The organism is Mesorhizobium sp. B2-5-4 (assembly GCF_006441095.1).
GTDB classification, from domain to species: Bacteria; Pseudomonadota; Alphaproteobacteria; order Rhizobiales; family Rhizobiaceae; genus Mesorhizobium; species Mesorhizobium salmacidum.
Genome location: NZ_VFUR01000023.1, coordinates 1 through 54150 on the forward strand (window position 1 = coordinate 1; position 54150 = coordinate 54150).

At 60.6% G+C, this 54150-nt stretch carries 59 protein-coding genes and 4 pseudogenes (1 of these 63 only partly in view); 31 read left to right on the top strand and 32 right to left on the bottom strand.

Annotation, left to right across the window (positions count from 1 at the left end; translation table 11 throughout):
• Positions 1-419 (bottom strand): substrate-binding domain-containing protein (locus FJ492_RS23820; RefSeq protein WP_140772571.1); only part of this gene is annotated, 419 nt, incomplete at its 3' end.
• Between the two features lie 391 nt (positions 420-810).
• Entirely contained in the window at positions 811-1845 is a 1035-nt protein-coding gene (locus FJ492_RS23825; RefSeq protein ID WP_246672771.1) for a MurR/RpiR family transcriptional regulator, read from the bottom strand.
• Positions 1846-1880: 35 nt separating this feature from the next.
• Here FJ492_RS23825 and iolD point away from each other — a divergent pair, with 35 nt between their 5' ends.
• Positions 1881-3722 (top strand): 3D-(3,5/4)-trihydroxycyclohexane-1,2-dione acylhydrolase (decyclizing), encoded by a 1842-nt coding sequence (iolD, locus tag FJ492_RS23830; protein WP_140714440.1) that lies wholly within the window; start codon positions 1881-1883, stop codon positions 3720-3722.
• Positions 3723-3752: 30 nt separating this feature from the next.
• On the opposite strand, the gene FJ492_RS23835 is transcribed toward iolD, so the two are convergent.
• Positions 3753-4676, bottom strand: a complete 924-nt coding sequence (locus FJ492_RS23835) for an SMP-30/gluconolactonase/LRE family protein (protein WP_140772573.1) — start codon at positions 4674-4676, stop codon at positions 3753-3755.
• 133 nt (positions 4677-4809) lie between these two features.
• Between FJ492_RS23835 and FJ492_RS23840 the strand changes: the two genes are divergently transcribed.
• From FJ492_RS23840 to FJ492_RS23850, 3 genes are read left to right on the top strand one after another with little or no spacing between them, the layout of a single operon-like run.
• Positions 4810-6303 carry a sugar ABC transporter ATP-binding protein gene (locus FJ492_RS23840; protein WP_140714437.1) on the top strand — a complete coding sequence of 498 codons (1494 nt, stop codon included), beginning with the start codon at positions 4810-4812 and terminating at the stop codon, positions 6301-6303.
• A gap of 9 nt (positions 6304-6312) precedes the next feature.
• Positions 6313-7389 (top strand): ABC transporter permease, encoded by a 1077-nt coding sequence (locus FJ492_RS23845; RefSeq protein ID WP_140772576.1) that lies wholly within the window; start codon positions 6313-6315, stop codon positions 7387-7389.
• A gap of 13 nt (positions 7390-7402) precedes the next feature.
• Positions 7403-8500, top strand: coding sequence for a substrate-binding domain-containing protein (locus FJ492_RS23850; RefSeq protein ID WP_140772578.1), 1098 nt, complete (start codon positions 7403-7405; stop codon positions 8498-8500).
• Between the two features lie 70 nt (positions 8501-8570).
• Here FJ492_RS23850 and FJ492_RS23855 read toward each other — a convergent pair whose 3' ends face one another.
• The 3 genes from FJ492_RS23855 to FJ492_RS23865 form a co-directional block, all read right to left on the bottom strand.
• Positions 8571-9590 carry a LacI family DNA-binding transcriptional regulator gene (locus tag FJ492_RS23855; RefSeq protein ID WP_181166740.1) on the bottom strand — a complete coding sequence of 340 codons (1020 nt, stop codon included), beginning with the start codon at positions 9588-9590 and terminating at the stop codon, positions 8571-8573.
• A gap of 47 nt (positions 9591-9637) precedes the next feature.
• A complete protein-coding gene (locus FJ492_RS23860; protein WP_140772580.1) occupies positions 9638-10672 on the bottom strand; it encodes an L-idonate 5-dehydrogenase in 1035 nt (344 codons plus the stop codon).
• Between the two features lie 73 nt (positions 10673-10745).
• A complete protein-coding gene (locus FJ492_RS23865; protein ID WP_140772582.1) occupies positions 10746-11690 on the bottom strand; it encodes a 2-hydroxyacid dehydrogenase in 945 nt (314 codons plus the stop codon).
• Positions 11691-11767: 77 nt separating this feature from the next.
• On the opposite strand from FJ492_RS23865, the gene FJ492_RS23870 reads away from it, so the two are divergent.
• From FJ492_RS23870 to FJ492_RS23885, 4 genes are read left to right on the top strand one after another with little or no spacing between them, the layout of a single operon-like run.
• Positions 11768-12523 (top strand): SDR family oxidoreductase, encoded by a 756-nt coding sequence (locus FJ492_RS23870; protein WP_140772584.1) that lies wholly within the window; start codon positions 11768-11770, stop codon positions 12521-12523.
• Positions 12524-12545: 22 nt separating this feature from the next.
• Positions 12546-13028 carry a gluconokinase gene (locus FJ492_RS23875; RefSeq protein WP_246676100.1) on the top strand — a complete coding sequence of 161 codons (483 nt, stop codon included), beginning with the start codon at positions 12546-12548 and terminating at the stop codon, positions 13026-13028.
• Positions 13025-13912 carry an NAD(P)-dependent oxidoreductase gene (locus tag FJ492_RS23880; RefSeq protein ID WP_140772588.1) on the top strand — a complete coding sequence of 296 codons (888 nt, stop codon included), beginning with the start codon at positions 13025-13027 and terminating at the stop codon, positions 13910-13912. Before FJ492_RS23875 ends, FJ492_RS23880 begins: the two co-directional genes overlap by 4 nt.
• Complete coding sequence (locus tag FJ492_RS23885) at positions 13909-14250, top strand: hypothetical protein (RefSeq protein ID WP_140772590.1); 342 nt, start codon at positions 13909-13911, stop codon at positions 14248-14250. Before FJ492_RS23880 ends, FJ492_RS23885 begins: the two co-directional genes overlap by 4 nt.
• A gap of 613 nt (positions 14251-14863) precedes the next feature.
• Here the strand turns inward: FJ492_RS23885 and FJ492_RS28855 are convergent.
• Positions 14864-15394: a hypothetical protein gene (locus FJ492_RS28855; RefSeq protein WP_181166741.1), complete on the bottom strand. Its 531-nt coding sequence runs from the start codon at positions 15392-15394 to the stop codon at positions 14864-14866.
• Positions 15395-15473: 79 nt separating this feature from the next.
• On the opposite strand from FJ492_RS28855, the gene FJ492_RS23895 reads away from it, so the two are divergent.
• Positions 15474-16040 carry an NAD(P)-binding domain-containing protein gene (locus tag FJ492_RS23895; RefSeq protein WP_140772592.1) on the top strand — a complete coding sequence of 189 codons (567 nt, stop codon included), beginning with the start codon at positions 15474-15476 and terminating at the stop codon, positions 16038-16040.
• Positions 16041-16123: 83 nt separating this feature from the next.
• Entirely contained in the window at positions 16124-16897 is a 774-nt protein-coding gene (locus FJ492_RS23900) for an SDR family NAD(P)-dependent oxidoreductase (protein WP_140772594.1), read from the top strand.
• A 183-nt stretch (positions 16898-17080) separates the two neighbouring features.
• On the opposite strand, the gene FJ492_RS23905 is transcribed toward FJ492_RS23900, so the two are convergent.
• The 5 genes from FJ492_RS23905 to FJ492_RS23925 all read right to left on the bottom strand — a co-directional run bounded on the left by FJ492_RS23905 (position 17081) and on the right by FJ492_RS23925 (position 20494).
• Entirely contained in the window at positions 17081-17365 is a 285-nt protein-coding gene (locus FJ492_RS23905) for an Atu4866 domain-containing protein (RefSeq protein ID WP_140772596.1), read from the bottom strand.
• Positions 17366-17429: 64 nt separating this feature from the next.
• On the bottom strand, positions 17430-17978 hold the full coding sequence (locus FJ492_RS23910; RefSeq protein WP_140772598.1) for a flavin reductase family protein: 549 nt from the start codon (positions 17976-17978) through the stop codon (positions 17430-17432).
• A gap of 68 nt (positions 17979-18046) precedes the next feature.
• Positions 18047-18796: an SDR family oxidoreductase gene (locus FJ492_RS23915; protein ID WP_140772600.1), complete on the bottom strand. Its 750-nt coding sequence runs from the start codon at positions 18794-18796 to the stop codon at positions 18047-18049.
• 130 nt (positions 18797-18926) lie between these two features.
• Positions 18927-20084: a helix-turn-helix domain-containing protein gene (locus FJ492_RS23920; RefSeq protein ID WP_281406454.1), complete on the bottom strand. Its 1158-nt coding sequence runs from the start codon at positions 20082-20084 to the stop codon at positions 18927-18929.
• Between the two features lie 230 nt (positions 20085-20314).
• On the bottom strand, positions 20315-20494 hold the full coding sequence (locus FJ492_RS23925) for a hypothetical protein (protein ID WP_140714358.1): 180 nt from the start codon (positions 20492-20494) through the stop codon (positions 20315-20317).
• 302 nt (positions 20495-20796) lie between these two features.
• Between FJ492_RS23925 and FJ492_RS23935 the strand changes: the two genes are divergently transcribed.
• Complete coding sequence (locus FJ492_RS23935; protein ID WP_140752311.1) at positions 20797-21210, top strand: SRPBCC family protein; 414 nt, start codon at positions 20797-20799, stop codon at positions 21208-21210.
• A gap of 586 nt (positions 21211-21796) precedes the next feature.
• Here FJ492_RS23935 and FJ492_RS23945 read toward each other — a convergent pair.
• Positions 21797-22453 (bottom strand): TetR/AcrR family transcriptional regulator, encoded by a 657-nt coding sequence (locus FJ492_RS23945; RefSeq protein ID WP_181166118.1) that lies wholly within the window; start codon positions 22451-22453, stop codon positions 21797-21799.
• Positions 22454-22554: 101 nt separating this feature from the next.
• On the opposite strand from FJ492_RS23945, the gene FJ492_RS23950 reads away from it, so the two are divergent.
• Complete coding sequence (locus FJ492_RS23950; RefSeq protein ID WP_140714350.1) at positions 22555-23304, top strand: hypothetical protein; 750 nt, start codon at positions 22555-22557, stop codon at positions 23302-23304.
• A complete protein-coding gene (locus FJ492_RS23955) occupies positions 23301-24770 on the top strand; it encodes a prolyl oligopeptidase family serine peptidase (RefSeq protein WP_140772602.1) in 1470 nt (489 codons plus the stop codon). Before FJ492_RS23950 ends, FJ492_RS23955 begins: the two co-directional genes overlap by 4 nt.
• Before the next feature lie 567 nt (positions 24771-25337).
• On the opposite strand, the gene FJ492_RS28860 is transcribed toward FJ492_RS23955, so the two are convergent.
• The 3 genes from FJ492_RS28860 to FJ492_RS23975 form a co-directional block, all read right to left on the bottom strand.
• Positions 25338-25748: a hypothetical protein gene (locus FJ492_RS28860; RefSeq protein ID WP_181166119.1), complete on the bottom strand. Its 411-nt coding sequence runs from the start codon at positions 25746-25748 to the stop codon at positions 25338-25340.
• Between the two features lie 601 nt (positions 25749-26349).
• Positions 26350-26565: a hypothetical protein gene (locus FJ492_RS23970; protein WP_140752317.1), complete on the bottom strand. Its 216-nt coding sequence runs from the start codon at positions 26563-26565 to the stop codon at positions 26350-26352.
• Between the two features lie 331 nt (positions 26566-26896).
• Entirely contained in the window at positions 26897-27838 is a 942-nt protein-coding gene (locus tag FJ492_RS23975; protein WP_246676110.1) for a LysR family transcriptional regulator, read from the bottom strand.
• 141 nt (positions 27839-27979) lie between these two features.
• Here FJ492_RS23975 and FJ492_RS23980 point away from each other — a divergent pair, with 141 nt between their 5' ends.
• Positions 27980-28408 (top strand): nuclear transport factor 2 family protein, encoded by a 429-nt coding sequence (locus FJ492_RS23980; protein WP_181166195.1) that lies wholly within the window; start codon positions 27980-27982, stop codon positions 28406-28408.
• A 194-nt stretch (positions 28409-28602) separates the two neighbouring features.
• Here the strand turns inward: FJ492_RS23980 and FJ492_RS23985 are convergent, their stop codons facing one another.
• Positions 28603-29082 carry a LysR substrate-binding domain-containing protein gene (locus FJ492_RS23985; protein WP_140772607.1) on the bottom strand — a complete coding sequence of 160 codons (480 nt, stop codon included), beginning with the start codon at positions 29080-29082 and terminating at the stop codon, positions 28603-28605.
• 21 nt (positions 29083-29103) lie between these two features.
• Positions 29104-29361 carry a hypothetical protein gene (locus tag FJ492_RS29315; protein ID WP_140772609.1) on the bottom strand — a complete coding sequence of 86 codons (258 nt, stop codon included), beginning with the start codon at positions 29359-29361 and terminating at the stop codon, positions 29104-29106.
• A gap of 122 nt (positions 29362-29483) precedes the next feature.
• On the opposite strand from FJ492_RS29315, the gene FJ492_RS23995 reads away from it, so the two are divergent.
• Positions 29484-30983 (top strand): winged helix-turn-helix domain-containing tetratricopeptide repeat protein, encoded by a 1500-nt coding sequence (locus tag FJ492_RS23995; RefSeq protein WP_140751633.1) that lies wholly within the window; start codon positions 29484-29486, stop codon positions 30981-30983.
• Between the two features lie 411 nt (positions 30984-31394).
• On the opposite strand, the pseudogene FJ492_RS24000 reads toward FJ492_RS23995, so the two are convergent.
• A pseudogene (locus FJ492_RS24000) lies at positions 31395-31522 on the bottom strand (aldo/keto reductase); the annotation flags it as partial.
• Positions 31523-31743: 221 nt separating this feature from the next.
• Here FJ492_RS24000 and FJ492_RS24005 point away from each other — a divergent pair.
• Complete coding sequence (locus FJ492_RS24005; RefSeq protein WP_246676101.1) at positions 31744-33924, top strand: EAL domain-containing protein; 2181 nt, start codon at positions 31744-31746, stop codon at positions 33922-33924.
• A 779-nt stretch (positions 33925-34703) separates the two neighbouring features.
• On the opposite strand, the gene FJ492_RS24015 is transcribed toward FJ492_RS24005, so the two are convergent.
• The 3 genes from FJ492_RS24015 to FJ492_RS29325 all read right to left on the bottom strand — a co-directional run bounded on the left by FJ492_RS24015 (position 34704) and on the right by FJ492_RS29325 (position 35732).
• Positions 34704-34949: a hypothetical protein gene (locus FJ492_RS24015; protein ID WP_140751629.1), complete on the bottom strand. Its 246-nt coding sequence runs from the start codon at positions 34947-34949 to the stop codon at positions 34704-34706.
• A gap of 83 nt (positions 34950-35032) precedes the next feature.
• Positions 35033-35461: a Crp/Fnr family transcriptional regulator gene (locus tag FJ492_RS29320; RefSeq protein ID WP_246676102.1), complete on the bottom strand. Its 429-nt coding sequence runs from the start codon at positions 35459-35461 to the stop codon at positions 35033-35035.
• On the bottom strand, positions 35415-35732 hold the full coding sequence (locus FJ492_RS29325) for a hypothetical protein (RefSeq protein WP_246676103.1): 318 nt from the start codon (positions 35730-35732) through the stop codon (positions 35415-35417). Before FJ492_RS29325 ends, FJ492_RS29320 begins: the two co-directional genes overlap by 47 nt.
• Before the next feature lie 176 nt (positions 35733-35908).
• Here FJ492_RS29325 and FJ492_RS24025 point away from each other — a divergent pair, with 176 nt between their 5' ends.
• The 3 genes from FJ492_RS24025 to FJ492_RS24040 all read left to right on the top strand — a co-directional run bounded on the left by FJ492_RS24025 (position 35909) and on the right by FJ492_RS24040 (position 38701).
• Positions 35909-36139: a hypothetical protein gene (locus tag FJ492_RS24025; protein ID WP_140751627.1), complete on the top strand. Its 231-nt coding sequence runs from the start codon at positions 35909-35911 to the stop codon at positions 36137-36139.
• A 571-nt stretch (positions 36140-36710) separates the two neighbouring features.
• A complete protein-coding gene (locus FJ492_RS24030) occupies positions 36711-37088 on the top strand; it encodes a hypothetical protein (RefSeq protein WP_140751625.1) in 378 nt (125 codons plus the stop codon).
• 1121 nt (positions 37089-38209) lie between these two features.
• Complete coding sequence (locus FJ492_RS24040) at positions 38210-38701, top strand: nuclear transport factor 2 family protein (RefSeq protein WP_181166078.1); 492 nt, start codon at positions 38210-38212, stop codon at positions 38699-38701.
• A 137-nt stretch (positions 38702-38838) separates the two neighbouring features.
• On the opposite strand, the gene FJ492_RS24045 is transcribed toward FJ492_RS24040, so the two are convergent.
• Entirely contained in the window at positions 38839-39717 is an 879-nt protein-coding gene (locus tag FJ492_RS24045; RefSeq protein ID WP_140751621.1) for a LysR family transcriptional regulator, read from the bottom strand.
• Between the two features lie 164 nt (positions 39718-39881).
• Here FJ492_RS24045 and FJ492_RS24050 point away from each other — a divergent pair, with 164 nt between their 5' ends.
• From FJ492_RS24050 to FJ492_RS24065, 4 genes are all read left to right on the top strand, one after another.
• Positions 39882-41057: an FUSC family protein gene (locus FJ492_RS24050; protein ID WP_140751619.1), complete on the top strand. Its 1176-nt coding sequence runs from the start codon at positions 39882-39884 to the stop codon at positions 41055-41057.
• Positions 41058-41241: 184 nt separating this feature from the next.
• A complete protein-coding gene (locus tag FJ492_RS24055) occupies positions 41242-41646 on the top strand; it encodes a nuclear transport factor 2 family protein (RefSeq protein ID WP_140751618.1) in 405 nt (134 codons plus the stop codon).
• A 92-nt stretch (positions 41647-41738) separates the two neighbouring features.
• Positions 41739-42575: an oxidoreductase gene (locus FJ492_RS24060; protein WP_140751616.1), complete on the top strand. Its 837-nt coding sequence runs from the start codon at positions 41739-41741 to the stop codon at positions 42573-42575.
• Between the two features lie 113 nt (positions 42576-42688).
• Positions 42689-43468: an alpha/beta hydrolase gene (locus tag FJ492_RS24065; protein ID WP_140751614.1), complete on the top strand. Its 780-nt coding sequence runs from the start codon at positions 42689-42691 to the stop codon at positions 43466-43468.
• A gap of 647 nt (positions 43469-44115) precedes the next feature.
• Here the strand turns inward: FJ492_RS24065 and FJ492_RS24075 are convergent.
• Positions 44116-44361: a hypothetical protein gene (locus FJ492_RS24075; RefSeq protein ID WP_246676104.1), complete on the bottom strand. Its 246-nt coding sequence runs from the start codon at positions 44359-44361 to the stop codon at positions 44116-44118.
• 174 nt (positions 44362-44535) lie between these two features.
• On the opposite strand from FJ492_RS24075, the gene FJ492_RS24080 reads away from it, so the two are divergent.
• Positions 44536-45048 (top strand): DUF892 family protein, encoded by a 513-nt coding sequence (locus tag FJ492_RS24080; protein WP_140751610.1) that lies wholly within the window; start codon positions 44536-44538, stop codon positions 45046-45048.
• A 78-nt stretch (positions 45049-45126) separates the two neighbouring features.
• Here the strand turns inward: FJ492_RS24080 and FJ492_RS24085 are convergent.
• The 3 genes and pseudogenes from FJ492_RS24085 to FJ492_RS24095 form a co-directional block, all read right to left on the bottom strand.
• Positions 45127-45846: pseudogene (locus tag FJ492_RS24085) on the bottom strand (SOS response-associated peptidase).
• 75 nt (positions 45847-45921) lie between these two features.
• Positions 45922-46152: a hypothetical protein gene (locus FJ492_RS24090; protein WP_140751608.1), complete on the bottom strand. Its 231-nt coding sequence runs from the start codon at positions 46150-46152 to the stop codon at positions 45922-45924.
• A 118-nt stretch (positions 46153-46270) separates the two neighbouring features.
• Positions 46271-47130: pseudogene (locus tag FJ492_RS24095) on the bottom strand (ATP-dependent DNA ligase).
• 85 nt (positions 47131-47215) lie between these two features.
• Between FJ492_RS24095 and FJ492_RS24100 the strand changes: the two are divergent.
• Positions 47216-47431 carry a hypothetical protein gene (locus tag FJ492_RS24100; RefSeq protein ID WP_140751606.1) on the top strand — a complete coding sequence of 72 codons (216 nt, stop codon included), beginning with the start codon at positions 47216-47218 and terminating at the stop codon, positions 47429-47431.
• Positions 47432-48814: 1383 nt separating this feature from the next.
• On the opposite strand, the gene FJ492_RS24105 is transcribed toward FJ492_RS24100, so the two are convergent.
• Positions 48815-49039, bottom strand: a complete 225-nt coding sequence (locus FJ492_RS24105; protein ID WP_140751604.1) for a hypothetical protein — start codon at positions 49037-49039, stop codon at positions 48815-48817.
• A gap of 79 nt (positions 49040-49118) precedes the next feature.
• Here FJ492_RS24105 and FJ492_RS29515 point away from each other — a divergent pair, with 79 nt between their 5' ends.
• Positions 49119-49244: a hypothetical protein gene (locus tag FJ492_RS29515; RefSeq protein ID WP_281406455.1), complete on the top strand. Its 126-nt coding sequence runs from the start codon at positions 49119-49121 to the stop codon at positions 49242-49244.
• Positions 49245-49340: 96 nt separating this feature from the next.
• On the opposite strand, the gene FJ492_RS28870 is transcribed toward FJ492_RS29515, so the two are convergent.
• The 3 genes from FJ492_RS28870 to FJ492_RS24115 all read right to left on the bottom strand — a co-directional run bounded on the left by FJ492_RS28870 (position 49341) and on the right by FJ492_RS24115 (position 50930).
• Entirely contained in the window at positions 49341-49478 is a 138-nt protein-coding gene (locus FJ492_RS28870) for a hypothetical protein (RefSeq protein WP_181166077.1), read from the bottom strand.
• A gap of 127 nt (positions 49479-49605) precedes the next feature.
• Positions 49606-49968 carry a hypothetical protein gene (locus FJ492_RS24110; protein ID WP_140751602.1) on the bottom strand — a complete coding sequence of 121 codons (363 nt, stop codon included), beginning with the start codon at positions 49966-49968 and terminating at the stop codon, positions 49606-49608.
• A gap of 2 nt (positions 49969-49970) precedes the next feature.
• Positions 49971-50930 (bottom strand): hypothetical protein, encoded by a 960-nt coding sequence (locus FJ492_RS24115; RefSeq protein WP_140751600.1) that lies wholly within the window; start codon positions 50928-50930, stop codon positions 49971-49973.
• Positions 50931-51254: 324 nt separating this feature from the next.
• On the opposite strand from FJ492_RS24115, the pseudogene FJ492_RS28880 reads away from it, so the two are divergent.
• The 5 genes and pseudogenes from FJ492_RS28880 (at position 51255) to FJ492_RS24135 (ending at position 53955) form a co-directional block, all read left to right on the top strand.
• Positions 51255-52162, top strand: a pseudogene (locus tag FJ492_RS28880) (ATP-binding protein).
• The gene (locus tag FJ492_RS28885; RefSeq protein WP_246676112.1) at positions 52125-52586 is read left to right on the top strand and encodes an ATP-binding protein; all 462 of its coding nucleotides are present in this window, start codon (positions 52125-52127) and stop codon (positions 52584-52586) included. The pseudogene FJ492_RS28880 and the gene FJ492_RS28885 overlap by 38 nt, the downstream one beginning before the upstream one ends.
• Positions 52587-52823: a KTSC domain-containing protein gene (locus FJ492_RS24125; protein ID WP_140751598.1), complete on the top strand. Its 237-nt coding sequence runs from the start codon at positions 52587-52589 to the stop codon at positions 52821-52823. It abuts the gene before it with no gap.
• 224 nt (positions 52824-53047) lie between these two features.
• Positions 53048-53434, top strand: a complete 387-nt coding sequence (locus FJ492_RS24130; protein ID WP_140751596.1) for a DUF2384 domain-containing protein — start codon at positions 53048-53050, stop codon at positions 53432-53434.
• Positions 53431-53955 (top strand): RES family NAD+ phosphorylase, encoded by a 525-nt coding sequence (locus FJ492_RS24135; RefSeq protein ID WP_140751594.1) that lies wholly within the window; start codon positions 53431-53433, stop codon positions 53953-53955. The genes FJ492_RS24130 and FJ492_RS24135 overlap by 4 nt, the downstream gene beginning before the upstream one ends.
• Positions 53956-53997: 42 nt before the next feature.
• Here FJ492_RS24135 and FJ492_RS28890 read toward each other — a convergent pair whose 3' ends face one another.
• Positions 53998-54150, bottom strand: the end of a protein-coding gene (locus FJ492_RS28890; protein ID WP_140751592.1) for an SMC-Scp complex subunit ScpB. The gene runs 576 nt beyond the window's last position; the window shows 153 of its 729 coding nt (coding positions 577-729); its start codon lies off the right edge, out of view; it ends in the stop codon at positions 53998-54000.

Genomic DNA, 54150 nt, shown 5'->3' on the forward strand with positions numbered 1-54150 from the left:
ACTTCCTTGGTTTCGAGCGTGCCGGAATCAGCTTCGTTGGAAGCGACAAAGGCCTGGTTGTCGGGCAGCTTGTCGACGTTGACCGGTTCGCGGTTGACATAGACCAGCGGAATCTTGGCCGCGGCGGCCGCATCCGACATCGCCTGGGTGGCCGAGGTGTCGACCGGGTTGACGATGATGGCATCGACGCCCGAAGCGGCGAAGTTCTTGATCTGGTCGAGCTGTTTGGCGACGTCGTTCTGTGCGTCCTCGACCTGCAGCTCGACGCCGCTCATGCCCTTGGCCTGCTCGATCATGCCGTTGCGCAGCACGGTGAGAAAATTGTCGTCGAACTTGGCCATCGAGACGCCGATCTTGGCGGCCATGGCCGATGAACTCATCAGCGCCGCGAAGGCGACGCCCAAAATCAGTTTCTTCATTGTGTCACTCCTCCACCTATTGGTGTCCGGCTGCACCGATTGAACCGGAATCCCCGATCTCCCCGGGGAATCTCTCCGCCTCTCATTACGGTCTTGAAGCCACTATCCCGATATTCGATGGCAAAAGAAAAGGATTGCCCCGCGCTTAAGCCAGCGGTGCTCCTTAGATCGATCCGCAACGATAATTGCAGATCATGCATATTCTGCAACGAACTGTGAGTCAATTCGCTTTCAATTTTCTTTTAGGAGAGAACCGATCTGCAAAATTCATTGCGAGAGCAGAGCGCATTGTCTGCCTGCTCTGCAATTGAACTTATGCTGCCACCGCGTGTATCTCTGCCATGGTAAGGGGCAAAAATAGGACTGGAAGCCGACCGGCGAGGTAAGAGGGCTATTGCCCGGTGACTATCGGGATACGCGGGTCAATGCCGTTGTTCTGCAAGCGCGCCGCCAGCGCCACGGTTAGCGCCTGAGCAAGGCACATCGGGGCCGCGAGCGATCTTGAAAACGTGTATTCGTGCTCTGGGACAGCAAAAAGCACGCGTGCGCCCTTGGTCAGCGGCGACAGGGTGCTGTCCGAAATCGCCACGATGGGAATGCCCCTGCTGGCAACCTCCTCCACAACATTCACGACCTCGTTTGCATAGAAGCGAAACGACACCGCGAAAAGCACATCCTGCGGGCGGATCGCACGAGCCATGTGCGTGGCCAGCCCGCCGCCAGGGTCCAGCAACGTGCATCGCTTACCCAGCATCGTCAATATGTAGCGCAGGAGTTCCACCACTGGCGCCGAGCGCAATTGCCCGATCAAATATATGACGTCGGCTTTCTCCAGAAGATTGACCGCTTCGGCCAAGTCCTCCGGCGGGATAGCTGTCAGCATCTCCTGCAGCGAGGCGATGTCACGGACCACCAGATCGTGCATCAAAGCGAATTCGCTGCGGTCGGTTCGCGCCCCCAGTTCCGTCTCCAGCGCCTTGATGCGCGCCTCAAAGCCGGGCGCCGCGGTGGACAATCGCTTCTGGAAAAGGGTTTGCAGATCCTTGAAACCCTCATAGCCCAGTGCCTGGCCAAAGCGCACGAAGCTCGATGCGTGAACGCCGCTGCTTTCAGCGATCGCGTTCACGGATCGCACCGCGACATCATTCGGGTTCTGCGTGAGATACAACGCTATCTTCTGGTATGACTTACTCATCTGCTCATACCGATCGTGGATCAAGCGGATGAGTTCCTCGTAGTCCTTTGGGGCTTTGACTTTCTCTTCCACGACCGACATCCTTGCAATTTTCGTTGCATGATGGCTTTTTTGCCCTTGGTTTACCAGTGTTGAAATTACACGTTGAAAACCGGTGGTCCGAGTCTGCGTTACCTTCTGCAATGGCGCTTGCAAAAAATCAAAATTTGCAATAAGAATTGAATTCATCATTCGGCATGAGTTGCCGCGATGCCCGGAGGAATCAAATGTCAGTCGTCCGTCTGACCATGGCGCAAGCCCTGGTCCGCTATCTTTGCAATCAATTCACTATCGTCGACGGGGAGAGAGTTCCGCTCTTTCCGGGCGTCTTCGCCATCTTCGGGCACGGCAACGTCACCTGCCTATCGGAAGCGCTGGAAGCGGTCCAGGATCGGTTGCCAACCTGGCGCGGGCAAAACGAGCAGTCGATGGCTCTCGCGGCAATCGGTTTCGCTAAAGCCAAGCGCCGCCGCCAGATCATGGTGGCCGCGACGTCGATCGGCCCCGGCGCCCTCAACATGGTCACCGCCGCCGGTGTCGCCCATTCGAACCGTCTGCCGGTGCTGATGCTCTCTGGCGATACTTTCATCAATCGCCGCCCTGACCCAGTCATGCAGCAGGTCGAACACTTCGGCAATCCGACCATCAATGTCAACGACGCCTTCAAGGCGGTGACCCGCTATTGGGACCGCATCGTCCATCCTGAAGGCATAATCTCCTCCCTCCCCCAGGCAGTAGCCACAATGTTGGATCCTGCCGATTGCGGTCCGGCATTCATCGCACTGCCGCAGGATGTCCAGGAGATGGCTTGGGACTACCCAGAGGAATTCTTCGCGGAGACGGTGCACGCGATCCCGCGACCGCGCCCCGACGCCAATCGGCTGGCGGAAGCAGTGAAGCTGCTGAAGGCAGCCAAGCGCCCGCTGATCATTTCTGGCGGCGGCACCCGTTACTCCGGCGCCGAGCAGGTGTTGGCCGACCTGGCCCTCATCCACGGCATTCCGTTGTGTGAGACGATTGCCGGCAAAAGTACCGTAAGCCACAATCATCCTGCTTATGTCGGCCCAATCGGCATCGTCGGCTCAACCTCGGCTAACGCGCTTGCCGCTTCAGCGGACGTGATCGTTGCCGTCGGCACGCGGCTGATGGACTTCACCACCGGCTCCTGGAGCGCTTTCGCAACGGACGCCAAATTCATTTCCATCAACGCTGCCCGCTGGGACGCGACCAAGCATCGTGCCTTGGCCGTGGTAGGCGATGCTCTCGCCACGCTCAGCGAATTGGGGCAGTCACTCGCACAGTGGCAAGCACCACGCGAATGGACCGAGAAGGGCCGAATAGAGTTCGCCAAGTGGAACAAGGCGCTGGACGGGTATCAGCAGCCGACCAACCAGCCCGTTCCCAGCTACGCCCAGGTCATCGGCATAGTGAATGAACGCGCAGGCGAGCGCGACCTGGTCATCACGGCCGCGGGCGGCCTCCCGGGCGAGGTCATGAAGAACTGGCGCGTCAAGTCGCCCAATACGTTCGACTGTGAATTCGGCTTCTCGTGCATGGGTTACGAGATTGCCGCCGGCTGGGGCGCCGCGCTGGCCGATCCCACGCGAACCCCGATCGTGATGATCGGTGACGGCACCTACATGATGATGAACTCGGACATTTATTCCACGGTCCTGTCGGGCCATAAGATGGTGGTGATCGTCTGCGACAATGGCGGCTACGCCGTCATCAATCGTCTCCAGAATGCCAAGGGCGCGGCGTCCTTCAACAACCTGATCAAGGATTGCCGTGTCAAGGAGCCGTTCAGCGTCGATTTTGTGAAGCACGCCGAATCGATGGGCGCGCTCACCCGGCGTGTCGACAGCCTCGCGGACCTCCCGCAAGCCGTCGATTGGGCACTCGGAACGGACCGGACGACGGTCATCACGCTGGTGTCCGATGGTTTCACCTGGACACCAGGCGACGCCTGGTGGGACGTGGGTGTGCCCGAGGTAAGCGCCAGGCCGCAGGTGCGGGAAGCGCATGCGGAACAGGCTCAAGCTCGCAGGAAGCAGCGCGTAGGCGTCTGACTTCATCGCAAAACATCCCTCTCTTCCAACTCACGCTCGTGCTGCCGCATTGGCGACGACAAACACCGAATAGAGCGACTGCCGCGCAGTGATGAACAGGCGGTTGCGCTTGGCGCCGCCGAAGGTGAGGTTCGCCACTGTCTCCGGAATACGGATCTTGCCGATCAGCGTGCCGTCGGGATCGAAGCAGTGGATGCCGTCGCCGGCGCCCGCCCACACACGCCCGGCCGTATCCACCCTGAACCCGTCGAACAGGCCAGCGCTGCAGGTGACGAAAACGCCGAGTTCCCCGAGCGTCGCACCTTCGACGGCGAACTTGCGGATGTGCCGCGGCCCGTCCTTCTGGTGCGTGATGCCGGTGTCGCCGACATAGAGGATGGCCTCGTCCGGCGAGAAGGCGAGACCGTTTGGCTTGGCCATCGTCGAGACGACGCGCGCCACCTCGCCCGTTAGGGGGTCGGCGCGGTAGACGTGGCAGCCCTCGATCTCCTGCTCGGAGCGGTCGCCCTCATAGTCGGTCGCGATGCCATAGGGCGGATCGGAAAACCACACAGTGCCGTCCGATCGCACCACCACGTCGTTTGGCGAGTTCAGCCGCTTGCCTTCGAAACGGTCGGCGATCACCGTGATCGATCCGTCATGCTCGGTGCGGGTGACGCGTCGCGCGCGATGCTCGCAGGTAACCAGCCGCCCTTCCGTGTCGACTGTGTTGCCGTTGGCGTTGCTGGAGGGCGCACGAAACACTGAGACCACGCCGTTGGTATCGTCGTATCGCATGATGCGGTCGTTCGGGATGTCCGAGAAAATCAGATACCGCCCGGCCGCGAACCATGCCGGACCTTCCAGCCAGCGCCCGCCCGTCCACAGCCGCTCGACCGCCACATGGCCGACGAAACAGCTCTCGAACCGCTCGTCGAGAACCTCGAAGCCAGTGCCCTCTGTGTCTCCGAACATGCTTCATCCTCCGCGAAACCGGAGCTATCGATAGTCTTCGGGGCGAGCCATTTTCAAGACTTGACCCGCAAAAATGTTAGCGATAACATCAGTGCCAATTCAGATCCGTTTGTTTGGCTTGGGAGGGCCATGGATGCGGCCCAAGCTCATAGAATTCATCGACATCTCCAAGCGCTTCGGGGGCACGCTGGCGTTGAAGTCGGTCTCGCTCGACATCCACGAGGGTGAGATCGTTGCGCTGCTGGGCGAGAACGGCGCCGGCAAATCGACTCTTATCAAGACGCTGGCCGGCATCTACAAGCGCGACCAGGGCGCGATCCGCTTTCGCGGCGAGGACTATCATCACCGCCCGCCTCGCCCCAACCTGCCGCAAAAGGTCGCCTTCATCCATCAGGATCTCGGCCTCATCGAATGGATGACGGTGGCCGAGAATGTCGGCATGGCGCAGGGTTTCTCGCGCCGCTCGGGCCTGATCGACTGGCGCGACACCGAGCGTCGTGCCGAGAGCGCCCTGGCCCTGGTCGGCTGCGCCTTCGATCCGGCGACGCGCGTCCAGGATCTTTCGCGCACCGAGAAATCGCTGGTTGCCATCGCCCGCGCGCTCGCTACCGAAGCCGACGTGCTGGTACTCGACGAGCCGACGGCAAGCTTGCCCGCGGATGAGGTCGAACGCCTGTTCCAGGCACTGCGACCGTTGCGCGAGCGCGGCGTCGGCATGATCTATGTCTCGCACCGCCTGGATGAAGTGTTCCGCATCGCCGATCGGGTCGCCGTCATGCGGGACGGCCGCATGGTGGCGGTCAAGCCGGTCGCCGAGACGACGCCGCAGGAACTGGTCGATCTCATCGTCGGCCGCCCGGCGCACCAGATGTTCGCCAAGTCGCGCTGGCAGGACGGACCCGAGCGGCTGAAGGTCGAGGATTTGCGCTGCGGCAATGTCGGACCGGTCCACTTCGAGGCGCGGTCTGGCGAACTTCTGGGACTGGTTGGCCTGCGTGGTGCTGGACAGGAGGCCGTCGGCCGCGCGCTGTTCGGCGCCGAGCCTTTCGACGGCACTGTATTACTCGACGGCAAACGCCTCGACCTGTCCTCGGTCGGTGCGGCCCTTGCCGCCGGTGTCGGCTTGATTGCGCGCGACCGCACCGAGGAGTCGGTAGCGCTGTCGCTGTCCGTGCGCGAAAACATGTATCTCAACCCGTCCGCCGTCGGCCGCGGGCTTTTCTCCTTCATGACGCCGGCGCGGGAAAGCGAACTGACGCAGGAGCTCGGTACCCGGCTCGGGCTGCGGCCGAACGACCCGCACCTGCCGATCGAGGCGCTATCCGGCGGCAATCAGCAGAAGGTGGTCGTCGGCCGCTGGCTGGCGACGGGTCGCAAGCTGCTGATCGCCGAGGATCCGACGGCGGGTGTCGATGTCGGCGCCAAGGCCGAAATCTATCGGCTGATCGCGGCAGCTGTCGAAGCCGGGCTGGCGGTCGTCGTCGTTTCCACCGATTTCGAGGAAGTAGCGCATATCTGCCATCGCGCGCTCGTCTTCTCGCACAACCGCGTCGTGCGCGAACTGGCCGGCGATGCCTTGACGACGGCGGCGCTTATCCATGCCGCCTCCGTGTCCGAAGCCGCCTGAGGAGTGTCCATGAACTCGATCAAATCGACTGCGCTGGAGCCGACCCGCTCGGAACTCTCCGGGCTCAGCTTTGGCCAGAGGGCGGCGCGCTACCTGCCGGTCTACGGCCTGCCGATCCTGACGCTGCTGCTCATCCTGCTGTTCTCGCTGCTCCTGCCGCGCACCTTCCCGACGCTGCTCAATTTGCGTTCCATCGTCTCCGACAAGGCGATCATCGCCTTGCTGTCGCTGGCGGCGATGATCCCCATGGCTTCGGGCCGCATCGACCTGACGGTCGGCTACGGCATCGTGCTCTGGCATATCCTGGCCATCAGCCTGCAGACCGCCTTCGGCATCCCCTGGCCGATCGCGGTGCTGATCGTCCTGCTGCTCGGCGTCGTCACCGGCTTCATCAACGGCCTGCTGGTCGAGGTGGCACGCATCGATTCCTTCATCGCCACGCTCGGCACCGGCACCGTGCTCTATGCACTCGCGATGTGGTACACGGGCGGCCGGCAGGTCGTCGGCGTGCTTCCCGAAGGCTTCCTCGCCCTCAACGGGACGATGCTGTTCGGCCTGCCGATCACTGGCTACTACGTGATCGTCCTGGCACTGGTGATGTGGCTTGTGCTCGAATACATGCCGATCGGCCGCTACCTCTACGCCATCGGTGCCAATCCCAAGGCTGCAGCGCTCAACGGCATACCGGTGCAGAAATTCGTCATGGGCGCGTTCGTCGCCTCGGGCGCGCTGACGGCGCTTGGCGGCGTGCTGCTCGCCTCCAAGCTCCGCATCGGCCAGGCCAGCGTCGGCCTTGAATATCTATTGCCGGCGCTGGTCGGCGCCTTCCTGGGATCGACCACCATCAAACCCGGCCGCGTCAATGTCTGGGGCACGATCATCGGGGTCGTCATCCTCGCCGCCGGCATTTCCGGCATCCAGCAGTTCGGCGGCTCGTTCTGGGTCGAGCCGCTGTTCAACGGCGTCACCCTGCTCGTGGCGATCGGCATCGCCGGCTACGCGCAACGCCGCCGCGGCGCGGTCCTGCCGCCGAGGACCAGCCAACCACTCGCCAGCCAACCAACAAAGACAAATGACAATGCATAATGGGAGAAGAAACATGGATCGCAGATCAGTCCTTCAGCTTGGCGTCGCCTGCCTGGCGCTCGGCATCGCCTCGCCGACCCTTGCCGACCCAATGGCCGACGCCAAGGCCGTCGTCGACAAATACGCCAGCAAGGTCGAGAAATGGGACGGTCCGACCACGGGGCCAAAAGGCGCCGCTGGCAAGACCATCGTCGTGCTCGGCGCCGACATGAAGAACGGCGGCATCCTCGGCGTCACCAAGGGTGTCGAGGAAGCGGCGGCGGCCCTCGGCTGGACGGTCAAGACGCTTGACGGCGCCGGCTCGATCGGTGGCCGCACCGCGGCCTTCGGCCAGGCGCTGGCGCTCAACCCCGACGGCATCATCATCAACGGCTTCGACGCCGTCGAGCAGAAGCCGGCCATGGAGCAGGCCAAGGCGGCCAAGATCCCGATGGCGGCATGGCATGCGGCGCCGACGGTCGGTCCGATCGACGATCTCGGCATCATCGCCAACGTCTCGACCGATCCGATGGAAGTGTCGAAGGCGGCGGCCGACTGGGCCCTCGTCGACGCCAAGGGCAAGCCCGGCGTCATCATCTTCACCGATTCCACCTACCAGATCGCTATCGCCAAGGCGGACCGAATGAAGAAGGAGATCGAGGATCTCGGCGGCAAGGTGCTCGAATATGTCGACACGCCCATTGCCGAGACCTCGCAGCGCATGCCGCAGCTCACCACCTCGCTCCTGCAGAAATACGGCGATGCCTGGACCCATTCGCTGGCGATCAACGATCTCTATTTCGACTTCATGGGCCCGTCGCTGGCGGCCGCCGGCAAATCCGGCACCGACGCGCCGATCAGCGTAGCCGCCGGTGACGGTTCCGAATCCGCCTACCAGCGCATCCGCTCCGGCCAGTTCCAGAAGGTGACGGTGGCCGAGCCGCTGAACCTGCAGGGCTGGCAGCTCGTCGACGAGCTCAACCGCGGCATGGCCGGCGAGAAATGGTCGGGTTACATCTCGCCGCTGCACGTTGTGACGTCGGACAATGTCGAGTTCGACGGCGGCCCGGACAACCGCTTCGATCCGGGCAACGGCTACCGCGACCAATACAAGAAAATCTGGGGCAAGTAAGCTCGACAGGGCGGTAACCGGGCAACGGCCGGCGGTTATCCCGCCGGCCGTTCCTTTTGCTGTCGGCCACTCAGGCCGTATGGCGCACGATCACGTGGGGTGTCATGCCGACCACCACCCGGTCGTCGGCCGCGCGGCGCCCGTTGAGCAGGTCGAGCACCAGTTCGGCGACGCGGATGCCGATCTCGTGCGCGCCGACATCGATCGTGGTGATCGAAGGCACCGACTGTTCGGCGAGGTCATAGGCGCCAAAACCGGCGATCGCGACGTCGTCGGGAACGCGGATGCCGCGCCTCACGCATTCCATCAGCGCGCCGAAAGCCGAAAGATCCGACACGCACATCACGGCTTGCGTGTCCGGCCAGCGCGAGATCATCTCGACCATGGCGGTGGCGCCCTCGCGCATCGAGATCGGCGGCACGCCGGAGGCGATAACGCGCGAGGCGTCGAGGCCGCGGTCCTGTAGCGCCGCGACGAAGCCGCGCCGGCGGTCGAGGCCGCGCGTGTCGCGCGACGTGTCGCCGCCGATGAAGCCGAGCCTCGAGTAGCCGCGCTGAATGAAATGATCGACCATCAGCCGTCCGGCCGCGGCGTTGGAGAAGCCGACGACGTGACCGATCGGATCAGCCGGCAGGTCCCAGGTCTCCACCACCGGCACGCCGGCATTCTCCAGCATCTTGCGGCAGCGCGGCGTGTGCCGGCCGCCGGTGACGATGATTGCTTCCGGCCGCCGCCTCAGCAACTGGCCGACCAGGCGCTCCTCCTCCTCGACATTGTAGTCGGTGAAGCCAAGCAGGATTTCCAGCCCGCTGTCACGCAGGCCCTCGGTCATGCCGCGCACCGTGTCGGCGAAGTTGGCGTTGTTGATCGAAGGGATCGTCACCGCCACGAAACCGGAGCGGCGCGACGACAGGTTGGCGGCGATACTGTCGAAGACATAGCCGAGCTCTTCCGCCGCCTGCAGGATGCGGTCGCGCGTGTCGGCGCTCACCGACGCGTCGCTCTTGAAGGCGCGCGACACCGTCATCGTAGAGACGTTGGCGCGATGCGCGACATCGGCCATGGTCGGGCGCTTGGGCGAAGGCTGCATCGCCGTACGTTATCGATATCACTGCGGAATGCAACGCGCCGCGATGCTTATGCGAAGACGATCTGAACCTTTATCGCCCGGCTGCGGTCATTGGCAAGTTCGAAGCCGGACAAGGCCTCGTCGCAGGCCACGGTGTGGGTGATCAGCGGCTTGACGTCGATCAGTCCCTTGCGCATCAGCTCGACCCCGACGGCGAATTCGGGGTGGAAGCGGAACGAGCCGTTGATCGTCAGTTCCTTAGCGGTCACTGCCGACATCGGCAGCGCCATCTCGGCACCACCGAGGCCGAGCTGGACGATGGTACCGCGAGGACGCAGCGCCGCGATGCCCTGCGCCAGTGCCGCCGCGGCACCCGAGCATTCATAGAGGATGTCGAACGTCCCCTTGTCAGCGAGATACGGCGCCAGCCCTTCCGGATCGGCGTTTGTGTTGATGGTCTTGTCGGCGCCGGCGCGCATTGCCATCGCCAGGGTGAAGTCGGTGATGTCGACGGCAACGATTTCGGCCGCGCCGGCGCGTCGCGCGCTGAGGATCGACAAGAGGCCGATCGGTCCGCAGCCGGTCACCAGCACGCGCTTGCCGAGTATCTCGCCGGCCCGGCGTGTGGCGTGGAGACAAACCGCCAGCGGTTCGGCCATCGCCGCCTCGCCGGCGCTCAATCCGTCGGCCGGAACGCATTGCAGCGCGTCCGCGACCAGCATTTCGCGGAACGCGCCCTGGATGTGCGGAAATGGCATGGCGCTGCCGTAGAAGCGCATGTTGAGGCACTGGTTGTGCATCCCTTCGCGGCAGTAGCGGCAGCTGTAGCAGGGCCGCGACGGCGAGACCGCGACCAGCTGGCCAGGCCGCAGTCCGTCGACGCCGGGGCCGAGCTTTTCGATAACGCCGGAGACCTCATGGCCGAGAATCATCGGCTCTTTCAGGCGCACCGTTCCGAAGCCGCCATGATTGTAGTAGTGCAGGTCGCTGCCGCATATGCCGCCGGCGGCGAGACGCAACAGCACCTGCCCCTGGCCCGGCGCCTCGACCGGACGGTCCTCGATGCGCAGGTCCTTCGCGGCGTGGATGACGATCGACTTCATGGTCAGTGAACTCCTCGGGCAATTCCAGGAACAATGTGCAGCGGTTTTCCGTCCGAATCTGCGTAAGACAAGCCTAGAGCACCGGCGTGAGCAATGGCTGGCCAGCGAAATGGGCGGCAAGATTGTCGCGCACCAGTTTGCCCATCGCCTTGCGCGTTTCGATGGTGCCCGACGCATGGTGCGGCTGCAGCAGCACATTGTCGAGCGCCAGGAAGCGCGGATTGAGTTTCGGCTCGCCTTCGAACACGTCGAGCGCGGCGGAGCCCAGAACCTTCGTCTCGAGCGCATCGAGCAACGCGTCCTCGTCGATGTTGGAGGCGCGCGAGATGTTGATCAGCATGCCGTCCTCGCCGAGTGCCGCAAGCACATCCTTGTTGACGATGTGGCGCGTCGCGGCCGACGCGGCAAGCGTCACGAACAGGAAGTCCGAACGCCTCGCCAGCTCGACCGGATCGGCGACGAACGTCCAATCCGGGGCGAAATCCTTCGGCGCGACGTCGCTGTAGGCGATGTCCATGCCGAAGCCGGCGAGGCGCTTGGCCACCTCGTAGCCGATGCGGCCGAGTCCGAGCACGCCGGCCCGCCGGCCCCAGACGCGGCGCTTCAGCGGGTAAAGCCCCTTCGCCCAGCTGCCATCGCGCACCCAGCGCTCGGCACCGATCATGCCGCGCGACTGGCACAGCATCATGGCGATGCCGAGATCGGCGACGTCGTTGGTCAGCACGTCCGGCGTGTTGGTGACGCGCACGCCGCGCTCCCGGCATGCCGCGAGATCGACCGCATCGAAACCGACGCCGTAGACGGAAACAACCTCAAGCGAAGGGCAAGCCTCGATCATGGCGCGGTTCGCGCCGAGCTCGCCACGCGTGGCTATGCCGCGCACCTGCGGTCCGATCCCGGCGAGGAAAGCCTGCTTGTCGTCGGCCGCGAAATAGCGGTGCACCGTGAAGGCTTCGTTGAGCGGCTCCTCGTCCCATGCCGGATAGGGTCCAACCTGAAGGATGTGAGGCCGCTGCATCGCTATTCTCTCCACTTGACTTGACAGATGATGTTATCGATAACATAAGACGCTCGGCGACAAGAGGCAATCGGAAAATGTCATCCAATCTGTTCAATCTCGGCGGGCGCACCGCGCTCGTGACCGGCTCCTCTCAGGGCATTGGATTTGCTTTGGCCAAAGGGCTAGCCGAGGCCGGCGCCAGAGTGGTGCTCAACGGCCGTGACGAGGCGAAGCTCACGGTTGCGGCTGGGCAGATTCCAGGCGCTGCGACGCTTGCCTTCGACGCGACCGACCACGACGCCGTCAGGGCCGCAATCGACGCCTTCGAGCAAGCCAGCGAGCCGATCGACGTTCTCGTCAACAATGCCGGCATGCAGTTCCGCACGCCGCTGGAGGATTTTCCCGCCGATGCGTTCGAACGCCTGCTGCAGACCAATGTCGCCAGCGTCTTCCATGTCGGCCAGGCGGTGGCCCGGCACATGATCAAGCGCGGTCGCGGCAAGATCATCAACATCGCCAGCGTGCAGACGGCACTCGCCCGGCCGGGCATAGCGCCCTACACGGCGACCAAGGGCGCGGTCGGCAACCTGACCAAGGGCATGGCGACCGACTGGGCAAAACATGGCTTGCAATGCAATGCGATCGCGCCGGGCTATTTCGAGACGCCGCTCAACGCGGCACTCGTCGCCGACCCGGCCTTCAGCGCCTGGCTCGAAAAGCGCACGCCGGCCGGCCGCTGGGGCAAGGTCGAGGAACTGGTCGGCGCCTGCGTCTTCCTGGCCTCCGACGCGTCATCCTTTGTCAACGGACACATTCTCTATGTCGATGGCGGCATCACAGCTTCGATCTGACGGGCCGCCGCGCATAGTGGTCATGGGCGTTACCGGTTCGGGCAAGACGACGATCGGCGAGGCGCTCGCCCGCGCGATCGCGGCGACATTCGTGGACGGCGACAAGCTGCACCCTGAGGCCAACATCGCCAAGATGAGCGCCGGCATTCCGCTGGAAGATGCCGATCGGTGGCCATGGCTGTCCAAGGTCGGCGAAATGCTGCGGCTAGCGCCCGCGCCGGTCATCGTCGGCTGCTCGGCGCTGAAGCGCGCCTATCGCGATTTCATCACCGAGCAGGCGGGTGCGCCGGTGCTGTTCATCCATCTCGACGGCTCGCGCGAGCTGATCTCGAAGCGCATGCATGAGCGCACCGGCCACTTCATGCCGACCAGCCTTCTCGACAGCCAGTTCGCGACACTGGAAGTGCCGGACAAGGAGGAGAATGCGATCGCCGTGCCGATCGATGCGCCGCTCGATGAGATTGTCGCGGACATAACAACGAAATTCGGGGAGCGATCGTCATGACCCACAAAGTCTCATTGATCGGCGCCGGCGCCATGGGCGGTGCCATCGGCGAGCGCCTGCTTGCCACCGGCAATCGCCTCGCCGTGTTCGATCTCGACAAGGCCAAGGTGGAGGCGCTGGTTGCCAGAGGCGCGACCGCCATGGCGAGCGCGGCCGAGGCCGCCGGCGCGTCCGACTACGTGATCCTCAGCCTCAATTCGGCGGCGATCGTGCGCCGCGCCGTGTTCGGCGATGCCGGCGTGGCGGCTGGAGCGAAGCCCGGCACGCTGATCATCGACATGTCGTCTATCGCCCCCGACGCGACGCGCCAACTCGCCGCCGACGCCAGCGAGAAGGATTTGCGCTGGGTCGACAGTCCGCTGTCTGGCGGCGCGCCCAAGGCGCTGACCGGAGAATTGACGCTGATGGCCGGCGGCGAAGCCGAGGACGTTGCCGCCGCCCACAAGGTGCTACGCCACATCGCTACCAACTACACGCATATGGGCCCGGCCGGAGCCGGCCAGACGACCAAGCTGATCAACCAGGTGCTTTGCGCGCTGAACTTCATGGCCGTCGCCGAAGCGACCAAGCTGGCGCTCGACGCCGGCGTCGACGCACTCAAGATCCCGCAGGCGCTGAAAGGCGGCCGCGCCGACAGCGCCATCCTGCAGGAATACCTGCCGCGCTTCGCCACCCGCGACTACCGGCGAACCGGCCGCATCGACAACATGGTGAAGGACCTCAACGCCGCCCAGGACCTGGCGCGGCGCACGCACACCGCAATGCCGCTGACGGCCGTCTGCGCCGAGGTGCACCGGCTATTGACGGCCGCAGGGCTGGGCGGCGAGGACCAGGCCGCACTGATGGAATTTTTCCAACGCAAGGATGAGGAACCGAGCAGATGATCACGCGCTATGCGTTGTTTGAAGGCAAAGTGAAGGAAGGTCAGATCGAAGCGTTCCGCAAGGACGTGATTGAGACGGTTCTGCCGAAGTGGAAGGCCTTCCCGGGCGCGCTCGACGTTCGAGTCAGCTTCGCGGAAAAACGCGACGATGGTGCGCCTGAATTTCCGATGATCCTGGCGATCAACTACCCCGATATGGCGGCCGTCGACGCGGCTTTGGCCAGCCCCGCACGCGCTGAATCGCGTGCCGCGACAGAGGCAGTGTTGTCCAGGTACTTCGAGGGTCGCATTCACCACCACGTCACCATCGCCAACGAGTTTTCATTGGCCGGAGATTGACCAATATCAGGACGAAGATTCGATACTTATCAGCGCTCGATAGGAGACGCAGTATAGAACGCAGTGAGGTCGGTTTGGTGCAATCTTTTGAGTAAGCATGCCAAAGTCATGCCGAACACCGCCGGCAACGCGAAAGTATGGCCCCATTGCTGGCGAGCACTCCTCCGCACCTATTTTGCCGAACTTTCCGTTGTCGACGCGTTCGACGGACGCTTCGATCGGTCCCAAATTGGCCTTCAGCGGCTGACGTAGCGATGTCGGCTTTTGGACGACGGCAATAGCCGATTGAATGACCGAGGTTGAGGCGCTTTACTGACACTCAGTCTATTTGCCCCTGGCAAAGGTCTGCTTCCGATTCAAAAACGGGCGCTTCTCGACAAGGCGCGTAGGGCATGAAATCTTTCGCTAGGTATTTGCGTGACGCGGGACTAGCATCCACTTGGGAGGTGGCGATGACCAATGTCTCGATCCGCCGGGCTGATTTCATGGTGGTCCTCGCCTATGCTTCGGACCTCGCCACCGGCCATTCGCGCTATTTCGCGCTGAAGTCCTGCGTGCTCGCTATGCGGATCGCGGATCTTGCTGGTGTTTCCGAGCTGGACCGGCGCAATGCCTACCACCAGTACAGCAGGCGGCAGACGCGCTCACCGCGCTTCTGCAACGCGTCCCAGCGCTTGTCGTTGACCATATCGAGATCGAGCCTGTCGGCTGCCCCGACCGCGGCGTTGATATCTTGGCGCATGTGGTCGTTGCTGATCGCCGGCATACGCTCGTCTGCGAGGTCAAGTCGAGCGGCCAGCCGCGCTACGTTCGTATGGGGTTGCTCCAACTGCGCAACTTCGCTGCCCATTTCGATGGGAGCGCAGTACCGATCTTCGTCGCGCCGTACCTCTCTCCAGAGGCTCAGTCGTTGTGTAGGGACTACCAGGTCGGATTTCTTGATCTGGCGGGCAACGCCAGTATTGTCTTTGACAGCATCTTCATAGAGCGGCATGTCGAAAGCAAGCCAAGCGCGGAACGGAGGGAACTCAAATCCCTTTTCAAACCCAAATCTGCGCAGGTGCTGCGCGCGTTGTTGCGAGATCCGGACAGGCCGTGGCGCGTTGCTGAACTCGCCGAAGCTTCGGCGGTCAGCCTCGGTCATGTCAGTAACGTCCGTAGCGCCCTTATCGACCGGGAATGGGCAAAAGCATCTTCCGATGGCCTGGCGCTGATCGAGCCCGATGCATTACTCGACGCTTGGCGCGAAGCTTATGAGCCGCCCGCCGGGAGGCGCTTGCGCTTCGTCGCTCACAGACATGGTCCGCGCGCTTGGTCTCAACATCAGGCCCGCCACCACCGGTGACGCGGCCCATGCGGACGTGGTGATCCTGGCGATTCCCTTTGGTGCCATTCGGCCGTTCGTCGAGGACGCGGATGCCGCGGGTGCAAATTGGGATAACCGCCTGGTGATCGACGCGAGCAACGCGATCGACTTTCCGTCGTTCAAGCCTGCCGACCTGGGCGGCCGGCTCTCAACCGAGATCGTCGCGGAGGCGTTTCCTGGCGCCCGGGTGGTAAAGGCCTTCAATACGGTCCCGGCCGCAAAACTGGAAGCGCCGCCAGCACAGGCGGGCGGACGACGCGTTGTGGCGCTGTCTGGCGATGACGGCAGCGCCAGGTCCCAAGTTGCCGCTCTCATCGAGCGACTCGGCTATGCGGCGCTTGACCTCGGCACCCTGCGGCAGGCCAGCCATCTGCAGCAGTTTGGCGGCACCCTCGTGGCTCAGGACCTGATCAAGCTGGCCTAATCTGGCCGCGCACCGAATAACGCCATTGGCAGCAACGGTGAAAGCCGCTGCCGCGAGAGTGAAGCTTCCGGCAGGAGCACGTCATGTTGAATGATTTCGATGGCAAGGTGGTTTTGGTCACTGGGGCCGGGTCGGGGATAGGTCGGGAGGCCGCCTTGGCGTTCGCCGCTCGCCGCGCCCTTGTCTGCGGCGGGGACGTCAATGAGCAGGGCCTCGCGGAAACCCAGGCTCTCGTCGAAAAGGCGGGCGGTAAAGCGCAGGTCGCTCGGGTCGACGTCTCGTCGGAGGAGGACGTCGCGGTATTTCTCTCGCGCATCGCCACTGAGGCGGGTCGGTTGGACGCCGCCTTCAACAACGCCGGGATCACAGGCGGCGCGCATCGGATCGAAGACTATCCGACGGATGATTTCGACAGAGTCTTGCGCACCAACCTGCGCAGCGTCTTTCTCTGCATGAAGCATGAGCTTCCGCTTCTGAAGCGCGGCGGCGGTGGTGTGATCTGCAACACGGCCTCCGTAGCGGCACTGACTGGCCCAGGCGGGATGTGTGCCTATGCGGCGTCGAAACATGGCGTTCATGGGCTGACGCGGGTCGCGGCGATGGAGAACGCCGCACACGGGATTCGAGTGAACGCCTTGGCGCCGGGGTGGACCGAGACCCCAATGGTCGTAACGGCAAGCGCCCAAAATCCGTCTTTTGCGGCACAGACGACGAACGCCATTCCCGCCAAACGAGGCGCTAAGCCGAGTGAAATTGCGCAGGCCGCCGTTTGGCTCTGCTCAGACGCATCAAGCTATGTGTTCGGGCAAATGCTGGTTGTCGACGGAGGCATGACCATCGGCGGCTTCGAGTTTTGAGCGGAGACCGCTTGACTGCCCCGTCAATCCCTACTGACGCATACTCCTGTCGGAACGGCGAGCCGAGGAAACTGAGGCGTTCCACCGTTGCTATGGCACCAATCTGCCAGCAAAACGAACTGCGTCCTACTCTTCCTTCGCGGCAAGGCGATCTGGCCGATGCTCCGCGCCCGATGATCGCCGCTAACGCGGAATTTTACGATCCCGATAGTCTACCATGCCAGCATGGTAGAGGACTCCATCTCTGAACTCACCATCGGCTGTGAAGCCGGTGTCATCCCAATAATCGATGTGGTTGCCACGGACCTCGTATCGGCCCTGGTAAGCACTTTCTCGACGGCCGCGCGCTTCGTCATAGCGACCGTTCTGGAGCAGGTTGTGGCGAATTTGGCCGTCTGCGGTGATCCATAGACCGACATAAGCATGCATTCTGTCGGGTGCGGAGGTTGACGTATATGGGCTATTCATCTGAGCAAATCCTTTGCAGTCGATGATCAGCGTATTTGGTTGGCTGCAAGGCGTAGCGACGAGCTTATGGCAATTGCCGCCACTTCGTCATGCGGTCGCTTAGATCAAGCAGGCCGCCGTCGACCATGAAACTGCCGTCACCGCGGTGATGTAGCATCCGGCGTTCTGTCCGGGTTTCGTCAATCCAGATCCGTTTCGCCTCGAGGATGAACAGGTTGTGGGTATCGACAAGGCTCGCGTTGGCGACCCGGCATTCGATGTTGGCTAGGCAGTCAGCGACCAACGGGGGCTTCACCTCCTTTGCCGGGCGCGTCTTCAGCCCGAAACGCTGAAACTTGTCTACGGAATCGCCAGAGCAATTGCCGATGTCGACGACGGTCTCGGCCAGATCGATTGTTGGAATGGCGATGACGCATTCACCGGTTTCTTTCAACGCCCGCTGGCTGTAGTCCCAGGGCCCGACGACGCAGCCGATCAGCGGTGGCGCATGCTGGATCATCATGTGGAAACCCATGGTCATCACATTCGGCTTGCCCTTATAGCTCGTCGTTACCAGAACAATCGGACCCGGTTCGAGTAGGTGATAGGCCTGAGAAGCAGGTATCTCTTTCATCGTAAGCTCCTTTTCGAGGATGCCTCTCCGTGTGCGGGCGGAGAGGCAGAAAGATTTTCTGATTTCAATTACCAACCTTGTTCAACCGGCAGAACGAAAAGCTCCGCAACATTCACGTGAGCGGGGGCCTGCGCGGCAAAAACGATGGTGTCGCCGATGTCCGAGCCCTGCAGGAACGTCATCTGCTTGCCGAGATCGTCCATCTGCTGCCGATAACCGGCATCGGTGATGTGGTCGTAAAGCTCGGTGGCGACGGCGCCTGGCTGGATGCAGGTGACCCGGATGTTGTGCTTCTGGCCGACTTCCATGCGAAGGCCGTCGGACAAGGCGGCAACGGCATGCTTTGTCGCACAATAGACCGCCAGGCCCTTGAAGACCTTGCGACCAGCGATCGAGGACATGTTGAAGATATGGCCGGAATGCTGCTTGACCATCCGGGGCAGCACGGCGGCCGTGACGTTCAGCAGGCCCTTCACATTGACATCGACCATGCGGTGCCATTCGTTGGTCTTGAGTTGATCGAGGTCGGAAAGCGGCATCAACCCTGCATTGTTGACGAGAATGTCGATGGAGCCATAGGCGTGGGCCAGCTTCTTCACGCCAGCCTCGACTGCGGCAACATCAACCACATCCATCGCGATCACCAGGGCCTCACCGCCCTTCGAGGCGATTTCGCTCTTGAGAGCTTCGAGCTTGTCGGTGCGCCGTGCTGCGATACCGACCCTGGCGCCGGCCTTGGCAAGCTTCAGGGCAGTGGCGGCGCCGATGCCGCTCGATGCACCGGTGACCAGTGCGACTTTTCCAGAAATGTTCGTCATTGTTCAACTCCTTGTTGGGCCCGTGCGGGGTCGTTGGAACAAGGACGAACTTAGTTGGAGTGGTCGGCGCCTTCTCACGGCAACCTGCGCGAACTGTCGGGATTTTGCTCTATTGTGGTCGGGGAAAGTCTCAGTCACGGCGATAGGCCCGGGGCGATACCCCCGTTTCGCGGCGGAAGATCTGGGCGAAGTGACTGGGGCTGGAGTAGCCGACGGCCATTGCAACCCCGATGATGCTGGTATCGGTCTCCTGTAGCAATCTCTGCGCTCTGGCGACGCGCAGGCGGATGAACTGATGAGATGGCGAAAGTCCCGTCGCCTTCTTGAACAAGCGGCTGAAGTGGAACTTGCTCATACCAACGCCTCGCGCCACCTGGGCCAGATCAAACGGCTCCTGCAGGTGCGCCTCCATGAACGCAATTGCCCTGCGCAGTTTCGCACCTGGAAGAGCGTTTTGCCGGCGCCCTCTGTTTTCCCATGACGTGTAGTGCCGGACCAAATGAACAGCCAGACTTTGCGCCAATCCCTGGATGAAAAGTGCGCTGCCCGCCCCTTCCGCAGTCAACTCGCGGTGAATGAGCGCCAGCAGGTGAGATAGTTGCTCGTCCCGGCCGCCGGAGATGTCACGCAGGCCCAGCGTAGCTTTGCCTGAAACCTCCTCCGCCACTCGTTCAAACAATGGAACCGAGAGGTAGAGATGCATGACCTGAAACGGTTCGTCGCCGTTGGCAACCCAGCGCAGTTCATATGGCGTCGCGGAGCGCGTGAGGAAGAAATCCCCGACGGCTACCCGGTTGGCAATCCATTCGCCTCCCAGATCGCGCTCCTCGACCAGCGCTTCCCCTGACATCACCCACACGATCAGCGGTTCAGCAACCGCCGGAACCAGGAACGGCTCTTGTATCGTGAGACGAGAGAAGACCTGCACGAACATGTCTGTCCACGCTGGACCATCGCCACTGATCAGCGTGCGACCGGCAATGTACTTCTCATGGCTCTGCGGGGATGTGCGATCGGGAGGTGTATCAAGGCTTCTTGTCGTCTTCGAAGGCCATCTCACCAGTTTGTAATCCAGCTTACCACACGGTTGCAGCGCCATTTCACTGAGTCCGCAAGAGCGCTGTAGAATAAGAAATTTTGCCACTGCTGCAATTATCGCTTTTGCGCGATTTCTATCGCACTGCTGTGTCACAACCACCATCGTCATTCCACCAACCGCTAACTCCTTCATGACTTCGACAGCCTCGCCAACCAACTCCGGGTCGAGTCCATTCGTAGGTTCGTCCAAGAGCACCCTTTCCGTGGTCCTGGTCGGCGTCAGCGATAATCGAAAAGAACGCCGCACGGGCGATGTCTTTCTTTGACGCGTCCGGGTGTTCCTTCCTTGCGCCTTCAATAGGAGCCAGCGCGCGTTCCGGCTGGATCGGCTTTTTTTATAAGGGGGGAAGCGCTTCGCCGTAACGGCGTCAACCCGCCGGCCCGCAATGCCCTCAGAAACGGAGAAGCCTTGCCGACAGTTCAGTTTTCTTTCAAATCTTCGGCTTCGTCCTTGAGCCTAGTCCAGTCGGCACCATGCTTTCGCAACAATGCGCGCGCCTGTTTCGGCGTGACGTCGGCAATTTCCGTCAGGTGCTCTACCTCCAGCTCTTGCCCCTTCACCACGCGGCTCGCCTCTTTCTTTTCTTCTTTGGTAGCCATCACTGTGTGTCCTTCTCTTGCATCATCGGATGAACGAGGACCGGAAAGTGTGGTTCCGGCTGGCGCATTGGGGCCTGTCGCCTCGGTCGGGACGTCCGGTCAATACCTTGCCATCGACATCGCCGGCACGCCGATCTTCGCCATCCGGGGCCGGGACGGGACCTTGCGCGGATTTAAGAACGTCTGCCGCCACCGGGGGGCGAAACTTCTGGCCGATGGCGCGGGCAAATGTGGGCTGATCGTTTGTCCCTATCACAAATGGTCCTTTGCCGACACCGGCCGGCTGGTGCAGGCCCCATGGTATGGCAAGGATCCCGCGATCATCGCCGAAGACTGGCCGCTGGAGCCGGTGCAGTTGTCCGAATCGCGGGCTGCTCTTCGCGGCACTCGACCCGAAGGAAAGTCTTTTGGATCAACTTGGCTCTCTGCCCGCCGAACTGGCGGACGAGCCGTTGGAGACCTATGCCGCCACCGATCAGGCCACTGTCAGCTTTGCGGCGAACTGGAAGATCTACACCGACAATTTCGTCGAAGGCTACCACATCCCTGGCACGCATCCCTCGTTCTACGCTGCCATCGACTTCGAAGCTTTCCAGACCACCGCCCATCCCGGTTATGTCCGGATGACCGCACCGCCGAAAGACGGTCTGTTCTATCGCGGGAATGGCTTTGGATGTGGCCGAACTGGACGCTGTCGCTTTTCGATGGCGGCATGAACGTTAGCCGGATCAATCCGACCTCACCGCTTCACACAGACCAGCATTACCATTTCTACTTTGCCGATATCGCTGCTGAAGCATCCGAGAGCAGGGCGAAATCTGTGCAAGGCACTCTGGCCGTGGTACGCGAGGACTACGCCATCTCGCGCCGATACGCATCGCAACTATGCCGCAGGGGCCTATAGCTCCGGCCCGCTCTCGGGGCGGCATGAGCGGGGAGTGCAGTATTTCCAGGAACGGGTCGCTGCGGCACTGGGCTGTGAGCGCCCCTGGCGTCCTTGTCCGCCGCATAGTGCTCTGGCTCGGCGCCTGCACAAGAGCCCCCCGCCAGCCGAGGGTATAGGGCGGGCACGGTAAGACGAGTTACGAGCGTCGCGGCAATCGGAGCTCGCTCAATGCGGAGAGCAGATCGGCGAACGCGGCTTTGACGACCAAGTTTAGCGGGCGCTCTTACCGGCCGGACCCTTGACGGCTGGAACGGGGCCGCTAGCGGATCGACGGCTTTCGAATGAGAGCATAGAAAGCCGATCGTCCCCGCCTGTTGACGTTCATTTGGTAAGCGGTCATCGCCAAGTAAGCGACTTTAGCGATCAGCTTGGTGCGCGATCCCTCTCAGAAATATCTGAAAGCGCTGGCGAATGTCTTGCTTGCGCTGGTCTCTTGCGTCGTCGCCCTGCTGTCGCCTTCTGGGCAACAGTGCTCCAAAGGCGATATCCATCAGCATGCCCGCACACAGCACGACATCATCCATCTCGATCGCGCCACGATCACGCTCGGCCTCCAGCCATTCGATCAGGTCTTCGCGCGTCCGGAGTATCTTTTGCTGGTAAAGATAGTCCGACAGTTCAGGAAACAGAACGGACTGGTGCAAAATGAGGTTCAATAGCGCTTCCCGTTCCTGGTCGCGTCCGCGGTCCATATCAAGGCGGAACACCTTCACAAGTTTGTCAATCATCGGAAGGTCATCGTCGGGTGGGCGTGGCAGATCGAGCAGCAGATGCCGGTACTTCAACACGACCGCCCCGAACAGTTCGGTCTTGCTCGCGAAATGCTCATAGAGGGATCGTTTCGAGACGCTGGCCCTGGCCGCGACCATCTCGGTGGTCGTTCCGGCAAAGCCCTTTTCTAGAAAAACCTTATAGGCCGCGTCGATGACGAGAGCTCGACGCGCCTGTGGCGCGATCGTCAGTGGGCGCCCTCGTCTCTTATGCGTTGGAAGCTGCTCGATCCGTTCGCTCAAAAAAGCCACTCCTCATTGAACCGTCGAACGTCCGCCACAATTATGGTACTTAACAGTACCATAAATTGCACTTTTGTCCAGACGAAGGAACAGCGCCTGTCATGCATACTCTGCCCAGACTCAACGGCCGATACTGGCTCGCGCTGGTGCTGGCCAGTACGTTCGGAACCAACACCGGTGACCTTATGTCAGACGGCCTTGGCCTTGGGCATGTGGCCGGGCTTCCCTGGATTATTGGGGCTCTGGTTCTGGTATTTATAGCCGAACGTGCCAGTCCCTGGAAAACAGCGCTCTTCTTCTGGGCCGCAATTATCATAATTCGCACCGGCGCGACGAACATCGGAGACGCATTCCATGATTACAAGATCGATTTCTCGATTTCGCTTCCCGTTGTCCTAGTTTGCTACGTTGTGAGCGTGCTGCTTTATCGAACCTATTGGCTACGTTCGGGGTCTGCGTCATTAGGCGTCAACCCGATATACTGGATCACCATGGTTCTGGCGGGCGTGTTGGGGACGATCGGCGGAGACGCGGCATCTTTTAGACTCGGTCTTACGCCAGTTGGTACCGCGATCGTGTTCTTTGCCCTGGTCGCGCTTGTAACGACCCTTTGGAGGCAGGACGGCAAGCTGAGCGAGCCGATACCCTATTGGACGACCCTGGCCCTTATCCGCACCGGCGGCACCGGCGCTGGCGATGCCCTCGCCCACAAGATTGGTCTAGTCCCCAGCACGTTGCTGACGGGAGCCGTTTTCGTGGGAATACTTATCTATTTCTATGCCATCGAAACCGACAACTCGGCCCGCGTTTCCCAGGACGCCACAGCCTTACATTGTGAGGACACTCCATGACCAACGTATCGAGACGAGATTTTGTGGCAATCGGCACGACCTTGGCTGCAGCCGCCTCCGTAGCGACGCTCGGAGTCAAGGAGGCCCATGCAGAGAATGGAAACGGCTTTTCGGCTGCTGCGCCAGACGATGCGGTGAGCTCGGATGGTCATAGAGGTCCCGGCCTGCAGGACATTTATGCGCTCTGCGAAGTCACTGGTGGTGGCGAGAAGGCTTACGGAATTGCAGTTGAGTATGACGTCGATATCGATCCCGCCAGTTTAGCGACTGACACATACGGCGCGGCCGTCTTCCCGGCTGCCGAAGGATTTTTCCCGGGAATGCCGCAGGAACCCGACAAGAACGCTATGACCGGCCCCGCCAAGCCACGGGCGATCGCCACCATCTATACCAACGCCGAGCCTGCGCTGCGTCCCGACCAAAAGAGCGTTGCCGGCCGGTACGTTATCACCGAATTCGAGCATGACCCCGACCTCAGCCTTCCAACCGCAGACAGCGACAAGGTCGCGCTGACACAGGACAAGAGCGTCAGAGCGGCAAGCGGCTCGGTCTACGCCGCAACCGGAACCGTATGGACCAATGCCGGCCGGCGCGGAAACAGGGTCGTCATTCGCGGTGTGGACGCCTGGGAACAGAACCACTGGTGGTGGGACGATACGCGTTCCGCCTGGCTCGAATACAGTATCTACCTGCCAAAGTCGTTCCTCGAGAAAGGCGGCGAAAACAAAGCCTACCCTCTCCTCCTCGCGATCACCCATTCGGGAACCAGCTACGACGGTACTTGCGCTCAGACATTGGCTGAACAATGCATCGCCAGCATCTGGAGCTTGCCGGAAGAGCAAGACAAACATGAGTGCGTGATTATCACCCCGCGCTATGAGCGCACCACGATGAACGATTATTGGGAGCACACGTACGACGTTGAAAATGCGTATCGGCTGGTCGATTCGTTGCTCAGCAACACCTGGAATTATGGCAACCCGAATCTAGACGATCGGAGGGACAAGGTCCTGAAGATCGATCCCAAAAGGGTTTACTGCACGGGGTGGTCAATGGGCGCCATGACTTCCCTGTGGCTGATGGCAAAACATCCAGAAACTTTTGCAGCGGGACTCATCATCGCCGGCCAGCAGCGACCCAGCGATGTTGTCACCCTTGCCAAGCAGAAGGTCCTGATCATCACGGGCACCGACGACAATAAGGCGACACCCTGGAATGAGAAGTGCGTGCCAGTGTGGGAAAAAGCCGGAGCCAAGGTAACCCGGCCTGCCGAGCAGTTCGACCCAACGCTCATATTCCCACTAAATAACCAGAAAGCGCTGACCAATCAGATCGACGGCTACCTATCGGAAGACGGCAACATCACATTTCTGACTTTCAAAGGCGTCGACCACATGGGTTCCGCGCGGAAGTTTTTCTACATCAACGCCGCGAGGGATTGGCTCTTCAAGGAGGTGAAGGCGTAAGCTTGCTTCGCAACGCAAAGGCCGAGCCGAATGGGGAACTCATTCATGCAGATGGGTTCAATGTCCGCATTCGAACGCCCGTTCTTGGTTTCCGAACGTCTGAAATGGAGGCGCAAAGCTGGGTTGCAGCGGAAGTCCGTTGCGGGGCCGACTGACAGGCCAGCACGGGATTTTGACTCGCCAAACCATCTCCAATTGCTATCGTGCGGCCGCGCACGAGGAATGACTTTCGCCCTCGTGGGGCACGAGGGAAAACATGGCGAAACACGGACTGTCAGCACTCGATGCGGATATTCTGAGGACGACCTTTCAAAAATCGCTCTTGGAAGAAAACATCCCGGAGAGCGAGTGGCGAAAATACGCTGAGGAACTTGTCCGGGTATATACCGGCTCTCCGATCGTAGATCCCCGATTGTTGGACTGGATCGTAGGCAAATAGCACGGGGAAAGCCTCGGCGCTTACGGCCCGTCTTGGCGGGCACCGCGGCACCACCGCGCCGCGTGGCCAACAGTGGGAAGGCTGAGCGGACGTCCATCCAGACCTTGAGTTTGGGCGCTACCTTGCTCTCACTTGACGGGGTGCGGAACTTGAGCTCCGAGATCACCAACCTCAATTGCCTCGTTCAGGACAGCGACAGTGAACTGGCTGGCTTCAACGCCTGCTCCAGCATTCACAAACTCTGCCTCAATTGCTTCGCCGCCGTCTGTGAAAAGGCAGGCGGCACCGGCCGGGGAGCTGGGCAACTTCCTAGCCGAGGTGCAACGGCTGTCGGCCATAACGTTCCGGGGCGGAAGCTGATGCTGGAGCGGCTGCTTTAGCCGTCCGGCCCGGTTCCTCTCGGCGTCCAGTAGTTCCTCCTCGGTTATCAGGCCGTTCATAAACAGCTTGAGCAGATGGGACGCGATGCGCTGGGCCTGCTGCGATTCAAGGGGAGTGCCGTTCTCGTTGCATACAATGCGGCACACGCGAGAGAGCATGTCGATCTCGCACGGCTCCAAGCACTGACCGGGGTACAACATAGCCTTTCCTCCTCGAAAGCTACGAAACCCGGACAGTGCGACAGGGGTGTGAATTCCGCAATTGATTTTGACGTGATCGGGTGTGCTGTCAGGCGCGCGTGTGCACTCGGGAAATGTGGTGAGTTGACTCTTCTAATAGAGGACATCCCTCCCATTTTAGGAGCTAGCTTCTAATGCCTGCCCGTACAAAGGCTTCCCCCCACAGCCCCTCGACCGCCTTGATGCGAACGATCCGCTTTCGGCATGCCCGCTAGAAAGCCGCATCTTGCCTTCAAGGAGCAGCACCGCTCTGAGCTCAGGACGAGATTTGGTTAGTACAAAACCGATCGATATTGTTGGACATTCAGGGGTCAATTCATCGGCACGAAACATTGGGAGGACGGAGGTGACCAATTCCACCGGGAGTTCTTTGGGCGTCGCTGTCATTACCGGAGCATCCTCTGGAATCGGCAAAGCTTTTGCCGAGCGCCTGGCCAGCGACGGCTACGATGCTCGCCAACTTCATGGGCTTTGTCAAACTTGCCGCTATCGCTATCTGGCTCAGGTAGTTAAATCGTCACTACGCCCTTGGCGTAAACGTTTTGGGTGAGCGTGTTTCCCACTGCTGGCGGTGCTTCTCGTTTTTCCAATCGCTTTCATGCTGCGCAATGTAGTCGCGGGCGAAAGTTTCAAAGGTGTCGCCCGAAGTGCTTTTCGATCGGTTCGCGGTTGCCTCGCGCATTGCAAGGGGATCGATCCCGGCTTTCACTTTGTCGCGATACTCGATTGCGACCATTTCCAGTTCTTTCAGCTTGCGTTCGCTGATCGGGTCGGAATGCGGTTCGAGTCATCACGCGGCACTTGGCGTTGACGGTGTAGCGGATAACCATGACGCCGCTCCGTTCTTGGCGAGCGCGAAGCACAAGCCGTTGCCGTGCGACCAAAGGTTGGGTTTGCCTGCCTTGACGCGGTTGCGGAGTTCGCGGTTGAGAGTGTCGATTTTGGTTGCCATTGCGGAGTGGTCCTTTGGTTAGTTGGCCAGTGCCGTGCTAACCAATAGGAGTCCGACAGATCAATTGAATAGCTACGACAAAATCTAGCGATATCAACGGGTTGGCTACTAGCGACTAATCACGACTAGACCAACTTAAGGTCACACCCTCCGTGCCGGCACGATTGAGCGCAAGGCTAGGCTCTTGGGCGAAGAGTTCGGCGAGGAAATCGGCGAAGACCCGGACTTTGCTAGCGAGGAAGCGGCCCGCTGGCCGCACGGCTGTGATTGATAATGGCCTCGGCGCATAGTCCGTCAGGATTTCGCGCACTGCGCCTGATGCTATCTCTGCTCCGAACAACCAACCGGGAGCATGAGCGATTCCGATGCCGGACAGGACGGCGGCTCGTATTTGTTCCGCATCGTTGGTGCGGAAGGCGCACTTGGGATTATGCATGACGGGACCAAAGCGATCCCGGAACCCCCATACGCGGGACGAACCCTGCGGCGCGTATATGATACAGGAATGCTGTTCCAGTTCGGCCGGTATTGCCGGCTCGCCGTGAGCCTCGAGATAAGCGGGGGTCGCCACGGTTACGACCGGCGTCTGCGCGATCCTCTTGGCAATCAAACTGGAGTCGGAGAGGTCGCCGTTGTGCACGGCGAGGTCGATACCGTTTTCGATCAGATTCATCATCCGGTCAGCCACGACCAATTCCACCGACACGTCGGGATAGCGGGCGAAAAACTGCTCAAGCCGCGGCACGACGTAGATGCGACCAAAGACCGGGACAACCGTGGCGCGGACCAGCCCCGACGGTGCCACCCGACCCCGGCCCACCCGCGATTCAGCGGCTTCGAGGTCGCCCAGCAGCCGAACGCCGGATTCGTAGAAGTCGCGGCCGGCCTCGGTGAGCGTGAGGCTGCGTGAGGTGCGCTGCAGCAGCTGCGCACCTAGGTGCGCCTCGAGCGCTGCAACTTGCTTGCTGACGGCCGGCTGGCCGACGCCGAGCGAGCGGGCTACGGCCGAAAAGCTGCCACTCTCGACTACCCGAACGAAGAGCCTGATCGCCTCCATCCGATCCAAATGCACCTCCACCATTCCAATTTGGGAATTGTTCCTATTCCATTCACCGTTCTACCCCTCCTTCAAGGGATGGGCTAGCTTCTCCATATCAGGTTGAAGGCAGCCCGAGCAACTCGATGAAGGAGAATGAAAATGACCAAGATTGCTGAAAATCAGCAGGGCGACACGGAAGCTCTGATTGCGATCGTGAAGGAGATGGCGGCTTCCATGACGGGCGAACAAAGCACGCGGCACTGGGCGGACGACGCGCTGTGGTTCGACATCCCGCCGTTTGCCTCGCGCGGCATCCAGCCGGCAATGAAGATGTTCGATCGCGTCTTCAAAGGGTTTAAGTCGTGCGGCATCAATATCCTGCAAGAAGACGTCACCGTCAGCGGAGATATGGGCGTGGTCTGCACCATCCAGGAAGTCAACATCGTCCTCAAGAACGGTGACGCCAAGCACGCGCTCGTCCGCCAGACGGACTGCTTCAAGCGGCGCGGCGGCAGCTGGAAGCTGTTCCATGAGCACGCCTCGGTTCCCTCGGGTGGCGAGTGGGACGGCAAGATCGTGACGGCCTAAGCTCGCGGCGACGGGCCGGCGGCCCTCGGGCCGCACCACTCGCCCCCTCAATCTCATGACACTCGTCTCATCCTCTCTAGCGATACTGAATCAAGACTTCAAATCGCCAGCAGCTCCGAGTTCAAGGACATCCGGCAGTGCCCGGCCGGTGGCATTGCCGCGGGTAGATAGATATTCAACTCGGGGAATTCTGCTCATGCGAGTGTTCGCGCGACGAAATTGCGCACGACCGGCGATGTCTCCTGGCGCCGATGCACCAGAGCTACCGCGTCGATCGGGGCGTCAGCCGCGATCGGTCGATACGCGATCCCCGCAACCTGTAGGCGACTCATCGATGCCGGCACGATCGACACGCCGAGTTCCGCAGCCACGAGCACGACGACCGAGCCAATCACCGGCGCCACCTCGCCGATCACCGGCTCGAACCCAGCCTTGCGGGAAGCGCCAATGATGCTGTCATAGAATGTCGGACCGAACCAGCGCGGCACCAGCAGAAACGTTTCCTTGCTCAACGTTGCAAGGTCGACCTCTTGCTGCGCGGCGGCATGGTGGCTGGCGGGTAGCGCAACGAGCATTGGCTCCTCGGAAAGAACGTGGAGATGGAATGCCTCGATTCCGGCGACGTTGGGCCGCAGGAACGCGGCGTCCAGCGACCCGTCCTGTAGTCCTGTAATAGTTCAAACTATGGATGCAAATCACACCTGCCAGAATGGCTTTTGAAGTTCCGCCTCGACGGCAGCCAGGGTGAGACCGACGTCGTCGATCCGCTGAGGCCCATCTTGCGCCAGTCGCTTCAGCTCCTCGCGATAGTACATGCGCTCGCGCCAGACCGCGACCAGGCCGCGCAAGGCGATGAGTCTCGCCCAGACCGATGTCGGTCCAGTCGTCCACGTCGGCTGTTCGCTCCAGAAAGACTGGTAGAACCTTGAGGTAAGAAAAAGCTGCGCGCTCATTTGGCTCGTCCTTTGTTGGTGCTGCTAAAATCGATGACGCTACTTTGGCGGATGCGCGGACCTGCGTACTAAAGCGTGGCCGAAACTGTTCCGAAAAATTCCGAAACGTCTAATATGGCGGGATGCAACGGGTTCACCTCGCCTTTGGTCCCTTCGTGCTCGACCCTGAGAGGGGGACCCTCCTGCGGCAGGAGATACCGATCTCCATCGGGCATCGCGGCATCACGCTGCTCGCCACGCTTGCGGCCCGGCCCGGCGACATCCTGACCAAGGCCGAGCTGATGGAAGCTGCTTGGCCGGGCCTGGCGGTCGAGGAAAGCAATCTCACCGTCCAGATTGCGACGCTGAGGAAGGCGCTCGGCCCTACCGACCAAGGTGGCGACTGGATCGCCACCGTGCCTCGCGTCGGCTACCGCTTCACCGCGCCTGTCGAGCGCGTGGAAGGTTCAGTGCAGAGACCGATCGCGCCGTCCGGCAAACCCACCATCGCCGTGCTGCCCTTTGCCAATTTGAGCGGCGATCAGGACCAACAATATCTGAGCGACGGCATCACCGAAGATATCATCACCGAACTGGCGCGATACCGGTCGCTCGTGTTGATCGCGCGCAATTCATCTTTTCAGTTTCGTGGGCCAGCGCTGGACCCCGCGGAAGTCCACCGGCAACTCGGCGCGCGCTACCTCGTCGAGGGCAGCGTGCGACGGCTCGGGGACCGCATCCGGATCACGGCGCAACTGATCGACGGCGCCAGCGGCTTCCATTTGTGGGCTCAACGCTACGACAGGGCGCTTGAGGACATCTTTTCGGTTCAGGAGGAGGTGGCGGCCCTCGTGGCTTCAACCGTCCAAGGCGCTGCCGAGGCAGATGCGACTAGCCGCTCGCGGCGAACCCCGCCGGCCGATTGGGCCGCCTACGACTACTACTTGCAGGGTCGCGCGCACTACCATCAGTATGAAATGGACAAGGGCGAATCCATGTTCGCCCGGAGCGCCGAACTCGATCCGGCTTTTGCTCAAGGTCATGCCTATCTGGCGCAGTGCCTGGTTGCGCGATTCTGGTACGACCGCGATCCTCGCACGCTGCAAAGTGCCTTGCAGTCTGCGCGCACAGCGCTCCTGCTCGACCGGAATGACGGCATCTGCAACCAGAGCATGGGTCTCGTGCTTGTACATATGCGCCAGCATGGGGATGCCGGACTGCATTTCCAGCAGGCCCGCACGCTCAATCCGCACGACGTCAACATTGCCGGAGACTATGCAAGCTGGCTCAACTACGGCGGCCAGCCTCAGCAGTCCTTGGCAGTCCTCGAAAGGGCCATACTGCTCGACCCGTTGCCCCCGGTCTGGTTCTGGGAGGTGAAGGGCAGCGCGTTCTTCCTGCTCGGCCGATATGCCGAGGCCATCGACGCTTATCGGAAGGCCGGCGACCAGTTCTTCATCCATGCCTTTCTTGCGGCGGCCTACGCACATCTGGGCGAGATGGAAAACGCGCGTGTCGCAGTCGAGGCCACACTGAGCCGGCAACCGGACCTCTCGCTTGGCTACCTTGCCCACCTTCCCTTCGCAGACCCGTCATCCTTCGAGCTCTTCCTCTCCGGCTTCAGAAAGGCCGGCTTTTTGTAGGATCCAGTCGGTCCGAGAACTCATCGCTGCATGTGGGTGCATGTGAGCAGTAAGAACACGATGGCGATGATCATCGACATGACAACCTGCCATACTGTAGGAACCTGACATGCGGGGTCATTGCTGGATCAGGCCCATCGTCGTGCAACGCACTCATGTTACCTTCGGCAGACCGTCCGATTTCGAGCGAAAGTAAAGTTGCCCAACGTCCGACAAGAGGGCCCATTGCGATCCGGCACGTTGGGGGGCCGGCAAGAGAATGTCGGCTTCTGGCACCCCATAGGCCCTTAGCAGCCATTAAGGTCCGGGGTCAACGATCGGCTGAACCATGTCCGCGCCCGAATAAGCGTTTGTACTCGCGGCTGAATTGCGATGCGCGCTCATACCCACCGAAAATCCGACCGTAGGTTGATCGGCCCAGGGGCGCGTTAGGCGCCCACGCGCGAGCGGCGACCAGGGAATGGCTCCCACTCCTTCCGCAGACACAGCGGCAGCATCTCCCGCTCCTCCTCACGGTTGAACAGGTGGTAAAGGTTCAGGACCCGGCGGGCCGCAAGCGGTGAGCTATGGGGTTTGTGTTTCGGGGTGTGGCAGCAATGCGAGCGCAGGCTGCATGCCAAAGGTCGGCAGGGCTGCTGCAGGCAGGCGTAGTACCTTTCTAAGCGAGTCTTACCCAAACCATCGCAGCCGACCGGTATAACGCCAACTATTGGCTGTTGGAAGTGAGTCATTCTTAAGATTTATAAGGTATGATTTTGCCGTGAACGAAACAACAGAAACTAACTCGAATGATTCGGATGTGACGCCCTTCCGTTTCGGCAGGGGCGCGGCGGTGCTGCGCAATTTCGTAGAAAACGCAACGATCCCGACGTTCCTTTTCAATACTGACGGAGTGATAGTCTACGCCAATCGGGCCGGAAGCCATGTGCTTGGGTACACGGCCGGCGAGTGTGTCGGTATCCATTTCACGACAATTGTCCATCCCGACAACATGGCGACGGCGCGCACGCAGACCGAAGATTTGATTGCCGGAAAGATCCAGGGTTATCAGGCAGAGCGACGGTACATCCGCAAGGACGGCGAGACCATTTGGGCGCTGACTTCCGTGACCCTGATGCATGGCGACGAGGACCAGGTTCGTTACCTCTCTGTGCAGGCAGTGGATATCGACCGCAGAAAACGCGCTGAGGCAGCGCTGTCGGAAAGCGAGCGTCGCCTGCAAGTGGCGCTGGGCGCCTCGCAAATAGGGGTGTTCGAGGGCGACCTGGCAACTGGCGAGCTGTTTTGGGACGACAGGACGCAGGACATTTTTGGCATTCCGCGAAAGCGGAAATCCCTTCGCGCCGCCGACTGGGAGAATGCCCTATATCCCGAAGATGCTGCAAAGACCCTTGAAGCGATGTCACGCGCCATTGAGGAGAAGGGTACCTTCAACGCGAAATTCCGGATCGTAAGGGCCGACGGTGAAATCCGCACTCTTAGGTCCCGCGCAACTTACTTTCAGGACGACGGCGCAACGCCAAAATTCATCGGCGCAAATTGGGACATCACCGACGAAGTTGCCTTGGAAGAGAGGCTCACGACGGCAAAGGCGCTTGCCGAGGCTCGCAACGTAGAACTGGAAGCCGCTAAGGCGCGGATCGAAACCCAGGCCCTCCATGATGCGCTGACCGGGCTCCCCAACCGGCGCTATCTCGACCAAATCTTGAACCAGTACCGCAACCGGTCGCGACTTCCAGGCGATAGCTTGGCATTGCTCCACATCGATCTGGACCGCTTCAAGCAGATTAACGACACACTGGGACACGCGGCCGGCGATGCCATGCTGGTTCACGTTGCCCGGCTTTTAAATGCTAAGGTCGCAGGGCAGCATTTCGTCGCGCGCGTCGGTGGCGACGAATTCGTCATAGCCTGTTTCAATGATGCAGACGCCCAAGGCCTCGCCGATCTTGCCGATCAGATCATCGCCGAGATCCGACAGCCGGTACCATACGAGGGGCACTTTTGCCGCTTGGGCGCAAGCATAGGGATTGCCCTCGAGACGGGCGCGGACATCGACACGCCTCGCGAGTTGATAAACGCCGACATCGCGCTCTATCGGGCCAAGGGCCGCGGCCGCAACCGCCATGAATTCTTTTCAAAGGCGCTGCAAAGTGAAATTGAAACGACCAAGCATATGGCCGATGAAATTCTCAGCGGCATCGAGCGGGGTGAATTCCACCCCTATTATCAGCCGCTCCTCAACGCAACATCCCTCGACATCATCGGGGTGGAAGCGCTTGTGCGCTGGCAGCACCCCAAAGAGGGCATCCTCAGTCCGATCCGCTTCCTGCGGATCGCCGAGGATCTCAATGTCTTGGCTGCGATCGATCGCAGCATCCTGCAGCAAGCGTTGCTCGACCTCGACCAATGGCAGTCGCAAGGCATTGCAGTGCCCTCGGTTTCGGTCAATGTCTCGTTCCGACGCCTTAGCGATGACCGCCTAATTCCTAGCCTTCGCGAACTCAATATCAGGCCGGGCGCGATTTCTTTCGAGCTGCTCGAGTCAATTTTCCTCGACGACTTAGACGATGGGGTCGCATGGAATATCGATGCAATCAGGGAGATGGGTATAGGCATCGACATAGACGATTTTGGCACCGGCCATACATCCATCGTCAGCCTGCTGAAGCTCAAGCCGCGCCACCTCAAGATCGATCGCCAGCTCATCGAACCCATCGTACACAGGCCCGAACAGCGACGTGTGGTTGCGTCCATCATCGACATAGGACGGTCTCTTGGGATCAAAGTCGTCGCCGAGGGCGTCGAGACGATCGAGCAAGCCCGGATTCTGCGAGAATTGGGCTGCGACATTCTGCAGGGGTTCGCTTTCGCCCGGCCGATGCCTGCCGATCAACTGGTGGGCTGGATTGCAGGGGAAAAATGGCGAAAAGCCTCGTAGCCCGGTCCGTAGGTGCCGGGTGGGTGGGACTGCAAGTCGCGCAGGGTCGGCTGGATGTTAGCCCTCGTGGCGCAACCACGACCTTCAGCGTGGTGGCCGGCGATGTCTGCTTACAAGGGGCGAAGCTTATCTCAACGGCCGACCTGGAGGCGCTTTGCGGTGGTTGGCTGCTCACGAATGCAGGTCTACCGAATCCTCAATGGACATAAGCCAGCAGGGATTGGGCCGCAGGCCATCTGATCGCGAAATCCCTACGATTGCGTCGCTATGGGACAAGCAGCGGCGAGTCCTCATCGCTCATAAGTGCACGGTGAGCTGCGGCTAATTCTTGACGCAATCATTCCGAACCCGCCTCATCCTGTTCGACGGGAAGTCCGCAGCTGCGGGTGCGCTCGATCACTCGGTCTTGGACCGAAGCGGCTTCGTAGTGTCGAATGGGTTGATGAGTGGTCGCCTAATGAAGGACGTTGTTTCTTCCCGTTAGGATCAAGGGCATGGTGCTCTCTTCCCACGTCGGATTGCCGTGCTATCCATCCCCAAATCCCGCTTAGGGCATGTTCGCGTCGAACTCAACGATAATTCCGGCGTCGCTAGCGCTTCTGGCTATGTGATCGGCCAGTTCCCAATCCGTTAACTCGCAAAGCGGGAGCACCTCTCTCACGGCATGGAGGACCTCCGATATGGAAACGCTCGGATGGTCGACATTATCAATAAGGTAGCGGACGATTGCTTGGCGAGCGGCCGATGTAGGCGTGACGCCAAGCGGAGACATTTGAAGCCTATGGATGCAGCCGCTGTTCGGAACCATCGACCGTTATGGTGTCAAACGCGACGGGCACATTATGAATGATGCATGCCGCTGCCAATATTTCCTCCAAGTCGTGGTCGGTGGCCTTGCAGGCTGGCATCAGTGTTCGGATGGCGCGGATGGCCTGTGCGATGGAAAGAAACCGGGCTCTGCCTCTGGAAAGGACATAGGCCTCGGCGGCTCTGTCAATCGTAATGGTGTGGAAAGCCTTGGTCATCGAGAATTCCTCTCTGGACCCAAACCGAGGCCATCTACTGCCAATAGTTCGCGATCTTCAAGGCTCTGTCTGTTTCCGACCATTCAGCGGGACGCCACGCCGAAGTGACGTTGCTCCTCGTCGCCATATGCGCCATTTGTGAGTTTTATCATTCCAACGCGGTCGATAATGGTGATCTCGCCGCGCTTAGCATGAACCATCCCCCGATATTCGAGCATTTGGAGGGCGGTGGTAACGCCCGGGCGCCGAGCGCCGAGGATGGTCGCCAGAAATTCGTGCGTCAGGTAAATGATATCTCCTTCAGCGCGATCGTTGACCATCAGCAACCAGCGGGCGAGCCGTTCCTCGATTTTGGAATGGCCATTGACCAACGCCGTTCGCGACGACTGGATCAGGAATGCGTGGGCGTAGCGTAGCAGCGACGGGCGAAGGGTCTGGCTCTCGGCAATCGCGATGCGCAGATGTTCAACCGGCAGGCACCAGCCGTTGCTGGCGACGGATATAGGTTTCATTGGGAGATCGGTCCTGGCCGAGAACGACCGCTATCCCCGTCATGCCGTCGCGGCCGATGATGCCGACTTCGCTTTGCCGCCCTCCGGTCATGGCGGCGACAACCGACGCGATGCCCGTCTCGGGAAAATAGACATGCTCGATCGGCTGATAGGCGATCTCCAGCCCGGCCTTGATGGCCAGTTCGACGTGATGCATCGATGGCCGCAAAAGCGCGAAATCCTCGGGCGTGAGGGTATTCAAGACATGGTTGCGAAAGCTGGATTGAGGCATGGCTCTTCTCCCTATCGGGCAAGAGCACGTACCCTCTCACTGTCGGCAGCATCCGGGCAAATCGGCGACCGATGTCTGAGGCTACGCCCCATTGGCGCGCTTAGCAAACGGCCGCCCATAAAATTGCCAACGGCTCGTTGAGCATGGATTAACCACGACACACAGGCTCACGGATCGTGAATGAACAAGCTTGGAAGGCGGCGGTTAAGCTCGTGCATCCAAAGAGGGACCACGTTTTGTTCGCGACCGCCTTCGCTTTGCTGATCTCGTTCTCGATCAGCGTTGCCCTCGTTTCGTGGGCCGCGCCGACCACCGCGCAAGCTATTTCGCTCGACGTGCAGAAGTCCATAGACGGGTGGCAATTGCGTCAAACAGTGTCCGATGCGCTGCACAGAGAGCCCAAGTGATCGCTATGACAGCTGGATGGGGATGACCGTCCTGGCCATGCTGGAAAACCGGCCCTGGTGTCAGCCGAGACGAGCTCCCCTCAGTTCCAGTGCTTTGATTGGGCAATCGACAGATGTCCAACTCCAAAGCGCGGGGAATGTTCCTGCGGTTGTACAGACTGCCGTGGCGACCCAGCAGGGCCAGCAAAGCTATCCACTAGACGGCAACGGCTGCACAGCCCGTGAGAGATCTGAGACCCAACAGAGGCACTTCGGGCCAATTGCTATTCCTGTACGAATCGCCTCTATTTATTCAAGGATCAATCGCAACACAGTTTGCTGAATCCATGGTCCCTATTCTTGATGGCGACCGGCGTGTACCCCGCCCCCCAACCCGGCGTCGGTCGCCTACTCTCCGGGCAGCTCCAACTTTTTGGCTAAATTTCGAACTCGCTGCTCCTGGTCACGAGCAGAAGTTACGGAGTGGCCATTAACGCAGGTTAATGCGCCAAGTTGGTGACGGATTAGAGTTTGTAGCTGGTGCTTCCGATCCGCTCTTCGGCAGCCTCGTCGGACACGCGGAGAGAAGCATATGAGACGCAAGCGCCCCGTGATCTCAGCCTTTGATTTCGACGTCATAAAAAACGCTCTGAAAGCCATAATCGCACAGGGCGACATCCCCGAATGCGAATGGGACAAGCAAGCTCGCAACCTCGCGAAAACCTTTTCCGGCACCAAGGCAGACGAGACAATGATCAGAGTTCTGCTTGAGACCTGTCGGACCTGCGCGACCAACGCGTCCGAAGAGGAGCGTCTTGCCACGCTCGCTCGTGGTGCTCACGTCGAAGGCAGGCAGCGCAATATTCAGCGTTTACGCGAACTGGTTGCCCGCAGCCGTCATCCTTTGTGCAAAGGAGAAGCCGAGCGCACGGGTTCAGATGGCCCGAAACGCGAAATTCTTCCCGATTAGATCATCGGGTGTGTGGAACGCCTAGAGATCGATTCGACGGCGGCATTGCGGGTTGATATCTGCAGTCCGCGACGATGCCCAAATTCCCGACCTTACAACATCGAGAACGCGAACAACGAAGCGACGAACAAACGGCAGTTATCAGAAAGTTGCGATCAGCGGGGTTGTGGCCGTTATGAGGCGCAATCCCTCTGGGCTGCTTCTGACGGAACGGGGCCGACAGCGGATCGGCAGCTTTGAGCCTCGAAATCCAAAAGAACGGACGTACAACTCGAAGCGACTAAGGTCTCGGATTGGCCCTCAGCCGACATTCGGAATCGACGCGCGGGACCAGACGTCAAGCCGTTTGGTCGGACACACCCTCCGTGCCGGCACGATTGAGCGCAAGGCTAGGCTCCTGGGCGAAGAGTTCGGCGAGGAAATCGGCGAAGACCCGGACTTTGCTAGCGAGGAAGCGGCCCGCTGGCCGCACGGCTGTGATTGCTAATGGCCTCGGCGCATAGTCCGTCAGGATTTCGCGCACTGCGCCTGATGCTATCTCTGCTCCGAACAACCAACCGGGAGCATGAGCGATTCCGATGCCGGACAGGACGGCGGCTCGTATTTGTTCCGCATCGTTGGTGCGGAAGGCGCACTTGGGATTATGCATGACGGGACCAAAGCGATCCCGGAACCCCCATAGGCGGGGCGAACCCTGCGGCGCGTATATGATACAGGAATGCTGTTCCAGTTCGGCCGGTATTGCCGGCTCGCCGTGAGCCTCGAGATAAGCGGGGGTCGCCACGGTTACGACCGGCGTCTGCGCGATCCTCTTGGCAATCAAAGGCTGCGTGAGGGGCGCTGCAGCAGCTGCGCACCTAGGTGCGCCTCGAGCGCTGCAACTTGCTTGCTGACGGCCGGCTGGCCGACGCCGAGCGAGCGGGCTACGGCCGAAAAGCTGCCACTCTCGACTACCCGAACGAAGAGCCTGATCGCCTCCATCCGATCCAAATGCACCTCCACCATTCCAATTTGGGAATTGTTCCTATTCCATTCGCCATTCTACCCCTCCTTCAAGGGATGGGCTAGCCTCTCCCATCGGGTTGAAGGCAGCCCGAGCAACTTGATGAAGGAGAATGGAAATGACCAAGATTGCTGAAAATCAGCAGGGCGACACGGAAGCGCTGACTGCAATCGTGAAGGAGATGGCGGCTTCCATGACGGGCGAACAAAGCACGCGGCACTGGGCGGACGACGCGCTGTGGTTCGACATCCCGCCGTTTGCCTCGCGCGGCATCCAGCCGGCAATGAAGATGTTCGATCGCGTCTTCAAAGGGTTTAAGTCGTGCGGCATCAATATCCTGCAAGAAGACGTCACCGTCAGCGGAGATATGGGCGTGGTCTGCACCATCCAGGAAGTCAACATCGTCCTCAAGAACGGTGACGCCAAGCACGCGCTCGTCCGCCAGACGGACTGCTTCAAGCGGCGCGGCGGCAGCTGGAAGCTGTTCCATGAGCACGCCTCGTTTCCCTCGGGTGGCGAGTGGGACGGCAAGATCGTGACGGCCTACTCGCGGCGACGTGCCGGCGGCCCTCGGGCCGCACCACTCGCCCCCCTCAACCCCATATCATGAACGCTCGCCTCATCCTCTCTAGCGATACTGAATCAAGGCTTCAAATCGCCAGCAGCTCCGAGTTCAAGGATATCCGGCAGTGCCCGGCCGGTGGCATCGCCGGCGAGTAGATAGATATTCAAGTCGGGGAATTCTGCTCATGCGAGTGTTCGCGCGACGAAATTGCGCACGACCGGCGATGTCTCCTGGCGCCGATGCACCAGAGCTACCGCGTCGATCGGGGCGTCAGCCGCGATCGGTCGATACGCGATCCCCGCAACCTGTAGCCGACTCATCGATGCCGGCACGATCGACACGCCGAGTTCCGCAGCCACGAGCACGACGACCGAGCCAATCACCGGCGCCACCTCGCCGATCACCGGCTCGAACCCAGCCTTGCGGCAAGCGCCAATGATGCTGTCATAGAATGCCGGACCGAACCAGCGCGGCACCAGCAGAAACGTTTCCTTGCTCAACGTTGCAAGGTCGACCTCTTGCTGCGCGGCGGCATGGTGGCTGGCGGGTAGCGCAACGAGCATTGGCTCCTCGGAAAGAACGTGGAGATGGAATGCCTCGATTCCGGCGACGTTGGGCCGCAGGAACGCGGCGTCGAGCGACCCGTCCTGTAGTCCTGCCACCAGCCCGTTTGTGTTGGCCTCCTGCAACGTGACTTCGACGTCGGGATGCGCGCGGCGGAATGCCCGGATCGCTGTCGGCACGACCGCGTTGAACGCCGCGGATGGGATGAAGCCGACGCGAATCGAGCCGGTCTCGCCCCGAGATGCCCGTCGCGCCGCCTTTGCTGCTCGCTCAGCGAGCGTCGGCATCTCCTTCACGCCCTCCAGGAAAGCCTGACCCGCCGGCGTGAGCTCCGCGCCATGGGCGACGCGGTGGAACAGCTGAGTTCCGATCTCGACCTCAAGATCCTTGATCTGCTGGCTGAGAGGTGGCTGCCCGATGCCGACCCTTGCGGCGGCACGCGTGAAGTGACGCTCCTCGGCGACCGCCAGAAAATAGCGGATATGACGCAATTCCATTGTCATCTCCAAAAGCTATCGCACTTGCCGGTTTGATATATTGGAACAATGGCAAAGTTGGGCCCATCTTTTGAGCGACGAAAGGAACCGTCGTTGGCACGCTAGGCACCTAGCCGCGCGAGAAGCGAATCTGCCCGGCGGCTCCACTCATCTGAGCGAGAGCCATGGTTTCCGCAAAACGGCAGAAGGACGAGGGGCTGGTGGCGATCCGTGATCGCCAAGCCGCCATGGCCCTCATCGATCGACGAATTGAAGCCGTGATCGATCGCAAGGCGCTGGGCCGGGCCGGCCTGGTCCTGGCACCGCTGGTGCTCGCCACAGCCTTATCGGGTGAGACGGTCTGGCCGCAGGCCGCGCTCGTGACGATCTCCGCCTTTATCGCCGCCGAGCGGTCGGGTCTGGCGCCACTCGGCGTTGTCCTTCATGGACTCGCCATTGCGACCGGCTTCATGGTGCTGCTCACATCGGTTCATCAACCAGCGCTGTTCGTCTTCCTTGCTGTGGCAATGGCGGCTGCCTCGATACTCCTGACTGCGCGGGGCGCCGAGTTGCGCTCGCTGGGAAATTTCACGTTCATTCCTGCGCTCTATCTGGCTTGCGAAATCGCTGAGCAGGCATCCCCGGAGGCACTCGTCTTTCGCGGATTGCATTTCCTGCCCTTTATTGGCTTGGCGATCGTTCCGGTGCTGCTGGTGTCGATTCTTGACCATCTTGAATGCCGCCGTGATCACATCACGCTGCTCCGCCATTTTTCGCAGGTGGTGGGTCAGACGGCGCCGAGGACCTTGGTTCCTTATCGTGAGGCCTTTATCGCTGTGGCGTTTGCCGTGGCTCTCGCGGCAGCTCTCGTGGAACGGTACCACATCGGGCATGGCCAATGGGTGATCTGGTCGGCTGCCAGCGTCGTCACCGGCGACGCAGCAAGCGCTCGGGCGAAGTTGCGTGACCGGGTGCTCGGCGCGGTCGTTGGGGTGCCGGCGGGGAACGCACTTGGGTTGCTGCTGCCGCATAACCGCATCGTTCTTGAACTCACCGCGCTTCTGGCGGTGCTGACCTTGGTCGGCTTTCGCCGATACAATGTTGGCTTCGGCGCCCGCAGCGCCTGCGCTGCGATGGCATTCATCGTCATCAATCAATCCATCTTCGCAGCGGGAGAGCGGGCGGCCAACGTCATCCTTGGGGGTGTCGTCGGCATCGTTTTTGTCCTCGGCGTGCACGTTGTTTTCCAACGCTTGCTCCGATGCAGCGCGATACGGCGGATGGGTTCCATTGCGGCGGACGGAGCCGAGTGCGTCGTTCGGCTCCCAACGAGCCACTGGGCTACAACAGCAGAAGACTGATCAGGAGGCAGCCATGGCAATCCAAACTGCGGTGATGTCTGCTGGCGGAAGCGAGGGGGGTACGGAATCTCGAAGCGACGCACCGGCAGGCGTTTCGCTCGCAATACCGAGCATGCCGAATCTATCAGGGCACGGTGTTCTCAGGCGAGAAACGTCGCCCTGAGTTGAACAAGGAGTGAAGCTCATGTCCGTTACCGCGGAATACGTCAGCAACATATTCAAGGGTCTGGAAGAGGGAGATGGCGCTTCCTTTTTCAGTCATGTCGACGACAACGTCGATTGGATCGTCCAAGGTACACATCCATTGGCCGGCCACTATCATTCCAAGGCGGCTTTCATCGAAGGAACCTTCACGAAGCTGAGCAAAGTCCTGCCGAAAGGGGCGCAACTTCATGTCGAAAACCTCTTGGTCAACGGCGACGCCGCAGTGGTGGAACTTCGGTCACTGGCGACCGCAAAGAACGGCCTTCGATTCGACAATCGTTATTGCTGGATTGTCTATTTCCAGAATGACGTGATTGCGCGCGTGCGCGCCTACTTGGACTCGGCGATGGTTGCCCGGCTGTTCGAGGAAAATCCGATCGGATGATCGGGTGTCGGCGCGGTCTTGCCGCAGGGCCTCGACGCGCCCCTCGGCATTCCAGCCGAACCAAGTCCGTTTCAACAAGAAGAGGAGCGACGATGACAAAAGTCTGGCTCACTACCGGCAGTTCCAGGGGTCTCGGCCGCGCGCTAGCCGAAGCCGTATTGGCGGCAGGTCACAAGTTGCTTGCTACGGCCCGCAACCCGGCGCAACTCACCGATCTTAGCGCGAAATATGGCGACCAGGTGCGCACCTTCTCCCTTGACGTGACCGATCCCCGCGCGGCCTGCGAAAGTGTCGCGGCGGCTGTCGACACCTTCGGCAGGTTGGACGTCCTGGTGAACAATGCCGGTTACGGAAATATCGGAGCCATCGAGGATACCAGCCTCGACGAGATCCGGGCGCAGATAGAGACGAACCTTTTCGGCGTCATCAACATGACAAAGGCCGCAATCCCGTTCATGCGCGAGCAGCGGTCAGGCCGCATTATTCAATTTTCATCGGTTGGTGGCCGCGTCGGCGCCATGGGCCGAGCCGCCTATTCTGCCGCCAAATGGGGCGTTGAAGGCTTCTCCGAGGTACTCGCCAAAGAAACAGCGCCGCTTGGCATCAAGGTCACAATAATCGAGCCGGGCGGATTTCGCACGGACTTTGCCGGTGCGTCAACCAAGCTCGACGCCGGCCGGCCGGAATATGATTCCACGGTCGGAGCCGCTGCGCGGTTCCAGCGCGGCTTTGACGGCAGGCAGCCCGGCGATCCCGCGAAGGCCGCAAGCGTGGTTCTTCAAGTGGCGGGAATGGATGAGCCGCCGCTGCGGCTGCTGCTCGGCAGCGATGCGGCTGCTGCCGTCGAACAGAATGATCTCGCCAAACGCGAAGCGGATCGGAAATGGCGGCATCTGACGGTCTCGACCGACTTTGAGATCGAGAGCTGATGCAATGAACCCAAGCATCGAACACGACCGACCCACAAGAGCGGAACTCTCCCCCGCCCATAGGTCGGGCAGTTATGATTTTTACAAAAACCTACGGCAGAAGGAAGATTATCGTGAAGATGAACAGACGCACTTTCTCGGCCGGCCTTGCTGTTGGCGCTGTGGCCTCACTGATCTCCACTCGCGGGATGGCCGCAAACCCCGCTCCGCCGAAGGCTCGCAATGTCGTCCTTGTGCACGGCCTGTTTGCCGATGGGTCATGCTGGTCCCAGGTGATTGCACGATTGCAGGCGGCAGGACTGAACGCCACGTCGGTGCAAAACCCCTTGACTACGCTGCCCGAGGCGGTTGCCTCGGCCGAGCGTGTGCTGGCACGGCAAGATGGCCCGACGGTTCTGGTTGGTCATTCCTTCTCCGGGATGATCGTCACCGAGGCAGGTATGCATCCGAACGTGTCGGCGCTGGTCTATGTGGCGGCGCGGGCGCCGGATGCGAACGAGGACTACACGGCGTTGGCCAAGACATTTCCGACGCCGCCCGCATCCGCAGGGATCGTCTTCGATGGTGATGAAGGACGCCTCAGCGAGGCTGCGTTTCTGCGCGATTTCGCCGGTGATCTGCCGGAAGCGAAGGCCAAGCTTCTTTATGCGGTCCAGGAGCCGTTCCAAAAGATTCTGCTCACGGGCAAGACCACGCATGCGGCCTGGCGGTCGAAACCGAGTTTCTATGCCGTTTCAACCGAAGACCGGACGATCAATCCCGACCTAGAGCGCTTTATGGCCAAGCGCATGGGGGCCAAGACCATCGAAGTGAAGTCAAGTCATCTGTCGTTGATCTCTCATCCACACGAGATCACCCAACTGATCCTGGAAGCCGCAGGACAGGGCAGCTAGTCTAAACGACCACGCTCAAGGACTGATGACCGAAATCGCGTGTCGCTGCGAATGGCTGCTTCAAGGAAGTTGGAAGACTGGCTTCTAAGACCGATAGGCGGAGAGCTGACCAGGCAAACTTTGCCTGAAGCGGGGCCGTTTGCAGACAGTCCGCTTATCGGCGATCGGAGATCGAAAGGCTGCCACTGAAGCGCGAGGGAGTTGTAGCCTCGACCTCTCCCTTACCAAGGGAGTGCTCTACCACTGAGCTACCGCAGCAACGGGCGTCTGAGAGCCGAGACGCCTTGAATTGCAAGGCGTTGCGCCCCCAATCTGCGCATTCCTGTAAGGCGTGCACTTGTAACCATTGAGGCACCAAGCAAGCACGGAACACCCCGCCAGACGGCACCGTTTGGCCGAGAGCTACACCAGAGTTGTAATAAATGCGGTGCCACATTGGATGCGAATTGACATGGAGCCCCTACAGAGGCTTCTCGCACCCCGGCCTTCGCTCACGACCCGCAAAGGCCCTCGCGCGAGTCCTTGCCCCTCCACGCCCTGAGCTGACGCGGTTCTGAGGGTGAGCTACCGCCGATTCCTGACCCTACAAGCGCTTCGCTAGCGCCTAGTCTGACTGTCTCGGCTGAGTGCCCTCGATGGCTCGATCGTCATCCCCTGAACCTCTCCGTGTACCAGGTGATTTTGCCATCCACCTTCACCGGCTTGTGGATCATCAGACGCTTCGGAAGATGCTCCGGATGGACTTCAAGGAGCGTGATCTTGATCGATGGCTTGCACCGGTTGCAGTCGAATTTCAGCTTCAAAGGATCAACGCCGCCGCCATAGACCATCATGAGATCGGCCGATCTGCAGTAGCGGACGTTGCCGCAACTGCATTCCACCTTCACAAGCATATTGTGCCGGGTCGCCTTCCCCAGCGTGTCAATCGGATCATGCCCCATGAGAACAAAAAAGGAACAAATTCCTCTTTCGTCAAGAGCGCATTCGAACTAATGGCAACGCACGTCCGGCCGGAACAATCCTCGCTTCTCGAGGTTCGTTTATTTTAGCGAACTCAGGAGGCACCTATGTCGTCAGAATCGCGCGAATGGATGATCCAGTGGCTGAGGGACGCCCACGCCATGGAGGAACAGGCCGAGACGATGCTCTCAGGACAATTGAGCCGTATCGAGAATTACCCGGAGCTCAGTGAGCGCATCCGCCTACATCTCGAAGAAACAAGGCAACAGGCTACCCGGCTAAAGACCTGTCTTGACGGGGTCAGCGAAGGATCGTCCACCATGAAGGTCGCAAGCGGTAAGCTCACGGCGCTCGCACAATCCATAAGTGGGGTATTTGCCGGCGATGAGGTGATGAAGGGCTCTCTGGCCAGCTACACATTCGAGCACATGGAAATCGCATCCTATACAATCCTTATCGCGGCCGCCAACGTCGAGGGCGAAACTCAAATCGTGCAAGCGTGCGAGCAGAATCTGCGCGAAGAAGAAGCAATGGCGGAGTGGCTGAAGAGCCATCTTGGCCAGACGACGCAGACCTTCCTGTCGCGTGCCGCCGCTGACAGTGACGCCGCAAAACGGTGATTTACTAGGCCAGTCAAGGCGGGCTGTTGTGTGGTGCTCTGTCTCGCTGGCTACGGCGAGTTCCCAACCTCAGGCCGATCAGACTTCGAACAAGTCGCTCGGCCCCCGCCCGATCTCGTCAATGATGTCGGGCGTGTTGTTGCGCGGCGAACCGACCTTGCTGTCGATCGGCCACATCTTCATCAGATCGGACGGAAAGGGCTTCATCAGGTCGCGAGGGTCCTGCTCCGGCCCAAGCCAGCGCATGTAGTCGGTCGGCGCCAAGATCACCGGCATGCGGTCGTGAATGGTCGCCATCAGATCGTTGGGCTCGCAGGTGGCGATGGCAAAGGTCCGCACGAGTTCGCCGGTCACCTTGTCGGTATACTCTTCCCAGATCCCGGCCATGGCGAAAGGCTCGTCAGATTTCATCGCGATGGCGTAGGGCTGTTTTTTCTTTCCCGACGCGTCGAGCTTCTGCCATTCGAAATAGCCGTCGACGGGCACCAGGCAGCGGCGCGAATTGTAGGCCTTCCGGAACAAGCCATTACTGGCGATCGTCTCGCAGCGGGCGTTGACCGGTGGCGGGCGGCCGCCACCGTCCCGAGCCCAACCGGGGGCCAGCCCCTAGCGCGCCGAGCCAAAGCCGGCCATGCTGGTCGACAGCTCTTCACGGATGATGATCGGGTAGGTCAGGCTTGGCGCGCCGTTCCACAGCGGGAAGCTGTTGCCAAGGCGTTCAACCTCGCCAGGCTGGGCGAATTCAAACCGACGAACCATGTCGGGGATTGTGGTCTTCACGAAAACGCGTCCGCACATGCATCAGAGATAGGCACCCGAAAAGCAAGAGTCTACTTCGGGGCGGCTACTCAATCGCCCAACGGAGGGCGCCGGTCATTCTGTCGCAGCCAGAGGTTCAGGAATATCCAGCATGATCGTCACCTCAATGGAACGGTTTCCAGCCTTGCGGGTTTGAGTCTCATGCAACAGATCAACGACACCAAAAAGCTGGTTAAGCAGTTCGACGAGAGGGAACGGCAAAGCCTCATCCGCATCAAAGAAACTCAGGAACTCATCGAGCAGAACCGCCGGCTGACAAAGAGGTCTCGCGAAATCCTTGCGCACGCGTCCTCCGCGCTTGGCAGCACTTAGGACCCCATACCCTGTCGGCGTGGTGTCGGGCGTGTAGATGACGCCGATCAGACTGAAGCGTCCAGGTGGTACCTATCAAAGTACGATGTCCCTATCTTTCCCGAAAGTCCTTGAGCGAGGCGTGACGTAGCTTCTCCTCGCCCTTCAGGAACCGCACACGGCCGACCAGACCAGGCTTTAGCCATTCTGCCTTGCCTTGGCCAAGCCTATCGGAACGGGTCCGCCGACCTTCCCCTGCACGCGGTCCCATAGCGCTTGCCGTTTGTGAGCCTTGAACGTGACGAAGGCGCCACCGGCATAGCGGCCCTTGTCCGCCATCAGGACCATCGCGGGTTTCCCCGCCTCACGCTGGACGCCAATGATGTCCATTTCCTTTTCGGCATAGCACTTGATCTTGCGCCAGTTCATCGTCGGCCCGCTGCGATAAGTGCTGTCCTTTCGCTTTGAAACCATACCCTCCAGGCCGGCTTGGTCGACAAGGTGATAGACGGCATCGCCGGTTCCCGGCATTGCTTCGCTGAACTGGATGCGGCCGCCAGTGGGGATCAATCCCTGTAGAATATCGCGCCGCTCTTCCACCGGCATCTCGCGCAAATCGTGGCCGTTGAGGTGCAGGAGGTCGAACGCCACCAGATACAGATCGCGAGACGGGTTGCGGCTGGTAACGGCTGATTGCAGTGCGTGGAAGTCCGACAGGCCGGCTTCGCTGATGCTGATCGCCTCGCCGTCGATGATGAAGTCTTTCGCTTCGATCGCCTCTGCTTCGCCGGCGAGCTGGATGTAGCGCCCGGTCCAGTCATAGCCGTTTTTGGTGATCAACCGAATCCCGTCGTCATCCTTGATGATCTGGGTCCTGTACCCATCGAACTTGATCTCGTGGATCCACTCATCGCCTTGGGGCGGGGTGTCGACCAGCTCGGGCTCCATCGGCTTAATGAACTTCAGACGCATCAACTCACTCGCGACACTGTCCATTCAATAAGCTTTAGCTAAAATAGTTCCGGAACATTTAGCATGGCCGGATGTTGCAGCCCGCATGACAAAGCTATCCGACCTTGGCCCTCCGATTCCCGGCAAACTGCACGGAGGGCAGCGCATCGACGAGCATCTTCACTTCTACAACTGCCCGCACTGCGGTCAGCGCGTTGACCAACGCGATTTGCGCCAAGTCTTCTGGCATGAGCGGCCTGGTCATGAACCGCTGGAGCCCGAGCCTGAGGCGAAGGTGATCGAATTTCCAAAGCGGGAATGACAAATCCCTACCTGCGCGGGGCCAGCCGCAAGGAACAGGTGGCGGTACTACGCCGAACGGTCAGGTTTCCGCACATGTTTATGCGAGGATACGCCAATGTTTGGACTCTGGGAGTTCCATAAGATTGCGGCCACACGAGGTGACGGCTTACGTCCAGAGTTCCTCAGACTGTTTCCGGGACAGCCCGTGAGTGAACGGCTGACATGCATCCAAGGTGGGATAGCCGAAACTAAGCGGCCGTCGCCTGCTGCCGATGCGAACCGCGAGCGGGCTTCTCGGCTTCTTGCGCCCAAGCATTAAACAGCCCGCCCGGCGTGAACCGAGACGGGGTTATGAGAGCGGACTGTGAATGTCTCGGCGTACCACATTGACGGCGCGGCGCTCGTCCTACCTTAACTGCCCTGCAATAGCTACGTGCTAGCGGTTCTTAATGGACTCCTATCTGAAAGCACATTTATCGCCAGTGGCTCTGCTAAGCTACGCAATTGCGATCGGCTCGCTACTACTGCGTCTTGTATACTCGAAAAGGGTTTTGGTAGGGCTGTTCATCCTGAGCATATTGCTCGCGACATGGGGCACACGGATTTGCTTCCAAGGCTGGCATCGGGCGACCTCAGTCGGCCAAAAACGCGGCGTCGTGATACTGCTCTTCGTGTTTCGGGCCTTAGCGCAGCGGGCGGATACATGTCGCTAAGGGACATTCTCAGATGAGACCAGCGGGCCTGTCCTTGGGACAGCTTTCCTGTCATCGCCGCTCGATGGTCGTCTTTGAGAAGCCGCCTGCAACCTTGCAGCGGCAGGAGAATGCTGTCCAGGATCGGTTCGGGATGCTCGCGCTTTTTGGGACGCGCTGCCAGCACCACGGGGGCTGCCACCTTTTCCCGCCGCTCCATTCACGGCAGCGGCGGGCGCCCCTATGGAGCAAGGGGACTCGCCCGGGCGGGGACCCAGGCTCAGGCTAGGCCGCGCGCAGTGGACGGCCTGCTCCCGAACCTCTATGATCGGCACATGTTCCAGCCACCCAAAAAGGCCGTCAGGCCTGCCAGCGGCAAGTTGGAATCAACCAAGGTCAAGGCGACACTCTTTGGCGATCTCCGTTTTGAGAGAGGGCCGCCGCCATTCCCTTTGTCCGACATTTCGAACACCCCAACACAGGCGCCAGCAAATCACCACGATGCGTTGATGCTCCACGGCTAATGCCCGCCCGGCTGCGAAATCTTAACGGATCGTTGACCGCGCTGTCCTATTCTGAGACAGCGCGGTCAAGAGATCCCATCCGGACTGCGCAGGCGGCTTCGGCATAGCCCCGCCCGCTTTTGTCGGGGCCGCCACCACACTCTGGAATAATACCAGCAATGGTTGAATCAACCGTTACTGCAGTTGTTAAAAAGCTAACGGCTCAGGCTGGCGCGTGAGAACAAACCGGGGATTCACATTTGCCCGGTTCCGATCCAGATTCTCGGCATGGAACACGCGTTTGATGACATTGCTGCTGCCCTGAGAGCCCCGCCAGCGCGTTTGCGGGACCGCTACGGCGCCTTTGTCCAGCGCATGGCCGAAAGCCTCACCACCGGCCTTGCGATCGGCATAGGCTTCGCGATCGTCCACGCCTTCGCAGGCTGTCGCCGGGATCTCTCCAATATTAGCTGATGCTTGACTAAGCCGTCGGCCGCACCAGAATCATCATATGGCGGGGGAATTTAGCATCGGCGACGAGGTGTCGATCTCGGCAACCATCGTCAGGATCATTGACGGCCGGGCAAGCATTGCGATCCCGAGCTACAACCACGCGCATTCGATTCCGGCACCGTGACGCTCTCGCCGGACGTTGTGCGGCTGGAGGCAAAGTATGTGCCGCCGAAGCGCAAGCGGCCTCTGGCGGCCCCATTACGAAATTATGGCAATTGCTTCACGCCACGCGATTCGCCTGAAAATATTTGAGCGTAGACGGCGTTGTGAAGGGCGAGGCCGCAACTCCGGCACATAACCGGACGAAGGGAATATCTCCGAAATCCTGCTTTGGAAGGAAGTAGCCCTTGTCGACCATTCTGGACATTCCCGTTGATAGCCGCATGTCCGGCTTTCGATAATAGACGTAACTGGGGCCATTGATGAACGGGTGTTCGCCGCCGGCAAACTGGCACGTTGTGTCGTGTTTGATCCCGGGCTTGATACTACACACCGATATCAGCAGGTGCTGACCGTCCTTGCAGGGTGCCGTCACGATAATGAACAGGTGCTTCAGATTCCCTGGACCTGAAGCTGGCCGACATCATCGCCAGCACGTATTCATTGCCGAACGCCTGCCAGTAGTTGAACGGGATCGCCACCTGCACGGTTGATCCGTCTTCCATGTCGAAGATGCAGCCCACCCATTCGCCTTTCGGCGCTGGGCCCAGGTGTATGCCGGTGACATGACGCGCCTTGAAGTCGCCGAACCGCTCCTGGAACGCCTTCTGATTTGCGCGCACCTTGGGGTCGTGTTGATCGCCGGCCTGCGGAATCTTGGAAGGATCGAAGTCGGGTAGATCTGCCATTTTCATCTCCTACCTGGCCTGCGGCCATTGCTGGCCATCGCTTCACTGAGGACGAACTGCTGAAGACGCTGCACGGGATCAAACTGCCCGATCAGGTCGATGACATCCTGCGGGCTCGTGCCGTATTGAAGCTTAAGGTTCACAGTCTTGCCCGAGAGACCGGAAGCGGGCGCCAGATTGGAGGTCGCAAGTCCGCCGCTGGCAAAACGCGGGATCGACATCGATCGGTTGAAGTTGTCGACAGCACCGCCAAGGCTGAAACCTCGAAGGCCGTCGAAGGAACCCTTGCCATAGTTCCAGGCGTCGAGCGCTTGGCGGCCGATCCGCTTCACCGCCTCGGCCGTGATGACGTATTCGCCGTTGCTCAGCCAAGCCAAAATCGAGTCCGTCTTCGGCCCACCGGGTCCGCTGACGAAGCCGCCGCCGGCGAAACCGCCGTGAGATCCACCGCCGTCCGATGACGATCCGGAGGCCGCCTGTGAGCGAAGGCTCTGCGCTGCCGCCGCTGCCGCGCGAAGAGATGCCAGGATGCTGGCGATTGCCGATTCGATCTGACTGGCAAGGCTTGTCACGACGCCCTGGAGCCCTGAGAAGCCGCCTTGCAGCAAAGCCCTGATGCCGTTGAGGATGGTCGAGAACTTGCCCGGCAACGTTTCAAACGGAGCCACGATGGCCTCCGCCGCTGCCTGGGCTGCACCGGCGTCAAGATTCCCCAATGCGCTTGTAAAACCGTCCGCGGCCTGCTGCGCGGCTGGTGCGATTTGGGCGATGCTGTTGGTGATCTCATTCGACACACCGTCGACCGAGTCACTGGTGCCGTCGACGCTGGATTTCAGACCGTCGATCGCCTGTTTGCCTTGTTCCGCACGCACGGCAACACCGTTCACGAGGTTGAAGGTTTCCGAGGTGAGCTTGTCGCCACCGCCGCGAATGACGGTGGTCGCAGTTACCGCATCGGCCAAGTCGGCAGCTTCGTCCGCATCCCTCAGGGCTATCACGACCTGTACGGTATCATCTCGGACGTCGGTGCTACGGCCACGCCTGAGACACTAGTTAACAGCGCGGCCAGAGGGGACCGCTGGATCAAAGTGCAGCTCGTTGGCGAGGTTTTGGAGGCGACCTTCGAACGCGGGATCAGCCAGTATCCGGCGATCAACGATCAGGTGCACCTCGTCGTCGAGGAGGATCTCGCCCGCATCTATGGGACCGCCGAAACGGGTCAGGTGACCATCGGAAGATTGTCGGGGGCCGAGAGCATCCCCGTCCGTGTCGATTTGGACAAGCTCGTGACGCGCCACTCCGCGGTATTGGGTCAACGGGCGCTGGCAAGTCGACGACAGTCACAAGTCTGCTGCGCTCCCTTTCGGTCGGCCAGGGTGACCACTCCGGTTTTTCGAACGCGCGGGTGCTGCTGATGGACATCCACGGCGAATACGGCCGTGCGCTTGGCGAAGTCGCCAAAGTCTTTCGTGTGAACCTGCTAGAGAATGAGGAGCGCCTCTACGTTCCCTATTGGGCACTCAATTTGGACGACCTGCTGACCTTCCTGCTCGGGAAGACCGAGGAGAAGGCGCTGACGGGGATTCAGGACCGCATTTTGAGAGCGAAAACCGCAGTGTCAGCTCAGATGAACTATCCGGGTGTTGATCCCAACTCGCTGACTGCTGACAGCCCTCTGCCGTTCAGCCTGAAATCGCTCTGGTTCGATCTGATCGGCCCAGAAATCAAAACATGGATGGAGAACACTCAGCAGAATTCGGCTCAGACCGCTCCCGGCGACGCCGAAACACTTACGGCGCCTACCTATCCGCTGCCTGGCCAAGGCAACACACCGCCGTTCGCAAACAAGTCGAATGTTCTTTCCATCCGACGACAGCTCGAACAGCTCCGGTCACGATTGCTGGATCGACAGTATGATTTCATGCTCCACCCTGGGCCTTGGGAGCCGAGCCTCAACGGAGCTCCGCAGAACGACCTGCCCCAACTGCTCGAGAGTTGGCTCGGGCACGATCGGCCGATCACGGTGCTGGATCTGTCGGGCGTGCCAAGCTCGATCCTTATGCGCCTAATTGGAGGCATCCTGAACATCATTTACGAGGCTCTCTTCTGGAGCCGCGAGATGCCCGAGGGCGGGCGGGCGCCCCCTGCTCGTGGTTATGGAGGAGGCACATCGCTACCTGGGCCGGGACGATGACAACCTTGCGCGGGACGCCGTCCAGCGCATTGTCAAGGAGGGCCGCAAGTTTGGCCTCGGCGCGATGATAGTGAGCCAACGCCCTTCCGAGATCGACGAGACCATTCTCTCCCAGTGCGGCACTTTCTTCTCGCTGCGCCTATCCAACTCGTCGGATCGCAGCAAGGTTCAGGCTGCCCTGCCCGACAGTCTAACCGGCATCGTGGACAGCTTGCCTGTGCTTCGTACGGGCGAGGCTGTGATCACCGGCGAGGCTGCCAAGTTGCCTGTGCGATGCAGGATAACGCTCCCCGAGGAAGGCAAGCGGCCCGCGAGCGAGGATCCGCGTGTTGCCCACAACTGGAGTAAGGGACGCGGCAACGAGAACTATGTGAACGTCACGGCTGCGTGGCGATCTCAGAACCCACGATGGACGGAGGAATGAATGGAACGACAGTCAGTAAGCTCGTCGAGTTTGGCTTCGGTAGGCTGTAACCCTGGTTCGGAGACACTTCAGGTGGAGTTCCTCGCTACCGGCAAGGTGTACGAATATTACAATGTCCCCCAATTCATGTACGATCGGCTGTTGGAAGCCTCCTCTATCGGACAATTCTTCAATGCAGAAATCAGAAACGTCTTCAATGCAGAAATCAGAAACGCCTATCCCTGCAACCCGATCTGATCGGCCAGTTCTGGTCGGTGCCGTTGCGGTGAAGTGAATTTCCAATGTCCGCATCGGCCATTCGTAATGTAGGTCGAACGACTGACTCGAAGGTGCATTGCCGCCGCCAGCTAACAACCGCTACGGATGAGGAAGGACAAGCAGTGCACTGGAAGGCTCAGACCTCTGTTCACTTGCTATGCGCTCAAATGTGCATATATTGTGCATATGGTCGGAGATTTGTCATGACTCACGCACAGCTCGCATCATCGAAAGTGGTCTCAGGCTTTGTTGATAGCCTGCAGGAGCCGCGCACACCTTATATCTCGCCGAAGCGCCTGTCGCAGGCGCTCGGCGTGAAGGTGGCCAACCTCGCCCAGTTGACCGGTGTTCACCGCAACACGCTGCGCAATCCCTCATCGGAGCGCCTGCAGGGTCGGATGCGCGAGATGGTGAAAGTGATCTCGGCCGCGACGGAACTCACCGGCGACGTCGACAAGGCGATTTACTGGTATCGCAACGAACCGATTGCCGATTATGGCCATCGCACGGCGGCCGAGCTCGTCGCTGACGGCCAAGTTGAAGTAGTCCTAGCCTTCATCCGGGATCTCGAGAACGGGGCGCGCGGGTGAAGGTCACCCGCGTCGGGCCGGACGAGATCTTCCATCGCTATCTGACACCCAAATGGGCTTTCCTGCCCACCAGCGGTGCAGGCGCGGCGAATGACGGCGGTCGTTTCAACCGGCCAGGCGTCGAAGCCCTTTACCTCTCCCGCGCACCTCAGACGGCGTTGGAGGAATACAAGCAGGGCGCCAGCATCACTCCGCCGGCCACCCTTGCCGCCTACAAGATAACGCTCGCCGACGTCGCCAACCTTTCGCAAGGATTTGATCCGGACATCTGGGATAGTGCCTGGAAGGAATGGGATTGTGCATGGCGCCAGATCGCGCGCCTCGACAAGAAAATCCCGCCATCGTGGAAGCTCGCGGACCTGATCATCACGGCCGGGCTTCGCGGCATCCTGTTCCCATCGCTGCGTCACGCCGGCGGCACCAATCTGGTGATCTTTCCGGCCAATCTTGTCGACGGCGATCATGTCGCGGTTCACGATCCCGATCACCGGCTGCCGCATGACCAGTCGTCCTGGTCCTGAGTCATCGACTGTCTCTGTGGTCGCATCGCGACAACGCCCCGCTCATGGCACCTGGTCCTCAACGATATCGTCCTCGCCCTCCCGATTCGCCAACCCGGCTGGAATACCGCCGGCGAGCAGCTTCTCCTTCGACAGCAGTCCTGCGTCCTCGAGCGCCTCGAAATCCGGCAGCTGGCGCAGCGTGTCGAGCCCGAA

What these genes read in the sequence shown, in the direction of transcription:
- FJ492_RS24125 (WP_140751598.1), top strand. Translation starts at nt 52,587, where the DNA reads ATGGAACGACAGTCAGTAAGCTCGTCGAGTTTGGCTTCGGTAGGCTGT.
- FJ492_RS23950 (WP_140714350.1), top strand. Translation starts at nt 22,555, where the DNA reads ATGCATACTCTGCCCAGACTCAACGGCCGATACTGGCTCGCGCTGGTG.
- FJ492_RS23825 (WP_246672771.1), bottom strand. Translation starts at nt 1,845, where the DNA reads ATGATGAATTCAATTCTTATTGCAAATTTTGATTTTTTGCAAGCGCCA.
- FJ492_RS29515 (WP_281406455.1), top strand. Translation starts at nt 49,119, where the DNA reads ATGGCGGGGGAATTTAGCATCGGCGACGAGGTGTCGATCTCGGCAACC.
- FJ492_RS24030 (WP_140751625.1), top strand. Translation starts at nt 36,711, where the DNA reads ATGAGACGCAAGCGCCCCGTGATCTCAGCCTTTGATTTCGACGTCATA.
- FJ492_RS24050 (WP_140751619.1), top strand. Translation starts at nt 39,882, where the DNA reads ATGGTTTCCGCAAAACGGCAGAAGGACGAGGGGCTGGTGGCGATCCGT.
- FJ492_RS23915 (WP_140772600.1), bottom strand. Translation starts at nt 18,796, where the DNA reads ATGACGAACATTTCTGGAAAAGTCGCACTGGTCACCGGTGCATCGAGC.
- FJ492_RS23875 (WP_246676100.1), top strand. Translation starts at nt 12,546, where the DNA reads ATGGGCGTTACCGGTTCGGGCAAGACGACGATCGGCGAGGCGCTCGCC.
- FJ492_RS23865 (WP_140772582.1), bottom strand. Translation starts at nt 11,690, where the DNA reads ATGCAGCGGCCTCACATCCTTCAGGTTGGACCCTATCCGGCATGGGAC.
- FJ492_RS28885 (WP_246676112.1), top strand. Translation starts at nt 52,125, where the DNA reads ATGGAGGAGGCACATCGCTACCTGGGCCGGGACGATGACAACCTTGCG.
- FJ492_RS23970 (WP_140752317.1), bottom strand. Translation starts at nt 26,565, where the DNA reads ATGGTCGCAATCGAGTATCGCGACAAAGTGAAAGCCGGGATCGATCCC.
- FJ492_RS24130 (WP_140751596.1), top strand. Translation starts at nt 53,048, where the DNA reads ATGACTCACGCACAGCTCGCATCATCGAAAGTGGTCTCAGGCTTTGTT.
- FJ492_RS23905 (WP_140772596.1), bottom strand. Translation starts at nt 17,365, where the DNA reads ATGAATAGCCCATATACGTCAACCTCCGCACCCGACAGAATGCATGCT.
- FJ492_RS23975 (WP_246676110.1), bottom strand. Translation starts at nt 27,838, where the DNA reads ATGGAGGCGATCAGGCTCTTCGTTCGGGTAGTCGAGAGTGGCAGCTTT.
- FJ492_RS23850 (WP_140772578.1), top strand. Translation starts at nt 7,403, where the DNA reads ATGGATCGCAGATCAGTCCTTCAGCTTGGCGTCGCCTGCCTGGCGCTC.
- FJ492_RS23885 (WP_140772590.1), top strand. Translation starts at nt 13,909, where the DNA reads ATGATCACGCGCTATGCGTTGTTTGAAGGCAAAGTGAAGGAAGGTCAG.
- FJ492_RS23835 (WP_140772573.1), bottom strand. Translation starts at nt 4,676, where the DNA reads ATGTTCGGAGACACAGAGGGCACTGGCTTCGAGGTTCTCGACGAGCGG.
- FJ492_RS29325 (WP_246676103.1), bottom strand. Translation starts at nt 35,732, where the DNA reads ATGCCTCAATCCAGCTTTCGCAACCATGTCTTGAATACCCTCACGCCC.
- FJ492_RS23925 (WP_140714358.1), bottom strand. Translation starts at nt 20,494, where the DNA reads ATGGCTACCAAAGAAGAAAAGAAAGAGGCGAGCCGCGTGGTGAAGGGG.
- FJ492_RS23845 (WP_140772576.1), top strand. Translation starts at nt 6,313, where the DNA reads ATGAACTCGATCAAATCGACTGCGCTGGAGCCGACCCGCTCGGAACTC.
- FJ492_RS23980 (WP_181166195.1), top strand. Translation starts at nt 27,980, where the DNA reads ATGACCAAGATTGCTGAAAATCAGCAGGGCGACACGGAAGCTCTGATT.
- FJ492_RS29320 (WP_246676102.1), bottom strand. Translation starts at nt 35,461, where the DNA reads ATGAAACCTATATCCGTCGCCAGCAACGGCTGGTGCCTGCCGGTTGAA.
- FJ492_RS28855 (WP_181166741.1), bottom strand. Translation starts at nt 15,394, where the DNA reads ATGACCGAGGCTGACCGCCGAAGCTTCGGCGAGTTCAGCAACGCGCCA.
- iolD (WP_140714440.1), top strand. Translation starts at nt 1,881, where the DNA reads ATGTCAGTCGTCCGTCTGACCATGGCGCAAGCCCTGGTCCGCTATCTT.
- FJ492_RS24015 (WP_140751629.1), bottom strand. Translation starts at nt 34,949, where the DNA reads ATGACCAAGGCTTTCCACACCATTACGATTGACAGAGCCGCCGAGGCC.
- FJ492_RS24060 (WP_140751616.1), top strand. Translation starts at nt 41,739, where the DNA reads ATGACAAAAGTCTGGCTCACTACCGGCAGTTCCAGGGGTCTCGGCCGC.
- FJ492_RS23910 (WP_140772598.1), bottom strand. Translation starts at nt 17,978, where the DNA reads ATGAAAGAGATACCTGCTTCTCAGGCCTATCACCTACTCGAACCGGGT.
- FJ492_RS23860 (WP_140772580.1), bottom strand. Translation starts at nt 10,672, where the DNA reads ATGAAGTCGATCGTCATCCACGCCGCGAAGGACCTGCGCATCGAGGAC.
- FJ492_RS24055 (WP_140751618.1), top strand. Translation starts at nt 41,242, where the DNA reads ATGTCCGTTACCGCGGAATACGTCAGCAACATATTCAAGGGTCTGGAA.
- FJ492_RS24110 (WP_140751602.1), bottom strand. Translation starts at nt 49,968, where the DNA reads ATGGCAGATCTACCCGACTTCGATCCTTCCAAGATTCCGCAGGCCGGC.
- FJ492_RS23995 (WP_140751633.1), top strand. Translation starts at nt 29,484, where the DNA reads ATGCAACGGGTTCACCTCGCCTTTGGTCCCTTCGTGCTCGACCCTGAG.
- FJ492_RS23955 (WP_140772602.1), top strand. Translation starts at nt 23,301, where the DNA reads ATGACCAACGTATCGAGACGAGATTTTGTGGCAATCGGCACGACCTTG.
- FJ492_RS23840 (WP_140714437.1), top strand. Translation starts at nt 4,810, where the DNA reads ATGCGGCCCAAGCTCATAGAATTCATCGACATCTCCAAGCGCTTCGGG.
- FJ492_RS24040 (WP_181166078.1), top strand. Translation starts at nt 38,210, where the DNA reads ATGACCAAGATTGCTGAAAATCAGCAGGGCGACACGGAAGCGCTGACT.
- FJ492_RS24075 (WP_246676104.1), bottom strand. Translation starts at nt 44,361, where the DNA reads ATGCTTGTGAAGGTGGAATGCAGTTGCGGCAACGTCCGCTACTGCAGA.
- FJ492_RS29315 (WP_140772609.1), bottom strand. Translation starts at nt 29,361, where the DNA reads ATGAGCGCGCAGCTTTTTCTTACCTCAAGGTTCTACCAGTCTTTCTGG.
- FJ492_RS23880 (WP_140772588.1), top strand. Translation starts at nt 13,025, where the DNA reads ATGACCCACAAAGTCTCATTGATCGGCGCCGGCGCCATGGGCGGTGCC.
- FJ492_RS23935 (WP_140752311.1), top strand. Translation starts at nt 20,797, where the DNA reads ATGGCAAGGATCCCGCGATCATCGCCGAAGACTGGCCGCTGGAGCCGG.
- FJ492_RS23895 (WP_140772592.1), top strand. Translation starts at nt 15,474, where the DNA reads ATGCATTACTCGACGCTTGGCGCGAAGCTTATGAGCCGCCCGCCGGGA.
- FJ492_RS28870 (WP_181166077.1), bottom strand. Translation starts at nt 49,478, where the DNA reads ATGGTCGACAAGGGCTACTTCCTTCCAAAGCAGGATTTCGGAGATATT.
- FJ492_RS23900 (WP_140772594.1), top strand. Translation starts at nt 16,124, where the DNA reads ATGTTGAATGATTTCGATGGCAAGGTGGTTTTGGTCACTGGGGCCGGG.
- FJ492_RS24100 (WP_140751606.1), top strand. Translation starts at nt 47,216, where the DNA reads ATGACAAAGCTATCCGACCTTGGCCCTCCGATTCCCGGCAAACTGCAC.
- FJ492_RS23855 (WP_181166740.1), bottom strand. Translation starts at nt 9,590, where the DNA reads ATGCAGCCTTCGCCCAAGCGCCCGACCATGGCCGATGTCGCGCATCGC.
- FJ492_RS23870 (WP_140772584.1), top strand. Translation starts at nt 11,768, where the DNA reads ATGTCATCCAATCTGTTCAATCTCGGCGGGCGCACCGCGCTCGTGACC.
- FJ492_RS24080 (WP_140751610.1), top strand. Translation starts at nt 44,536, where the DNA reads ATGTCGTCAGAATCGCGCGAATGGATGATCCAGTGGCTGAGGGACGCC.
- FJ492_RS24045 (WP_140751621.1), bottom strand. Translation starts at nt 39,717, where the DNA reads ATGGAATTGCGTCATATCCGCTATTTTCTGGCGGTCGCCGAGGAGCGT.
- FJ492_RS28860 (WP_181166119.1), bottom strand. Translation starts at nt 25,748, where the DNA reads ATGCTCTCTCGCGTGTGCCGCATTGTATGCAACGAGAACGGCACTCCC.